Origin of the sequence: Arthrobacter sp. NPDC080073 (assembly GCF_040686575.1) — a bacterium.
Lineage (GTDB): Bacteria > Actinomycetota > Actinomycetes > Actinomycetales > Micrococcaceae > Arthrobacter.
This window is the reverse complement of the sequence record NZ_JBFBKR010000003.1, coordinates 322,356-379,264: the sequence shown is the minus strand read 5'-3', so window position 1 is coordinate 379,264 and position 56,909 is coordinate 322,356. Positions and strand designations below refer to the sequence as shown.

57 protein-coding genes (1 of these 57 only partly in view) are annotated in these 56,909 nt (G+C 62.9%); 30 read left to right on the top strand and 27 right to left on the bottom strand.

Annotation, left to right across the window (positions count from 1 at the left end; genetic code table 11):
- On the bottom strand, positions 1-256 hold the 5' end (the start) of the coding sequence (locus AB0O52_RS05935) for a M13-type metalloendopeptidase (RefSeq protein ID WP_364534742.1). Its footprint begins 1,697 nt before the window's first position; 256 of the gene's 1,953 nt are visible here — the first part of the coding sequence; it begins with the start codon at positions 254-256; its stop codon lies beyond the left edge, outside the window.
- Positions 257-507: 251 nt separating this feature from the next.
- Between AB0O52_RS05935 and leuA the strand changes: the two genes are divergently transcribed.
- The 3 genes from leuA (at position 508) to AB0O52_RS05920 (ending at position 3,910) form a co-directional block, all read left to right on the top strand.
- Positions 508-2,247, top strand: a complete 1,740-nt coding sequence (leuA, locus tag AB0O52_RS05930; RefSeq protein WP_364534739.1) for a 2-isopropylmalate synthase — start codon at positions 508-510, stop codon at positions 2,245-2,247.
- Positions 2,248-2,330: 83 nt separating this feature from the next.
- Complete coding sequence (gene recO / locus AB0O52_RS05925; protein WP_364534736.1) at positions 2,331-3,086, top strand: DNA repair protein RecO; 756 nt, start codon at positions 2,331-2,333, stop codon at positions 3,084-3,086.
- Positions 3,087-3,088: 2 nt separating this feature from the next.
- Entirely contained in the window at positions 3,089-3,910 is an 822-nt protein-coding gene (locus AB0O52_RS05920; RefSeq protein WP_364534733.1) for an isoprenyl transferase, read from the top strand.
- On the opposite strand, the gene AB0O52_RS05915 is transcribed toward AB0O52_RS05920, so the two are convergent.
- From AB0O52_RS05915 to AB0O52_RS05905, 3 genes are read right to left on the bottom strand one after another with little or no spacing between them, the layout of a single operon-like run.
- Positions 3,898-4,971, bottom strand: a complete 1,074-nt coding sequence (locus AB0O52_RS05915; RefSeq protein WP_364534730.1) for an alpha/beta hydrolase — start codon at positions 4,969-4,971, stop codon at positions 3,898-3,900. The two genes, AB0O52_RS05920 and AB0O52_RS05915, sit on opposite strands and share 13 nt — an antisense overlap.
- Positions 4,968-6,014: an alpha/beta hydrolase gene (locus tag AB0O52_RS05910; RefSeq protein ID WP_364534727.1), complete on the bottom strand. Its 1,047-nt coding sequence runs from the start codon at positions 6,012-6,014 to the stop codon at positions 4,968-4,970. Before AB0O52_RS05910 ends, AB0O52_RS05915 begins: the two co-directional genes overlap by 4 nt.
- Before the next feature lie 9 nt (positions 6,015-6,023).
- Entirely contained in the window at positions 6,024-7,706 is a 1,683-nt protein-coding gene (locus tag AB0O52_RS05905; protein ID WP_364534724.1) for an FAD-binding dehydrogenase, read from the bottom strand.
- A gap of 68 nt (positions 7,707-7,774) precedes the next feature.
- On the opposite strand from AB0O52_RS05905, the gene AB0O52_RS05900 reads away from it, so the two are divergent.
- Entirely contained in the window at positions 7,775-8,842 is a 1,068-nt protein-coding gene (locus tag AB0O52_RS05900) for a quinone-dependent dihydroorotate dehydrogenase (protein ID WP_364534721.1), read from the top strand.
- A gap of 124 nt (positions 8,843-8,966) precedes the next feature.
- Here the strand turns inward: AB0O52_RS05900 and AB0O52_RS05895 are convergent, their stop codons facing one another.
- Positions 8,967-9,560, bottom strand: a complete 594-nt coding sequence (locus AB0O52_RS05895) for a DUF3043 domain-containing protein (RefSeq protein WP_364534718.1) — start codon at positions 9,558-9,560, stop codon at positions 8,967-8,969.
- 121 nt (positions 9,561-9,681) lie between these two features.
- On the opposite strand from AB0O52_RS05895, the gene AB0O52_RS05890 reads away from it, so the two are divergent.
- The 5 genes from AB0O52_RS05890 to AB0O52_RS05870 all read left to right on the top strand — a co-directional run bounded on the left by AB0O52_RS05890 (position 9,682) and on the right by AB0O52_RS05870 (position 14,847).
- Entirely contained in the window at positions 9,682-11,109 is a 1,428-nt protein-coding gene (locus AB0O52_RS05890; RefSeq protein ID WP_364534715.1) for a dipeptidase, read from the top strand.
- Between the two features lie 169 nt (positions 11,110-11,278).
- Positions 11,279-11,665, top strand: a complete 387-nt coding sequence (locus AB0O52_RS05885; protein WP_364534712.1) for an iron-sulfur cluster assembly accessory protein — start codon at positions 11,279-11,281, stop codon at positions 11,663-11,665.
- A gap of 182 nt (positions 11,666-11,847) precedes the next feature.
- A complete protein-coding gene (coxB, locus tag AB0O52_RS05880) occupies positions 11,848-12,720 on the top strand; it encodes a cytochrome c oxidase subunit II (protein WP_364534709.1) in 873 nt (290 codons plus the stop codon).
- A 10-nt stretch (positions 12,721-12,730) separates the two neighbouring features.
- Complete coding sequence (ctaD, locus tag AB0O52_RS05875) at positions 12,731-14,449, top strand: cytochrome c oxidase subunit I (RefSeq protein ID WP_364534706.1); 1,719 nt, start codon at positions 12,731-12,733, stop codon at positions 14,447-14,449.
- Entirely contained in the window at positions 14,446-14,847 is a 402-nt protein-coding gene (locus AB0O52_RS05870; protein ID WP_364534703.1) for a cytochrome c oxidase subunit 4, read from the top strand. Before ctaD ends, AB0O52_RS05870 begins: the two co-directional genes overlap by 4 nt.
- A 112-nt stretch (positions 14,848-14,959) precedes the next feature.
- Here the strand turns inward: AB0O52_RS05870 and AB0O52_RS05865 are convergent, their stop codons facing one another.
- The gene (locus tag AB0O52_RS05865) at positions 14,960-15,253 is read right to left on the bottom strand and encodes an HPr family phosphocarrier protein (protein WP_364534700.1); all 294 of its coding nucleotides are present in this window, start codon (positions 15,251-15,253) and stop codon (positions 14,960-14,962) included.
- Between the two features lie 165 nt (positions 15,254-15,418).
- On the opposite strand from AB0O52_RS05865, the gene AB0O52_RS05860 reads away from it, so the two are divergent.
- Positions 15,419-16,210: a GntR family transcriptional regulator gene (locus AB0O52_RS05860; RefSeq protein ID WP_284982897.1), complete on the top strand. Its 792-nt coding sequence runs from the start codon at positions 15,419-15,421 to the stop codon at positions 16,208-16,210.
- A 94-nt stretch (positions 16,211-16,304) separates the two neighbouring features.
- Here the strand turns inward: AB0O52_RS05860 and AB0O52_RS05855 are convergent, their stop codons facing one another.
- The 4 genes from AB0O52_RS05855 to AB0O52_RS05840 all read right to left on the bottom strand — a co-directional run bounded on the left by AB0O52_RS05855 (position 16,305) and on the right by AB0O52_RS05840 (position 20,640).
- A complete protein-coding gene (locus AB0O52_RS05855) occupies positions 16,305-17,978 on the bottom strand; it encodes a cytochrome bc complex cytochrome b subunit (RefSeq protein WP_364534697.1) in 1,674 nt (557 codons plus the stop codon).
- Positions 17,956-19,026 (bottom strand): Rieske 2Fe-2S domain-containing protein, encoded by a 1,071-nt coding sequence (locus AB0O52_RS05850; protein WP_364534694.1) that lies wholly within the window; start codon positions 19,024-19,026, stop codon positions 17,956-17,958. Before AB0O52_RS05850 ends, AB0O52_RS05855 begins: the two co-directional genes overlap by 23 nt.
- Before the next feature lie 99 nt (positions 19,027-19,125).
- Entirely contained in the window at positions 19,126-19,914 is a 789-nt protein-coding gene (locus AB0O52_RS05845; RefSeq protein ID WP_364534691.1) for a c-type cytochrome, read from the bottom strand.
- An 87-nt stretch (positions 19,915-20,001) separates the two neighbouring features.
- Positions 20,002-20,640 (bottom strand): heme-copper oxidase subunit III, encoded by a 639-nt coding sequence (locus tag AB0O52_RS05840; protein WP_084784675.1) that lies wholly within the window; start codon positions 20,638-20,640, stop codon positions 20,002-20,004.
- 148 nt (positions 20,641-20,788) lie between these two features.
- On the opposite strand from AB0O52_RS05840, the gene trpD reads away from it, so the two are divergent.
- Positions 20,789-21,847 (top strand): anthranilate phosphoribosyltransferase, encoded by a 1,059-nt coding sequence (gene trpD / locus AB0O52_RS05835; RefSeq protein WP_364534688.1) that lies wholly within the window; start codon positions 20,789-20,791, stop codon positions 21,845-21,847.
- A 23-nt stretch (positions 21,848-21,870) separates the two neighbouring features.
- Here trpD and AB0O52_RS05830 read toward each other — a convergent pair whose 3' ends face one another.
- Both AB0O52_RS05830 and AB0O52_RS05825 read right to left on the bottom strand, forming a co-directional pair.
- Positions 21,871-22,152 carry an Lrp/AsnC ligand binding domain-containing protein gene (locus AB0O52_RS05830; RefSeq protein WP_078108932.1) on the bottom strand — a complete coding sequence of 94 codons (282 nt, stop codon included), beginning with the start codon at positions 22,150-22,152 and terminating at the stop codon, positions 21,871-21,873.
- A gap of 61 nt (positions 22,153-22,213) precedes the next feature.
- A complete protein-coding gene (locus tag AB0O52_RS05825; RefSeq protein WP_364534685.1) occupies positions 22,214-22,612 on the bottom strand; it encodes a DUF3054 domain-containing protein in 399 nt (132 codons plus the stop codon).
- A gap of 136 nt (positions 22,613-22,748) precedes the next feature.
- Here AB0O52_RS05825 and AB0O52_RS05820 point away from each other — a divergent pair, with 136 nt between their 5' ends.
- Positions 22,749-23,123, top strand: a complete 375-nt coding sequence (locus AB0O52_RS05820) for a VOC family protein (protein ID WP_364534682.1) — start codon at positions 22,749-22,751, stop codon at positions 23,121-23,123.
- Between the two features lie 119 nt (positions 23,124-23,242).
- Positions 23,243-23,662, top strand: a complete 420-nt coding sequence (locus tag AB0O52_RS05815; protein WP_364534679.1) for a VOC family protein — start codon at positions 23,243-23,245, stop codon at positions 23,660-23,662.
- 63 nt (positions 23,663-23,725) lie between these two features.
- Here the strand turns inward: AB0O52_RS05815 and AB0O52_RS05810 are convergent, their stop codons facing one another.
- A complete protein-coding gene (locus tag AB0O52_RS05810; protein ID WP_364534676.1) occupies positions 23,726-25,252 on the bottom strand; it encodes an LCP family protein in 1,527 nt (508 codons plus the stop codon).
- Between the two features lie 157 nt (positions 25,253-25,409).
- Here AB0O52_RS05810 and AB0O52_RS05805 point away from each other — a divergent pair, with 157 nt between their 5' ends.
- Genes AB0O52_RS05805 through AB0O52_RS05790 form a run of 4 tightly spaced genes read left to right on the top strand, consistent with a single transcriptional unit; the run spans position 25,410 to position 30,339 of the window.
- Positions 25,410-25,745, top strand: a complete 336-nt coding sequence (locus tag AB0O52_RS05805) for a hypothetical protein (RefSeq protein WP_364534673.1) — start codon at positions 25,410-25,412, stop codon at positions 25,743-25,745.
- Complete coding sequence (locus AB0O52_RS05800) at positions 25,742-27,514, top strand: Ig-like domain-containing protein (RefSeq protein ID WP_364534670.1); 1,773 nt, start codon at positions 25,742-25,744, stop codon at positions 27,512-27,514. The genes AB0O52_RS05805 and AB0O52_RS05800 overlap by 4 nt, the downstream gene beginning before the upstream one ends.
- Positions 27,515-27,534: 20 nt before the next feature.
- A complete protein-coding gene (locus AB0O52_RS05795) occupies positions 27,535-28,854 on the top strand; it encodes an AAA family ATPase (RefSeq protein ID WP_364534667.1) in 1,320 nt (439 codons plus the stop codon).
- 9 nt (positions 28,855-28,863) lie between these two features.
- Positions 28,864-30,339: a LuxR C-terminal-related transcriptional regulator gene (locus AB0O52_RS05790; protein ID WP_364534664.1), complete on the top strand. Its 1,476-nt coding sequence runs from the start codon at positions 28,864-28,866 to the stop codon at positions 30,337-30,339.
- Positions 30,340-30,348: 9 nt separating this feature from the next.
- Here AB0O52_RS05790 and AB0O52_RS05785 read toward each other — a convergent pair whose 3' ends face one another.
- The 4 genes from AB0O52_RS05785 to AB0O52_RS05770 all read right to left on the bottom strand — a co-directional run bounded on the left by AB0O52_RS05785 (position 30,349) and on the right by AB0O52_RS05770 (position 33,796).
- A complete protein-coding gene (locus AB0O52_RS05785) occupies positions 30,349-31,827 on the bottom strand; it encodes an MFS transporter (protein WP_364534661.1) in 1,479 nt (492 codons plus the stop codon).
- Positions 31,824-32,390, bottom strand: a complete 567-nt coding sequence (locus AB0O52_RS05780) for an isochorismatase family protein (protein ID WP_364534658.1) — start codon at positions 32,388-32,390, stop codon at positions 31,824-31,826. The genes AB0O52_RS05785 and AB0O52_RS05780 overlap by 4 nt, the downstream gene beginning before the upstream one ends.
- 5 nt (positions 32,391-32,395) lie before the next feature.
- Complete coding sequence (locus AB0O52_RS05775) at positions 32,396-32,845, bottom strand: MarR family transcriptional regulator (RefSeq protein ID WP_364534655.1); 450 nt, start codon at positions 32,843-32,845, stop codon at positions 32,396-32,398.
- 84 nt (positions 32,846-32,929) lie between these two features.
- The gene (locus AB0O52_RS05770; protein WP_364534652.1) at positions 32,930-33,796 is read right to left on the bottom strand and encodes a PhzF family phenazine biosynthesis isomerase; all 867 of its coding nucleotides are present in this window, start codon (positions 33,794-33,796) and stop codon (positions 32,930-32,932) included.
- 164 nt (positions 33,797-33,960) lie between these two features.
- Between AB0O52_RS05770 and AB0O52_RS05765 the strand changes: the two genes are divergently transcribed.
- On the top strand, positions 33,961-34,593 hold the full coding sequence (locus AB0O52_RS05765) for a dihydrofolate reductase family protein (RefSeq protein ID WP_364534649.1): 633 nt from the start codon (positions 33,961-33,963) through the stop codon (positions 34,591-34,593).
- A 339-nt stretch (positions 34,594-34,932) separates the two neighbouring features.
- Here the strand turns inward: AB0O52_RS05765 and AB0O52_RS05760 are convergent, their stop codons facing one another.
- On the bottom strand, positions 34,933-35,916 hold the full coding sequence (locus tag AB0O52_RS05760; RefSeq protein ID WP_364534646.1) for a hypothetical protein: 984 nt from the start codon (positions 35,914-35,916) through the stop codon (positions 34,933-34,935).
- A gap of 121 nt (positions 35,917-36,037) precedes the next feature.
- Positions 36,038-36,778: a hypothetical protein gene (locus tag AB0O52_RS05755; RefSeq protein ID WP_364534643.1), complete on the bottom strand. Its 741-nt coding sequence runs from the start codon at positions 36,776-36,778 to the stop codon at positions 36,038-36,040.
- A 61-nt stretch (positions 36,779-36,839) separates the two neighbouring features.
- Between AB0O52_RS05755 and AB0O52_RS05750 the strand changes: the two genes are divergently transcribed.
- Positions 36,840-36,983, top strand: a complete 144-nt coding sequence (locus tag AB0O52_RS05750) for a hypothetical protein (protein WP_364534640.1) — start codon at positions 36,840-36,842, stop codon at positions 36,981-36,983.
- Positions 36,984-37,466, top strand: a complete 483-nt coding sequence (locus AB0O52_RS05745; RefSeq protein ID WP_364534637.1) for a hypothetical protein — start codon at positions 36,984-36,986, stop codon at positions 37,464-37,466.
- A gap of 67 nt (positions 37,467-37,533) precedes the next feature.
- On the opposite strand, the gene AB0O52_RS05740 is transcribed toward AB0O52_RS05745, so the two are convergent.
- The 5 genes from AB0O52_RS05740 to AB0O52_RS05720 all read right to left on the bottom strand — a co-directional run bounded on the left by AB0O52_RS05740 (position 37,534) and on the right by AB0O52_RS05720 (position 42,611).
- Positions 37,534-37,866, bottom strand: coding sequence for a helix-turn-helix transcriptional regulator (locus AB0O52_RS05740; RefSeq protein ID WP_284762929.1), 333 nt, complete (start codon positions 37,864-37,866; stop codon positions 37,534-37,536).
- Positions 37,867-37,871: 5 nt separating this feature from the next.
- Positions 37,872-38,969: a site-specific integrase gene (locus AB0O52_RS05735; RefSeq protein ID WP_364534633.1), complete on the bottom strand. Its 1,098-nt coding sequence runs from the start codon at positions 38,967-38,969 to the stop codon at positions 37,872-37,874.
- Positions 38,970-39,260: 291 nt separating this feature from the next.
- Positions 39,261-39,941: an ABC transporter ATP-binding protein gene (locus AB0O52_RS05730; protein WP_364534630.1), complete on the bottom strand. Its 681-nt coding sequence runs from the start codon at positions 39,939-39,941 to the stop codon at positions 39,261-39,263.
- On the bottom strand, positions 39,941-42,172 hold the full coding sequence (locus AB0O52_RS05725) for a hypothetical protein (RefSeq protein ID WP_364534627.1): 2,232 nt from the start codon (positions 42,170-42,172) through the stop codon (positions 39,941-39,943). The genes AB0O52_RS05730 and AB0O52_RS05725 overlap by 1 nt, the downstream gene beginning before the upstream one ends.
- A 130-nt stretch (positions 42,173-42,302) precedes the next feature.
- Entirely contained in the window at positions 42,303-42,611 is a 309-nt protein-coding gene (locus AB0O52_RS05720) for a lactococcin 972 family bacteriocin (RefSeq protein ID WP_364534624.1), read from the bottom strand.
- Positions 42,612-43,007: 396 nt separating this feature from the next.
- On the opposite strand from AB0O52_RS05720, the gene AB0O52_RS05715 reads away from it, so the two are divergent.
- A complete protein-coding gene (locus AB0O52_RS05715; RefSeq protein ID WP_364534621.1) occupies positions 43,008-45,329 on the top strand; it encodes a hypothetical protein in 2,322 nt (773 codons plus the stop codon).
- Between the two features lie 98 nt (positions 45,330-45,427).
- Positions 45,428-46,087 (top strand): class F sortase, encoded by a 660-nt coding sequence (locus tag AB0O52_RS05710; protein ID WP_364534618.1) that lies wholly within the window; start codon positions 45,428-45,430, stop codon positions 46,085-46,087.
- 33 nt (positions 46,088-46,120) lie between these two features.
- On the opposite strand, the gene AB0O52_RS05705 is transcribed toward AB0O52_RS05710, so the two are convergent.
- Positions 46,121-46,954 (bottom strand): hypothetical protein, encoded by an 834-nt coding sequence (locus AB0O52_RS05705; protein ID WP_364534615.1) that lies wholly within the window; start codon positions 46,952-46,954, stop codon positions 46,121-46,123.
- A gap of 26 nt (positions 46,955-46,980) precedes the next feature.
- Complete coding sequence (locus tag AB0O52_RS05700) at positions 46,981-47,724, bottom strand: hypothetical protein (RefSeq protein WP_364534612.1); 744 nt, start codon at positions 47,722-47,724, stop codon at positions 46,981-46,983.
- A 245-nt stretch (positions 47,725-47,969) separates the two neighbouring features.
- Between AB0O52_RS05700 and AB0O52_RS05695 the strand changes: the two genes are divergently transcribed.
- Genes AB0O52_RS05695 through AB0O52_RS05680 form a run of 4 tightly spaced genes read left to right on the top strand, consistent with a single transcriptional unit; the run spans position 47,970 to position 51,676 of the window.
- Entirely contained in the window at positions 47,970-49,106 is a 1,137-nt protein-coding gene (locus AB0O52_RS05695) for a type III polyketide synthase (protein ID WP_364534609.1), read from the top strand.
- 13 nt (positions 49,107-49,119) lie between these two features.
- Positions 49,120-49,848: a class I SAM-dependent methyltransferase gene (locus tag AB0O52_RS05690; protein ID WP_364534606.1), complete on the top strand. Its 729-nt coding sequence runs from the start codon at positions 49,120-49,122 to the stop codon at positions 49,846-49,848.
- Entirely contained in the window at positions 49,841-50,983 is a 1,143-nt protein-coding gene (locus AB0O52_RS05685) for an NAD(P)/FAD-dependent oxidoreductase (RefSeq protein WP_364534603.1), read from the top strand. Before AB0O52_RS05690 ends, AB0O52_RS05685 begins: the two co-directional genes overlap by 8 nt.
- A 15-nt stretch (positions 50,984-50,998) precedes the next feature.
- A complete protein-coding gene (locus tag AB0O52_RS05680; RefSeq protein ID WP_364534600.1) occupies positions 50,999-51,676 on the top strand; it encodes a peptide deformylase in 678 nt (225 codons plus the stop codon).
- Here AB0O52_RS05680 and AB0O52_RS05675 read toward each other — a convergent pair.
- Positions 51,666-53,693, bottom strand: a complete 2,028-nt coding sequence (locus AB0O52_RS05675; protein ID WP_364534597.1) for a S9 family peptidase — start codon at positions 53,691-53,693, stop codon at positions 51,666-51,668. The genes AB0O52_RS05680 and AB0O52_RS05675 overlap by 11 nt on opposite strands.
- 68 nt (positions 53,694-53,761) lie before the next feature.
- Between AB0O52_RS05675 and AB0O52_RS05670 the strand changes: the two genes are divergently transcribed.
- From AB0O52_RS05670 to AB0O52_RS05655, 4 genes are all read left to right on the top strand, one after another.
- Positions 53,762-54,616 (top strand): putative RNA methyltransferase, encoded by an 855-nt coding sequence (locus tag AB0O52_RS05670; RefSeq protein WP_364534595.1) that lies wholly within the window; start codon positions 53,762-53,764, stop codon positions 54,614-54,616.
- A gap of 109 nt (positions 54,617-54,725) precedes the next feature.
- Positions 54,726-55,187, top strand: coding sequence for an NfeD family protein (locus AB0O52_RS05665; protein WP_364534592.1), 462 nt, complete (start codon positions 54,726-54,728; stop codon positions 55,185-55,187).
- Positions 55,188-55,304: 117 nt separating this feature from the next.
- Positions 55,305-56,252, top strand: a complete 948-nt coding sequence (locus tag AB0O52_RS05660) for an SPFH domain-containing protein (RefSeq protein WP_364534589.1) — start codon at positions 55,305-55,307, stop codon at positions 56,250-56,252.
- Positions 56,253-56,496: 244 nt separating this feature from the next.
- Positions 56,497-56,844 (top strand): RNA polymerase-binding protein RbpA, encoded by a 348-nt coding sequence (locus AB0O52_RS05655; RefSeq protein WP_059389983.1) that lies wholly within the window; start codon positions 56,497-56,499, stop codon positions 56,842-56,844.
- Positions 56,845-56,909: the final 65 nt, after the last annotated feature.

Genomic DNA, 56,909 nt, shown 5'->3' with positions numbered 1-56,909 from the left:
CCATGAAGCTGTTGTAGAGCCCGCCTACTTTGCGTTCGATGCCGCTGGCGTCTTCGCCCTTTGCGGCAGCTTCCTCGATGATCGCTTTGACTGCCAGTTCAGCGCCATCCCGCAACGCAGTGAACGTTCCCTCAAGCGGCCGGTCGTCGGGGATGACCGTCGACTTCAGCCACGCCCCGTTGACGTGCTGGTAAAGGTCGTCCTGCGGCCTGACGCTTTCATCGATATTGGACAGTGTGATCCCCGACTGTGGCACAAGAACTCCTTCGGACGACGATCGGATCCGGCTCACCACCGTTCCCGCGTCTGCATAGTGGACGTTGCTTCTGGTATTGCATTGTCATCATACGCACCCGTGTTACTGTGAAATGGTGCGTGCAGGAATGCTTCTCCTTAGCTGCCGCGGCGGGGCCTCGTAAGCGATCATTCGCTAGGCCAACCCTCGCTGCGGAGTTAGCTATGCCCGGCCAATCTTCCATCAAAGATTAAGAGAAAAGGCCCCAAGACATGCGCAACGCACAAAAGCCCTCCGGAATGCCCATTCACCGGTACGTCCCTTTCCAGGACCAGATCAAGGTCGAACTGCCGGACCGCACCTGGCCGGACAAGGTCATCACCAAGGCTCCGCGCTGGTGCGCTGTGGACCTCCGTGACGGCAACCAGGCCCTGATCGACCCCATGAGCCCGGCCCGCAAGCTGAAAATGTTCCAGCTGCTGGTGAAGATGGGCTACAAGGAAATCGAGGTCGGCTTCCCGTCCGCCTCGCAGACCGACTTCGACTTCGTACGCCAGCTCATCGAAGGCGGCCACATTCCGGATGACGTCTCCATCCAGGTCCTGACTCAGGCGCGTGAACACCTGATCGAGCGCACGTATGAATCACTCCTGGGCGCCAAGCAGGCCATCGTCCACCTGTACAACTCCACGTCGGTTCTGCAGCGCCGCGTCGTGTTCAACCAGGACGAGGACGGCATCCTGGACATCGCCCTGCAAGGTGCCCGCTTGTGCAAGAAGTACGAGGAAACCCTCACGGACACCCACATCACGTACGAGTACTCGCCGGAGTCCTTCACCGGAACCGAGCTTGAGTACGCAGCGCGTGTCTGCAACGCAATCGCCGACGTTTTCGAAGCCTCCGCTGACAGGCAGGTCATCATCAACCTGCCCGCGACGGTGGAAATGGCCACTCCCAATGTCTACGCGGATTCCATCGAATGGATGCACCGGAACCTGCATCCCCGTGACGGCATCATCATCTCCCTCCACCCGCACAACGATCGCGGCACCGGCGTAGCCGCCGCGGAATTGGGCTACCTGGCCGGCGCCGACCGCATCGAGGGCTGCTTGTTCGGCAACGGCGAGCGTACCGGCAATGTGGACCTGGTCACCCTGGGCCTGAACATGTTCGTTCAAGGCGTCGATCCGATGATCGACTTCTCGGACATCGACGAAGTCCGTCGGACCGTGGAGTACTGCAACCAGCTGCCCGTCCCCGAACGTTCCCCGTATGGCGGGGACCTGGTGTTCACGGCGTTCTCCGGTTCGCACCAGGACGCCATCAAGAAGGGTTTCGAAGCCCTTGAGAGGGACGCTGCCGCTGCCGGCAAGGCCGTGGACGACTTCACGTGGCAGGTTCCGTACCTGCCGATCGATCCCAAGGACCTGGGCCGCAGCTACGAGGCAGTCATCCGCGTCAACTCGCAGTCCGGAAAGGGCGGTGTGGCGTACTTGCTCAAGAACGAACACAGCCTAGACCTGCCGCGCCGGGCACAAATCGAATTCTCCGGCGTCATCCAGCACCGCACCGACACCGTGGGCGGCGAAGTCAGCGGCGCCCAGTTGTGGGCAATGTTCCAGGACGAGTACCTGCCGGCCAGCACACCCGATGGCCAGTGGGGACGCTATTCGCTGGGTTCCATCCGCACCGAGACCGATGAGTCCGGCGAGCTCACCCTGCATGCAGCCCTTCGCGTTGACGGCTCGGTAGTCCAGCGAACCGGAACGGGCAACGGACCGATCGCGGCGATGCTGGACATCCTGCGACAAGACGGCGTGGACGTCCGAGTCCTGGACTACACGGAACACGCCCTTTCCGAAGGTGGCAGCGCCACCGCCGCCGCTTACGTGGAATGCGCTGTTGGCGAGCGGGTCCTCTGGGGTGTCGGTATCGATCCCAACACGAGCACCGCAGCGCTCAAGGCAGTCATCTCGGCCGTCAACCGCGCCATCAGGGCTGTCCGGGCATAGCCATTTGCCGTGCGGCGCCCTCAACACGGCGCCGCACGGCTTCACCGGACCCGATCAGGCCCGGTGTGGTGCGAAGATTAACTGTGGCCAATCCTTCGTCGTTTGCAGCGCGGTCCTATCGGGACGATGCCGTAGTGCTGCGCACCCACAAGCTGGGCGAAGCGGACCGCATCATCACTTTGCTGACGAAGCACCACGGACAAGTACGGGCGGTTGCCAAGGGCGTACGTAGAACCAGCAGCCGGTTCGGGGCCCGCTTGGAGCCGTTCATGGTGGCTGACCTGCAACTCGTTGCCGGCCGGACCCTGGACATCGTCACGCAGGCTGTCGCCAAGGGAGCCTACGGGAGCTCGATCGCCGCAGATTACTCCCGGTATACCGTCGCTGCGGCCATGACGGAGACCGCAGAAAAGCTGACGGACGCCGACGCCGATTCGGGAACCGCCCAATACAACCTGCTTGTCGGGGCTCTTGCCGCGTTGAGCCGTTCCGACCACCCGCCCGAGCTCATTCTCGATTCCTACCTGCTCCGCGCCTTGGCGACAGGCGGTTGGGCGCCCAGTTTCACGGATTGCGCCCGCTGCGGGGCGAGCGGTCCGCACATGGCTTTTTCCGCTCCGTTGGGCGGAATGATCTGCCACGACTGCCGCCCGCCGGGTTCGCCGGCGCCGGCACCCGAAACCGTCATTCTGCTGGGCGCGCTGCTGACGGGGGACTGGACAACTGCGGATGTGTCTGAAACCTTGCATCGCCGGGAGGCCGCCGGATTGGTGGCAAGCTACCTGCAATGGCATCTTGAACGAGCATTGAAGTCCCTCAAACATGTGGAGCGAAGCTGAAAGTGGCACTGGGAAAAAAGAAGACGGCAACGGCGCGGACCACCCCGGTGAGGGCCCCCTACCACCATCCCTCAGGCGCCAAGCCGCCGGCCATCCCTGCCGAGCTGGTACCGCGGCACGTAGCTATCGTCATGGACGGCAACGGCCGCTGGGCGAACCAACGCGGCCTCCCGCGTATCGAGGGCCACAAGGCCGGAGAGCCGGCCTTGCTGGATGTGATGGCGGGTGCGATCGAACTTGGCATCAAGTACGTCAGTGTCTACGCTTTCTCCACCGAAAACTGGCGCCGTTCTCCTGAAGAAGTGCGCTTCCTCATGGGATTTAACAAGGATGTGCTGCGCCGGCAGCGCAACCAGCTCGATGATTGGGGAGTGCGGATCCGCTGGGCAGGGCGGCGGCCCAAGCTTTGGGGTTCCGTCATCAAGGAGCTGGAGGAAGCCGAGGATTACACGCGCGGCAACGACACGTGCACCTTGACCATGTGTGTTAACTACGGCGGCCGGGCCGAGATCGCCGATGCCGTGGCCGCGATTGCCCGGGATGTTGCCGATGGCCGCCTGAAGCCCGGCTCGGTCACCGAGAAGACCATCCAGAAGTACCTCGATGAACCGGACCTTCCGGATGTGGACCTGTTCCTGCGGAGCTCCGGCGAGCAGCGCCTTTCGAACTTCCTCTTGTGGCAATCGGCCTACGCGGAATTCGTCTTCATGGATACGCTATGGCCCGACGTCGACCGCAGGACCCTGTGGGACGCCGTCGAGATCTATGCCAAACGGGATCGGCGCTACGGAGGCGCGGTGGACGCTGCAGCTCAGTCCGGGTAGGAAGCCAACCAGATGGCCACGTCCCTGTAGGCCTGCTGCCGGACGGTGCGCCGTGACAGGAACACATCGTGGAGTGCACCCGGGTAGCGGAATACCGCCGTCCGGCGTCCGAGGCCCAGCGCCCGGCGGGCAGTCTGCTCGACGTCGATCACGGCGTCGACGCGCATGAGCTCCGCGGTCCACTCAGCCTGGATCCGGGTCCGGCCGGAAAGCAGCACGAGCACCGGAGCGTCGATATTGAGTTTGCGCTCGACGGCGGCGTGGCCCGCCAGGACTGCCTTGGTCCACCCTGCGCGGATCGGGAAGGAAGCCCGCGGCCTCCATTCCGGATCAAGGGTCCACTCGCCGTGGGCCATGTTGCTCACGCTTTCCCAGTAAGCCGGCATCTCCGGGAAACGGAAAGGACGCTTGGGGTCGGTGCGCGCGAACGGCTCCACCACGTGCATGGCGATGCTGCGGATCAGGCTGCTGCCCTGGAGCTCCAACCATGGCGAATTCAACGTCAGCGTGGCAATGCGGCCGGGATTCCGGTCGGCCCACAACGCCGCGATCAGCCCGCCCAGCGAATGGGCCACGAGGTGGATGGTGGGTGCCTCCGCGCTGCCCGTCAGCTCGGCGATATCCCGCTGGATGGCCTGCAGGGCGGCGTCGAGGTCTTCGTCGTAGACCGACAGGTCCGTGGTGTAGCCGGGAGTCTGGCCCGGCCGCAGGCTCCGCCCGAACTTGCGCAGGTCAAGGGCATAGAAATGGAACCCTGAGGCGCCCAGGAACTCAGCCAACTCTGTCTGCATGAAGTAGTCGGCCCAGCCGTGGAGATACAACACCACCCGCGGTGGCCCCGGGGTGACGGGAACGTCGCTCCGGCGCCGACGTCGAGTGAATGCCGTCAGCGCATCCAGGAGGCCGTGGGGCACCGATGTAGCGGGTACCGGGCGGACGTATCGGACGAGGGTGGCGCAGACGGGCCCCTCATCGTCCGGTGGAAGTTCGAGCTCCAAGGCCTCGAAACCACCGCCGAGAAAGTCCTGTTGCCAGACCGGCAACCCCAATTCCGTAGTCATGGCGTTTCCCCCGATTGTCCAAGCTCGTGGCCCGCCGGAGGTACCGTCCGTGGCCCATTGGCAATGTACCCGTGAATCCACCGCGCAAGCCTGTCGTAGGCATCTGCCCGCACCGGACCGGCCGACAGGAACACGTCGTGGAGGCCGCCGTCCACCCGTTCCAGGGTGACGGTTCGGCCGAGGGTCATGGCACGGACGGCCATGGTGTTGACGTCCAGGACGGCGTCCGAATGCCGCATTGACTCCTGCCAGACCATGCCGTTGGCGCTCGCCCCGGAAATCAAGACCAGGATCGGGATGTCTATCCTCAGCCCACGGGCTACCCTCGTGTGGCCGCTGAGGACCGCACTGAGCCAACCGGCCCGCATGGGGAAAGCCAACGGCGGACGGTATTTGTCGTCGAGGAGCCATTCTCCCTCGGCCGAGCTGCTGATGCTCCGGTAATAGAACCCTCGTTCGGGCAAGCGCAGGATTGTCTTGGGCCGGAACCGCGCGAGCGGCTTCACCATGGTCTGGGCTGCGCGGCGGACGACGGAACTTCCGTGCATTTCAAGCCACGGGCTATTAAGGACGAGGTACTGGACCGAGCCGGGGTGGCTGCTGACCCACAAAGCTGCCACGAGCCCCCCTGTGGAATGCCCCATGAGCGTCAACGAGCCCGGCTCCCCGCCAAGCTCCTCTCCCGAGCGGATCATGTCAATGGCTTGGCTGATTTCGGCGTCGTAGTCGTTCAGGTCCTCAACGTAACCGCCTGGCGTGTCCGCTTGCAGGCTGCGGCCATGGTTGTGCATATCCAACGCATAGAACTGGAAACCTTGTCCCGTCCAGAACTCCGCGAGGGCGACATTGAAAAAGTAGTCGCTCCAACCGTGCAGGAACAGGACCGAACGGTTGGCCGGCAAGGCAGGATCACCGGGACTTCCTGCGCCCTGGCGCGGGACATGGCGGACCAGCGTTGCGCGCCGGACAACTCCATCAGGCCCGGTCGCCTCGAATGCGCAACTCTCAAAGTCCGCACCGAGAATATCGGTCTGCCACTCCATGGGAACAGCTTAGACACTCGCCGCGGCATCGCGCCCGGCCGCACGTCCGGAGAACAGGCACCCGCCAAGGAACGTCCCTTCCAACGCCCGGTAGCCATGGATTCCTCCTCCGCCGAAGCCGGCAGCCTCGCCCGCCGCATACAAGCCCGGGACGGGAACTCCGGAATCGCCAAGGACGCGTGAACGAAGGTCTGTTTGGAGTCCGCCCAGGCTCTTGCGCGTCAGGACGGAGAGCCGCACAGCCACGAGGGGACCGTGTTCCGGGTCAGTGAGCCGATGCGGAGGGGCCACGCGCATGATCTTGTCGGTGGCGAAACGCCGGGCCGCCCGGATCGCGGCGAGCTGCGGATCCTTGCCCAGCCCGCTCGCCACTTGCAGGTCCCGGTCGTGGATGAGTGAATCGAGTCGGGCGGGATCAATCAGTGCCGAGCCTGTCAACGAGTTCATTTTGGCGGCGAGCCCGGCGGCTGTTGCCGCCTGCAGGAAATCCACGCCGCGGTCCAGGAAAAGGCGCAATGGGGTATCGCTGCCGTGATTGAGCCTGGAGGCAAGGAGCCTGATGTCCTTGCCGGTGAGGTCCGGGTTCTGTTCCGAGCCTGAGAGGGCGAACTCCTTCAGCGCGATGGTGCGGTTGCACACGAACCACGAATGTCCGTGCCCGCCCGCCAGGATATGCCTGAGGGCGCCGAGCGAATCGAAGCCTGGAAACAGCGGTGCAGGCAACTGCCGTCCCGTCGCGTCAATCCACAGCGACGACGGTCCGGGAAGTATCCGGATGCCGTGCGAAGGCCATACGGGGGAGTGGTTGTGGATGCCTTCGGGGTAGTGCCACATGCGGTCGCCGTTGATGAGCGTACCGCCGGCGGCTGCGGCGGCAGCGAGGAACTCGCCGTCGACGGAAGCGGGTACGCCGCTCAGCATGTGTTCTGGAGCGCTATTGTCCGGCCATTGCTTCCGCACCGTAGCGTGGTTCCCGCCGATCCCGCCGGTAGTCACGATGATAGCTCCCGCAGTCGCCGCAAAGTGCCCGACGACGGTCCTTGGCGACGCTTGGCCGCGTCCTGCTCCGGACGCCTCAAGGATCTCGCCGCCGACCCCGGTGACGGAACCCGCCGTCGTCGTAATCTCCGTGGCGCGATGCCGGAAGTGGAGGGAAATCCTTCCCTGGGCCACGCCTTCGTTGACTTTTGCCAGGAACGGCTGCACGACGCCGGGTCCCGTGCCCCACGTGACGTGGAACCGCGGGACCGTGTTGCCGTGGCCCTGGGGACCATAGCCGCCCCGCTCGGCCCACTGCACCAAGGGAAAGAGCCGCACGCCGAGGGAGCTCAGCCACCGGCGTTTCTCGCCGGCGGCAAAATCCACGTAGGCTTCCGCCCAACGCCGCGCCCAGGAGTCTTCCGGCCGGTCAAACGCCGCGGACGCGAGCCAGTCGCCCAGGGCGAGCTCGGCACTGTCCTTGACGCCCAACCGCCGCTGCTCCGGGGAGTTGACCAGGAACAAGCCGCCGAAGGACCAATGTGCCTGACCGCCCACGGAGGCGGGCGGTTCCTGGTCCAGGACAGCAACCTGTCTGCCGTCGGCATAGGCTTGGGCGGCGGCGACCAGTCCCGACAGTCCCGCCCCGATGACAACAACGTCGGCTTCTATGTTTGCCTTGGAGTGAACTCCCTCACGCGGATTGTGCGGCATTCGTACATGCTACCGTCCGGTAACCGCGCTGGTTTGGTGCGCGACCCGTAAACCGGAAAACTAGGACCATGCGCGTTTACCCCACATTCTTCAAGCTGGCCTTCTCCTGGATGGATGCCGAAAAAGCCCACAAGATCGGCTTCCAGGCGATCCGCTTTGCACACCGCTCAGGCGCAGGACGCGTTCTGGCCAAAATGACCGCTCCGCACCCCTCCCTGCGCACGGAGGCTTTCGGGCTGACCTTCCCATCGCCTTTTGGCCTTGCGGCGGGCTTTGACAAAGAGGGCCATGGAGTCGAGGCCCTCGCTGAGCTGGGCTTCGGCCATGTGGAAGTGGGTACGATCACCGGCCAGGCGCAGCCCGGCAATGAGAAGCCCCGGCTTTTCCGCCTGGTCGAGGACAAGGCCGTGATCAACCGCATGGGCTTCAACAACGACGGTGCAGCGGCCGTGGCCCCCCGGCTCAAGGCTGCGCGGGCGGCCCTGCAGCGGACGCATTCGGGAGTCCGCCCCGTGATCGGAGTCAACATCGGCAAGACCAAGGTTGTTGAGCTCGACGACGCAGTCGAGGACTATTTGGTCAGCGCCCGCAGCCTGGCACCCGCCGCCGACTACCTGGTAGTCAATGTCAGCTCGCCCAACACTCCGGGACTGCGCCTGCTCCAGAACGTCGAAACCCTTCGCCCCCTCCTGCGCGCCGTTGGAGACGCCGCGGACGAATCGGCCGGCCGCCATGTGCCGCTGCTCGTCAAGATCGCACCGGACCTGAGCGACGAGGACATCGACGACGTCGCCCGCCTCGCCTTGGACCTCAAGCTCGACGGGATCATTGCCACCAACACCACCATCAGCCGGGAAGGCCTGGTTTCCGACCCGGGCAAAGTGGACGCGTGCGGCGCCGGCGGGCTCTCCGGCGCGCCGCTCAAGGAGCGTTCGCTCGAGGTACTGCGCCGGCTGAAGGCCGCCGTGGGGGAGGGCCTGGTGCTCATCGCGGTCGGCGGAGTGCAGTCCGCGGCCGACGTCCAGGAAAGGCTCGACGCCGGAGCAACCCTCGTGCAGGGCTACACGGCATTCCTCTACGAAGGTCCGTTCTGGGCTGCCGGGATCAACAGGGCCTTGGCCAAACGTCGCAGTTAAGCGTCGCCGCTAAGCAGGCAGACGAGCACCGGACCACCAAGTGCGGTCAAGCAAAAGACCCTGGAACAGCGGTTCCAGGGTCTTTTTGATTCGTAGGACTCTTGTCCTTGGCGATTGGGGGGCCTTAGGCGGGGTACTGGCCCCGCTGCACTTGCGGCTTCGGCAGGCGCAGGCGACGGAATTGCAGTGAACGCATGCTGCCGTACCAGACCGTGCCACGCTCGACGTCGCCGAACTTCTGCGTCAAGCCCTTGCGCAACTTGCGGGAAAGGATGAACACATCCGCGAAGACCGCGAGGAACATGACCCAGAAGCCGATCAGGATATAGCTCAGGACGTCGCTTCCTGAAGGAATGATGAAGGAGATGACCACGAAAAGCAGGGCACCGAACATCAAGTACTCACCCAGGCTGAAACGGGCATCGACATAGTCGCGCGCAAAACGCTTCTGGGGTCCCTTGTCCCGCAGGGGCAAGTACTTTTCGTCCCCGGTGTCCAGGGCCTGGCGCATTTTCTGGCGCTGATCCTGCACGGCAATGCGCTCGGCTTCTTTCGAGGCCTTGCGGTCCGTCGGCACGAGGGGCCGCTTGCGGGCCGCTTCCTGTTCCTTGCGCTTGGGCGTGGGAGCGCCCTTGCCAGGGCCTTTCACGGCGGCATCGGCGGCAAGCTGGTCTACTTGGTCTTGAGCGCTCGGCTCATCCTTTTTACGTCCAAACACCACTACAGAATACCCCGCAGGAACCGCGCCAAAGTCGACGTGACGTGCCGCCCAGCGAATGAGCCAGCCACGCTGCCAGGTCCGGTTCCCCGGCGCCACTCGCGGCGGTAGTGTTTTCGCCATGACTTCAATGAATGCGGAGATCCCGCAGACCTTTTCCGGCGGCTCCGGCACGATCAATGTTGATGCGCTCAAGTCCTCTATCGATGCTTCTTTCGGCGAGACCATGGCCCGTTTGAAGGCCCTGGTCGCCATCCCGGGGATCGCCTGGCCCAGCTTTGACCCGGCGGAACTGGAGCGTAGCGCCGAGGCCGTCGCGGCGCTGGTCCGCCAGTCGGGCTTCGGCGACGTTCAAATCCTGCGCTGCGACAAGGCCGACGGGACCCCGGGAGGCCCTGCCATTGTTGCTCGCCGCGTTGCCGCGCCGGGCAAAGCAACGATCCTGCTTTACGCGCACCACGATGTGCAACCGCCGGGCGACGTAACCTTGTGGGACACCGAGCCCTTTGTGGCCGAGGAACGCGATGGCCGCCTTTATGGCCGGGGCGCGGCCGACGACAAAGCCGGAATTATGGCCCATCTGGCTTCCTATGCGGCGGTGACCCAGGTATTGGGAGACGATTTCGGGCTTGGTGTCACGTTGTTCTTCGAAGGCGAAGAGGAAGCCGGTTCGCCCACGTTCCGCACTTTCCTCGAGACACACCGCGAACTCCTCGAAGCGGACGTCATCGTCGTTGCGGATTCAAGCAACTGGAAAGTCGGCGTTCCCGCGCTGACAACCAGTCTCCGCGGCTTGGTGGACGGCACCTTCGAAGTGCGGGTCCTCGATCACGCCGTGCACTCGGGCATGTTCGGTGGTCCCGTGCTGGATGCGCCGACCCTTTTATCCCGCCTCATCGCCACCCTGCACGACGACGACGGCAACGTGGCCATCGAGGGCTTGGTGGCCAGGGACGACGTAGTAGAGGACGTCGACGAGGAACAGTACCGCGCCGACGCCTCCGTGCTCGACGGCGTACGGCTCGCAGGCAGCGGCAGCATCGCTTCAAGGCTTTGGACCAAGCCCGCGCTCTCCATCATCGGCATCGACGCGCCCGCCGTCGACGTCGCATCCAACACGCTGCTCCCCGCCGCGCGGGCGAAGTTCAGCCTGCGCTTGGCTCCCGGGCAGGATCCCGATGCCGCCATGGACGCCGTGGGAAGGCATCTGGAGGCGCACGCGCCCTTCGGTGCGAAGGTGACGTTCGTGCCGGGGGAGCGGGGCAACGCCTTCTCCACCGATACATCATCGGCTGCGGCCCGGATCGCGATGTGGGCGCTGGGTGAAGCCTGGGGTGTGCCCGCCGTCGAAATGGGGATCGGTGGATCCATACCGTTCATCGCGGACCTGACGGAGACCTATCCCGATGTCCAGATCCTGGTGACCGGGGTCGAAGACCCGGACTCGCGAGCCCACAGCGCCAACGAATCCCTCCACATCGGCGATTTCCGCAATGCTGTGCTGGCTGAGGCCCTGATGCTCGCCCGTTTGAACATGGAAGGCCTCTGAGCTGCCGCCTGCAAGGGTCCGGGAACAAGGCAAGGGTCCGGCCGGTTACGTTAGGAGTTATAGCTATGCGCCGGCTCGACGTAGCATGTAGCTATAGCCCGCACGTATTTGGGTAAGGGCAGGCAGCGTGAAGGCGCAGCCGCCAAGAGCGTCATAAGAAGGTAGGCCAATGAGCACTGCAACCAACGAAAACAGCACCGGAGCGCAGCTCGCAGGCAGCGAGCTTCCTGAGCACGAGGTCAAGTTGACCGATGTCGCCGCAGGCAAAGTCCGGAGCCTTCTCGAACAAGAAGGGCGCACCGACTTGCGGCTCCGCGTCGCTGTTCAGCCGGGCGGCTGCTCGGGCCTGATCTACCAGCTCTATTTCGACGAGCGTCTGCTCGACGGCGATGCCGTCCGCGACTACGACGGCGTCGAAGTGGTTGTCGACAAGATGAGCGTGCCTTACCTGAGCGGTGCCAGCATCGACTTCGAGGACACCATCTCGAAGCAGGGCTTCACCATCGACAACCCCAACGCCGGCGGGTCTTGCGCCTGCGGCGATTCGTTCCACTAGCCCGGGCATTCGCAGACTGTTGGCCCAGTTCAGCAACGGGTTGAACCCCGGCCGACGCACTGGGCCAGCATGTCGGCGAAAACCGCTCGGTAGCGGTAAGCTCTACATCGGGTAGTAAAACTTTAGTGTGCCCGGTGGGCTTCCGGCCGGCCGGGCTGCAGCAACAAGAGGAAGGGCCGTCTGTGAGTTCGCAGAACCGAACCGGCAGCCGACGCATAAAGATCACTTCGATCACTGGCTTGGCACTAGCCGGCGCGTTGGTTTTGACCGGATGTTCACCAGAGGTAGGAAAAGGCTGGTTGCCCACGGAACGTGGCACCACCAGCAACACCGATCGGATCATGGACCTCTGGGTCAACTCATGGATCGCCGCCCTCGCTGTCGGCATTATTACTTGGGGCCTGCTGGTCTGGTGCATCATCGCCTACCGCCGCCGCAAGGGCACCACGGGTTTCCCGAAGCAGCTTAGCTACAACCTCCCCCTGGAGGTCTTTTATTTGACCATCCCGCTGTTCATGGTGCTGGTGTTCTTCTACTTCACCGATCAGGACCAGCGTGCAATCGATGACCGCTCCCAGCCGGCCGACGTCACGATTGACGTCCGCGGCAAGCAGTGGGCATGGGACTTCAACTATGTGAAGGGCTCGGTCATTACCGAAGACCTTCACGAAGCCGGCGTCCAGGCGCACCTCACGGGCAACGCGATCGACTTGAATCAGTTGCCGACCCTGTACCTGCCGGTCAACAAGTCGGTTGACCTTGAGCTGAACTCACGCGACGTTATCCACTCCTTCTGGGTGCCTGCCTTCCTGCAGAAGCGCGACGTGATTCCCGGCAAGACCAACTACATCAGGTTGACCCCCACCAAAGAGGGCACCTATGACGGCAAGTGCGCCGAACTCTGCGGTGAATACCACTCTGAGATGCTGTTCCGCGTGAAGGTCGTTTCCGAAGCTGAGTTCCAGGCTCACATGGACCAGCTTCGCCAGAGCGGCAACACCGGTCTTCTCGATTCGAAGTACGACCGCAACCCGAACCTGAACGCAAAGAATTAAGGGAAGCGACGTGGCTACTTATACCCAATCCGCTGGAGTCCTTGACGCTCCGGTAGTACCGAAGTCCAAGGGACGCATCGTCGTCAACTGGATCACCTCCACCGACCACAAGACCATCGGGTACATGTACCTGATCGCGTCCTTTGTGTTCTTCTGCCTGGGCGGCGTTATGGCGCTGCTGATGCGTGCGGAACTGTTCGAGCCCGGCATGCAGATCCTGCAGACCAAGGAACAGTACAACCAGCTCTTCACGATGCACGGCACCGTGATGCTGCTGATGTTTGCCACGCCGCTTTTCGCCGGCTTCGCGAACGTCATCATGCCGCTTCAGATCGGTGCCCCCGACGTTGCCTTCCCGCGGCTGAACGCGCTGGCATTCTGGTTCTTCCTCTTCGGCTCCACCATCGCGGTGTCCGGCTTCGTCACCCCGCAGGGTGCTGCCTCCTTCGGCTGGTTCGCGTATGCTCCCTTGTCGGACACGACGTTCACCCCCGGCGTGGGTGGAGACCTGTGGGTCTTCGGCCTGGCATTGTCCGGTTTCGGAACCATCCTCGGTGCCGTGAACTTCATTACCACGATCATCTGCATGCGCGCTCCCGGCATGACGATGTGGCGCATGCCGATCTTCACCTGGAACACCCTCGTGACGGCAATCCTGGTTCTCATGGCCTTCCCGCCGCTCGCCGCCGCGCTCTTCGCGCTCGGTGCTGACCGCCGCTTTGGAGCCCATATCTTCGACCCGGAGAACGGCGGAGCTGTCTTGTGGCAGCACCTGTTCTGGTTCTTCGGCCACCCCGAGGTTTACATCATTGCGCTGCCGTTCTTCGGCATCGTGTCCGAGATCTTCCCGGTATTCAGCCGCAAGCCGATCTTCGGCTACAAGGGCCTGGTCTACGCGACCATCGCCATTGCCGCCCTCTCGGTTACCGTTTGGGCGCACCACATGTACGTCACCGGATCGGTGCTGCTGCCGTTCTTCTCCTTCATGACGATGCTGATCGCAGTACCCACCGGCGTGAAGTTCTTCAACTGGATCGGTACCCTGTGGCAGGGCTCGATTACCTTCGAGACGCCCATGCTCTGGAGTATCGGCTTCCTGGTCACCTTCCTCTTCGGCGGCCTGACCGGCATTATCCTGGCTTCCCCGCCGCTTGACTTCCACGTATCGGACTCCTACTTCGTCGTGGCCCACTTCCACTACGTGGTCTTCGGAACCGTGGTGTTCGCAATGTTCGCAGGCTTCTACTTCTGGTGGCCCAAGTGGACAGGCAAGATGCTCAACGAGCGGCTCGGCAAGATCCACTTCTGGCTCCTGTTCCTGGGCTTCCACGGCACCTTCCTCATTCAGCACTGGCTCGGCGTCGAGGGCATGCCCCGGCGTTACGCCGACTACCTGCCGCAGGACGGTTTCACTTGGATGAACCAGTTCTCCACCATTTCATCCTTCGTGCTCGGCGCCTCGCTCCTGCCGTTCTTCTGGAACGTCTACATCACCTGGCGCAGTAACAAGAAGGTGGAAGTGGACGATCCCTGGGGCTTCGGCGCTTCGCTCGAGTGGGCCACATCCTGCCCGCCGCCGCGGCACAACTTCACCTCGCTGCCCCGTATTCGTTCCGAACGTCCTGCTTTGGACCTCCACCACCCGGAACTGGCCCAGCACCACACTGCACGGAGCCCCGAGCCGGCAGCAAAGGTGCTCGGCAACGCTGACCAGAAGGACGCCAAGTGAAAATCGAATCATGGATTTTTGGAGCCGGTAGTTTTTTCTTTGTCCCCGTCGCACTGGTCTATGGTTTTCTGAACCACTGGTCTGAGTGGGTCGGAACGCTAGGTATTCTCTTGGTCGGTGGCCTGGCCGGCATGATCGGCGGCTACCTCGGCTTCACGGGCAAGCGGGTCGGCATGCGTCCGGAGGACCGTCCGGACGCCGAGATCCATGAAGGCGCCGGCGAGCAGGGACACTTCAGCCCCTGGAGCTGGTGGCCGCTGGTGCTCGGCCTGTCATGTGCCGCCGGGTTCCTTGGCTTGGCTGTAGGTTTCTGGATCACGTTCGTCGCTGCCGGTCTTGCGGTCGTAGCCCTGGTCGGTTGGGTGTTCGAATACAGCCGCGGAGATCACGCGCACTAGAAGTACTTGAACGACGACGGCGGGCCCCACCATTGGTGGGGCCCGCCGTCGTCGTATCCGGATTGTACGTCGTTGACACACCCCGCGGTGCGTCAACGGGGCGCTTGCCCGTTCACGGGGCTTCTACGGCCTCCAGGACGGCCGAAAGCGCGGCCAAGGCATCATCGACCTCATCAGGCGTGCGGCCGGCTTGTAGCGCTTCTCCGGAGACCGACAGCACCACTTCGCAGCCGTGGCCGAAATCCTCGGTCATGACCTCGAGCAAAGACCGGGCATCCACCGCTTGCTGGCCCGGCTTGCGGATCGTCACCGGAAGGCCCGTGGCCGTCACGGCCCGCACGAAAACGGCAGCAGCCCGTGCATGGAGGCCGATCTCTGCGGCGACGATGGCTTTGTGCTCGGGCAAACCGGCTCCTTTGACTCGGCCGGCCTGAATGCCGACTGCAATTTTGATCCCTACAAGCGTAGCGCCGCCACGCGACCGCACCGTTCGCGGTGCCCAGCTGGTCTAGACCTGCCGGTGGAGTGGCCTACGCTTATTTCATGAAAGATTTCGTGGCCGGAGACCGTCGTGCCCGCTGAGGCAGCACGTATCGCGGGGGAGATAGACCGCAAGAGCGGAACTCCTATCTACGTTCAACTGCGCGAGATCCTGCGCAGCTATATCTCCGAGTCCTGCAAGCCCGGTGCGGCGTTGCCTTCGGAACGGGACCTCTCCGAACGGTTCGGCCTTGCCAGGATGACGGTGCGGCAGGCCATTGATGCCCTCGTCGGCGAGGAAGTCATTGAACGCGTGGTTGGACTGGGAACTTTTGTCCGCAAACCGAAGCTGGACCTTCAGGTGAAGCTCACCTCGTACAGCGAAGAGATGCAACGCCGCGGCATGGTTCCGGCAGCCAAGGTCCTGAGCTTTGAACAAATCGCGGCCAGTGCCTTCCTGGCGAGGGAACTCCAGCTGGAGGAAGGGACGCCGTTGGTCCGCTTCAGGCGGCTCCTCCTCGCTGACAACGAGCCCATGAGCGTGGATGAAAACTTCATCCCTGCGCATCGTGTGCCAGGCCTCCTGGACGATGCGCCTCCCACTTCCCTGTACAACGTCCTGAGCGAGAAGTACGGACTGGTGATGGAGTGGGGAGAGGACATGATCGAAGCAACCGCGGCTTCGCCATCAACGGCGCGGCTCTTGAACGTCGACGTCGGTACGCCGTTGCTGAAGATCCAGCGCCACGCTTTCGTTGCCCGCGCCATGGTGGACTACTCCGTGTCGTACTACCGTGCCGACCGGTACAAGTTGTGGGTGCCGTTGCAGCGTCCCGGCGTCCGGTCCACCCGAAGCCAGTCCACGGGATACCGCACCCACTAGTTCAAAGCCGGCGAACCGCCCGCTTGAAAGCCCGAAGAAGCGAGAGAAGGCCCCGTCCATCTGGACGGGGCCTTCTCTGTGCTAGCTGCGGGAGCTAGTGGCTAAGGCTCTTGTGCTCTTCGACGGACTCGATGGCCTCATGGTGGCCGTGTCCGTGCGCAGCTTCAAGCTCGGCCGGGGTTGCCGGAGCAACACGGTCTTCGAAGAACCACCTGGACAGCGCCGCGCGGCGCTTCTCCTTCGGGGTGACGACGCCGTGCTCGTTCGGCTCGGCCGGCAACGGTGAAGGCGACTCGAAGCCCACAAGCTTGTACTGCTTGTAGTCGTCCAGGGGCGCGTGTACCTCGATGAACTCGCCATGCGGCAGGCGCACGATACGACCCGTTTCCCGGCCGTGCAGGGCGATCTCGCGGTCCTTGCGCTGCAGCGCAAGGGCTACGCGCTTCGTCACCATGAATGCGAGGATCGGGCCGATGAAGAACAGCGTACGCAGCCAGTACGTAACGTCGTTCAGGGCAACGTGGAAGTGCGTCGCGATGAGGTCCGAACCGGCAGCGGCCCACATGACGCAGTACCAGGTGAAGCCTGCGACGCCAATGGCAGTACGGGTAGGAGCGTTGCGGGGACGGTCCAGGACGTGGTGCTCCCGATTGTCCTTGGTGATCCAGCGTTCGATCCACGGGTACATGAACAGCACCGTGAAAATGATGCCGGCGGGAACCAATGCGGGCAGCAGCACATTCAGCGTCAGCACATGGCCGAAGATGATGTACTCGAAGTGGAAGTCATTGACAACGCCGGGCATGAGCCGCAGGGCACCATCGACGAAGCCGATGTACCAGTCAGGCTGGGTACCTGCCGACACGGGGGAGGGGTCATACGGCCCGTAGTTCCAGATCGGGTTGATCGTGAACATCGCAGCCATGAGGGCAACGACACCGAAGACGATGAAGAAGAAGCCGCCGGCCTTTGCAGCGTAAACCGGTCCCAGGGGGTAACCGACGACGTTGCCGTCGTTGCGACCCGGGCCGGGGTACTGCGTGTGCTTGTGCACAACCACCATGAAGAGGTGGATGACGATCATCAACAGAATCATGGCCGGGACGAGCAGGATGTGCAGCACGTACAAACGGCCGATGATGGCTGTTCCCGGGAACTCGCCTCCGAAGAGGAAGAACGAGATGTACGTTCCGATCACAGGGATGGACTTGATGACACCGTCGATGATTCGCAGGCCGTTGCCGGAGAGCAGGTCATCAGGAAGCGAATATCCGGTGAAGCCTTCGGCCATGGCCAGGATGAGCAGGACGCCGCCCACTACCCAGTTCATTTCACGCGGCTTACGGAAAGCACCTGTGAAGAAAACGCGCAGCATGTGCACACCAAGCGACGCCACGAACAGCAAGGCTGCCCAGTGGTGGACCTGACGGAAGAACAAGCCACCGCGGATGTCGAAGGAAATGTTCAGCGACGAGTTGTACGCTACCGACATTTCGACATTGGTCAGCGGCGTGTATGAACCCGCATAGTGCGTCTCCGCCATGGACGGGTCAAAGAAGAACGTCAGGAAGGTACCCGACATGAGGAGAATGACGAAGGAATACAGCGCCACCTCACCGAACATGAAGGACCAGTGGTCGGGGAAGACCTTCCGGCCGAATTCACGCAGGATTCCGGATCCGCCGACGCGCTCGTCAACGAAGTCCGTGATCCGGCCAACCTTGGTTTTGGGTACGAAGGGGACTTCAGCTGTTGATGAGGCGCTCATGCTCGTCACGCTCCCAGTAACTCGGTCCTACAGGTTCTTTGAAATCGCTCGTCGCTACGAGGTAGCCCTCAGCGTCTACCGCGATGGGCAGCTGGGGGAGCGGGCGGCTGGCGGGGCCGAAGATAACCTTGCATTCCTTGGTGAGGTCAAAGGTTGACTGGTGGCACGGGCACAGCAGGTGGTGCGTTTGCTGCTCATAAAGAGCAACGGGGCAACCGACGTGGGTGCAGATCTTGGAGTAGGCAACGATTCCGTTGTAGCTCCAGGTTTCGCGGCCCTTGGAAATCGTCAAGTCATCCGGGTTGAGGCGCATGAGCAAAACGACGGCCTTGGCCTTCGCGTTGAGCTTGCCCTCCTGGAGTTCGTTGAGGCCTTCCGGGATCACGTGGAAGGCAGAACCGATGGTCACGTCCGATGCCTTGATCGGAGTTCCGTCGGGGTCACGCGTGAGGCGCTTGAGCTTGCCGTCCTGGGGAGCCCACATGGTGTGTGCGAGCGTGGTGTCCGGGCGGGGACCAAGGTCACCGAATACTGCCAATGCCGGGAGGGGTGCCAGTGCCACAGCACCCAAAAGGGTGTTGCGGATCAGCGGGCGGCGCTTGATGCCGGTTTCCTCGACGATGTCCTCGACGATTCGCACGGCTGCCTGCCGGTCTTCCTCGGTCCGGATGGCGTGGCGCTCTTCCGATACCTCGTGGTCCGGCATGAGGGCCTTTGCCCAGTGCACGATGCCGGTGCCGATGCCGAGCATCGCAAATGCGGTGCCAAGGCCTAGCAACAGGTTTTGGGTGCGGATCGTTGCGATCGTGGAGTCGTGCCCAAGATCGATGGCAAAGTACGACACCAGGAAGATCACCGTGCCGATGACGGAGATGCCAAACAGTATGGCCACCTGCCGCTCGGCTCGCTTGGCGGCTCTCGGGTCCGTGTCAGCCAGGCGCAAACGGTGCGGAGGAAGCCCAGGATCCTGGAACTTCTCCACAACATTCTGACCAGCCGTAGCTACGGTGCCCGAGTGGTTCGGACTGCCGTCACTATGGTTGCCCATAATTCGCCTCATCCTTCTCTCGTTGTCCCGGCCTTAACCGGGTTGATGTTCAATTCAAAACTGCTGTGGGGACAGCAGAAGTTTTTGTAATGCGCTGGCCTAGGACGTACGCGACGTCAGCCAGATGGTGAAGGCGATGATGACGCCGAGCCCTGCAACCCAGACGAAGAGACCTTCGGATACCGGACCGAGGCCTCCGAGGTCGGCGCCGCCGGGCGAGCCGTTGGCTTCGATCTTCTTCAGGAAGGTAATGATGTCGCGCTTGCCCTCAGGAGAGATGTTGGCGTCGTTGAAGACGGGCATGTTCTGCGGACCAGTGACCATGGCTTCATAGATGTGCTGGCCCGACACGCCGGCAAGTGCCGGAGCGAACTTTCCACGGGTCAAGGCACCGCCGGCAGCTGCGGCGTTGTGGCACATCGCGCAGTTCACGCGGAAGAGCTCGCCACCCTTGGCGGCATCTCCGTTTGCGTCGAGCAACGATGCGTCGGGAATGGCCGGGCCGGCGCCGAGGGATGCGACGTAGGCCGCCAGCTGCCGGGTCTGCTGGTCGTTGAACTGCCTCGGCTTTTCCTGGGCCTGGGGTCCGTTCATCTGCATGGGCATACGGCCGGTGCCAACCTGGAAGTCAACTGCAGCAGCACCCACGCCGACCAGCGAGGGGGCGTCCTTGGTTCCGCTGGCGCCCATGCCGTGGCAGGTGGCGCAGTTGGCGGCAAAGAGCTTGCCGCCCTCTTGGACATCGCTGGCGCTGTAGCTAGTGGTATCTGCCTTCGCCTGGTTGACCGTTGTGGCAACGGCGTAGAGCCCACCAGTGACGAGGAGTCCCATCAGCAGCAGCGCAATGGCTGCCAGTGGATGACGTCGCTTCTGCGAGAGTGCCTTCACGTGGTGGTTCCTTTATTCGATCCTGCGTCGGCTCCGTGAGCCGCTTCTTTAAAATTCATCCTCTTGTGCAACAAGAGTCGGTGCCGGCTACTTCAGTACGTAGATGACCAGGAAGAGGCCAATCCACACAACATCCACGAAGTGCCAATAGTACGAGGTGACGATTGCCGAGGTCGCTTCAAAGTGTCCGAACTTCTTGGCGGCGTATGCGCGGCCAATGATGAACAGGAAGGCGATGAGGCCGCCGATGACGTGGAGACCGTGGAAGCCGGTTGTGATGTAGAACGAGGAACCGTAGGCGTTGGCCGAGAGCGTAACGTGCTCGGACACAAGCATTGCGTATTCCGTGGTCTGGCCGGCAACGAAGAAGGAGCCCATGATGAACGTCAGGATGAACCACTCGTTCATGCCCCAGCGGGTGAACTGAAGCACACCACCTCGACGGCGGGGCTCAAGTCGCTCGGCAGCGAAGACGCCCATCTGGCAAGTGAAGGAACTCGACACGAGGACGATCGTGTTTACAAGCGCAAACGGGAAGTTGAGCTTGCCGGTTTCTTCCGCCCACAGCGCGCCTGAGGTGGAGCGCAGTGTGAAGTACATGGCGAAGAGACCGGCGAAGAACATCAACTCACTGGAAAGCCACACAACGGTTCCAACGGAAACCAAATTGGGGCGATTCAGCGTCGGGTGCGCCGGGGTACTGGGGGCATGGGTCGCAGATGTCACAAGGACATTATGTCTGTAAAAGTCCGGACTTCCCAATGCGAACCGCCATTTGGGGAGACTTTTTCTACAAAGACGCGAATTCGCGCGGAAAAGTTCCCGGCGTCCTTAGCATTGGTCACGGAGCACGGTGGATCGCTAGCATCAAGTGGTGACTTCACAGGCATCTGCAGAGCAGGCAAGCAACTCGTGGCCCGGACTCATCTCCGCATTGATCAACGGGCATGACCTTTCCATCGAGAACACGGCATGGGCCATGAACACGATCATGTCCGGGGAAGCCGCGCCTTCCCAGATCGCCGGTTTCCTGGTTGCCCTGCGCGCCAAAGGGGAAACGGTGGATGAAGTCACGGGACTGGTCGAGGCGATGCTCTCCAACGCCAAAGCTGTGAACATTCCCGGCGAAAAGCTTGACATCGTGGGCACCGGCGGCGATCGGCTCAACACGGTCAACATCTCGACCATGGCTGCCCTTGTCGCGGCCGGCGCGGGAGCGCGCGTCGTAAAGCACGGGAACCGGGCGGCATCGTCGTCGTCGGGCTCCGCCGACGTCCTGGAAGCGTTGGGCGTGAGGCTCGACTTGCCGATCGAGCGCGTGGCCCGCAACGCCGAAGAGGCGGGCATCACCTTCTGTTTCGCCCAGGTATTCCACCCGTCGTTCCGCCATACCGGTGTTGTGCGGGCGGAACTTGGCATTCCCACTGCCTTCAACTTCCTCGGACCGATGACCAACCCGGCCCACGTCCAGGCCTCGGCCGTGGGTGTTGCCAACGCCACGATGGCTCCGTTGATCGCGGGGGTCCTGGCGCGCCGGGGGAGCCGCGGGCTCGTGTTCCGCGGCGAAGACGGCCTCGATGAGCTCACCACCACAGGCCCGTCGACGGTGTGGGAAATCAGGAACGGGAAAGTCATCGAGCAGCGGTTCTCGCCGGCGGATCTTGGGATCGCTGCGGCGACCGTCGCCGATCTTCGAGGCGGCAACGCCGAGGCGAATGCCGCCGTCGTGCGCGAAGTACTTGGGGGGAAGCCGGGCCCGGTCCGGGACGCCGTGGTGCTCAACGCCGCTGCGGGCCTCGTGGCCTTCGACACTGCTGCCGACGGGCCGTTCCTGGATCGAATGAAATCGGCCTGGCTGCGGGCTGCGGAATCCATTGATTCCGGAGCGGCCATCCGCGTCCTCGACACATGGGTGGGACTCACCCAAGGGTAGGCAGGACGCCGGGATTCCGGCGGTTACTGCTCGAAGCCCAACGAAAACGCGGCATCCAGATCATGCTGCGAATAGGCGCGAAAGGCGATGTGCGTGGTGGTGTGAACCACTGCGGGAACCTTGGAGAGCTTGTCGGCGATGACGTCCGCCAATTCCTCATGCTTCGCCACGCGCGCCACGGCAATAAGGTCCCATTCCCCTGTGACGGAGTAGACCTCGCTGATCCCTTGGATGGCGGAGATCTCCTCGGCCGTCTCCGGGATGCGTGAAGCGTCGGTCTTGATCAGGACGAAAGCGGTGATCACTGGGGGCAGCCTTTCCGAAGTGCAGCAGTGGACGTAGCAAGCCTAGTGCATCGGCGGGTGCTTAGGACTGGCGGCTGCGGCGGCGGACGCGCACCACGAGGGCGATCACGGCGCGGTAGCCAAGCAGCAGGATCGCCAGGCTGATCAAGGCGACAATGATGAACGCGAGCACCACGGTCTGTCCGGTAGCAGCACGCAAGAGCATGCCCCCGGCCACCGTTGCAATCCATACAACGACGCCGGCCGGCCAGGTCTGGAAGGGTGCCCGCCACGCCCGCACGGCGAGCCACCCGATCGCCGCACCGGCAAGGAACGGCCAAGCTGTGGCAAAGACCCCGGCCAGCACATCGGCGCGCTGGTGTGCGTCGCGGCCGATGGCCGCGAAAACAAGAATAAGAACGGCGTCGGCCAGCCCGGCAATGACGGCAGTGCGGACGAAGGTTGGTTTTGAAGCAGGCATGGAAACGACACTATCCCGCACTGATGCCGAACTCGAACCGAAGGTCCCGCTCATGCCCCTGGACCCTTGAACCAGCACGGGGTACCGCGGAAGATGTGGCTACGACACTTGAAGCGACTATCCCCGGAGGTACGGCATGAGGCTGATCCAGGTTGCCCAGCGGGCGGCCGATCTTGACCGGGCATCGGCGTTTTACTCCCGGCTGCTAGGCAGTGGGCCGAGCGGAAGATTCGATCCGCCCGGCCTGCTATTCTTCGATCTCGACGGCGTCCGGCTTCTGCTGGATCGAAGCGCTCCGTCGTCGCTGATCTATCTTGACGTAGCCGATCTCCGGCGCTCTGTTGAGGAACTCCGCGCCTCCGGGGCCAACATCGTCCAGGAACCACAATTGGTTTACCACCACGTCGACGGGAGCCTCGGGCCGGCCGGAACCGAGGAATGGATGGCCTTCATCGAGGACAGCGAGGGCAACACAGTGGGCCTCGTCGGCCGCGAGGCAAGCCGCGCCTGAAAACCGGGGCTGCCGCCGTCGGGCCCGAAAAATCTGGCTGTAGATGGTCCCGGCGTGCGCTGTTAGCATGACGAAAAGGTAGCTGATCGTGCTGCCCCCAAACACTGAGGAGCCATGTAATGACCACGAACCTCAACCCCTACATCAGCTTTCGCGACAACGCCAAGGAGGCCATGGCATTCTACCAATCGGTCTTCGGCGGCGAGCTGACCCAAAGCACCTTCGCGGAGTTCCACGCGAGCGAAGACCCCGCCGAAAGCGACAAGATCATGCACTCGGCACTCAAAACAGACAACGGAATGCTGCTCATGGCGGCAGACACCCCCAACAGCATGGATTACAGTCCCGGAAACAACATCTCCGTCTCCCTCAGTGGCGACGACGAAGCAGAACTTCGCGGATATTGGGACGGACTGGCCGACGGCGGGACGGTCACGGTGCCGATGGAGAAGGCGCCGTGGGGGGACATCTTCGGGATGTTGACTGACAAGTTCGGCATTGCCTGGCTGGTCAACGTTTCGGCGGAGCAACCCCAGTAGCACGAAAACAGAAAGCGCCCTCCGCCACGCAATGCGAGGCGGAGGGCGCTCTGTCTTCTGGGGCTATCCGACCGGGTTGGTCGTCTGGCAGGTCTGGTCCTGGGCGGTCTGGGCGACGACGTCGTTGGGCTTGGGGGCCGGAAGTGTCGGCTTGTCGCCTGTGGCGAAGTCCTGTCCGGCATAGAGCTGGACTCCCTGGACACTGGCGACCTGCTGCACGCTCGTCGCAGGCAACCCGAACATTGCAGCGACGTCCGCGGCAACGTCGGCAAAACCAGCACCGTAATAGACCATGGTCTGTGGCCTGGCATCGGCTTGGATCTTGGCCAGCTTCGTGAATCCACCGGCGGAGAGCAGCGATCCGATCTCCTGGCTTCTGCCGGTCACACCCGTTCCATTGGCGACGGTGACCGGTTGAAGGGCCTTGTTGTATCCGGCCTTCGGAGCTTCGGTCGATGGAGCAGGGGACGCCGCGGCACTTGGTCCGGGCTGGCTGAGGTCCGGGCTCTTCGTCAAGGCGGCAAAGAAGTTGCTCGCCGCCGGTTGGTCGAGGTCGAGCCTATTGGGATCGGAGGCGGCCGGGACGTTGGGCACGGTGATGAAGTTGACCTTGGCCGGGTCAATGTTCTTGAGCCTGCCCGCGATGGTCAACAGGGCCGGAACCGATGCGAGTCCGTTGTCGACGGTGAGGTTCTTCGTGACCGTATCGGCGATGCCGAGCATCTTCTGGGGGTTTCCGAGTGTTCCGTCAGCTTTGAGCTTCCGGACGAGGGAACCGAGGAACGATTGCTGCGCTTTGATCCGTCCGAGGTCTCCGCCGTCGGAAAATGCATGGCGGGTGCGCAGGAAGGCCAGGGCCTGGTCGCCTTCCACCTGTGAGGTGCCCTTAGGCAAATGCAATCCGGAGTCGGGGTCGTTGACGGCGGTGCTCACGCAGACGTCGACGCCACCGACGGCCTTGGATAGTTCGGTCACTGCGTTGAAGTCGGCCATCATGAAGTGGTCAACCTCCAGACCCGTGAGCTTGTTGACGGTATCAACGGCGCAGCCGATGCCTGCCTCGGCCATGGCGCTGTTGATCATCGCATTTTGGCGTTCGGGGTATTGCTTGCCGGTTTTGTTATCCGTACAAGCCGGCACATCGACCAACAAGTCGCGGGGGAAACTGATGACGTTGACGTGGTTGTTGTCCGCGGAAATATCCAGCAACATCATGACGTCCGATTGGCCGTAGCCCGAGGATTGGTCGGTGGTGCCGAACTGCCCGTTCTTCCCGCTCCTGGTATCAGTACCCAGAACCAGGATTTGAAGCCGGTCCTTGCTGTCGTCCACCGGTCCTTCCGTCCTGATGCCACCGGCGCCGAGCGCGGACGACGAGATGTTGGACTGAAGGCGCCATACCCAATACCCTCCGAACGCGATGACTGCGATCAGCAGGACAGCCACTGCGGCGCTGGTGATTTTGAACCAGCGGGGCGAGCGGCGAAAGCTGAACCGCCGGCTGCGGGCAGCCAGCTTTCCCTGGCCCGGATAGGCGACAGGGGGTGACTGACCCGGCTCCGGGCTGGGTGCATCGTGGCGAGTGACCAAAAGGGAAACTACCTCTCCAGGGATAATACGGACTGCCCTATTGTAGCCGGGGGTTCTGGGAAGGTTCGGTGAAGCCCGCGGCACCGACCTATTCGTTGTGAATAGTATTTGGTCCCACGGAACGGGCTGCCAGCGTCGCGTCCTTACTGTTCCCGGTATGAGGCCAGATTCAGTACGCAAGCCGTCGGCTGTGCAATTGTCCATGTTCATGCTCGCGTGTGCCGTTGGAGTTCCGGTGCTCACCGCTCCTCCTGCGAATGCTTCGTCAGCGGCTCTTTCCGTCGCTCCGGACCCAACTCCCACCAAGCTGGACTTCGCCAACGTCAACGGAGACACGTGGATCGTACCGCCCGGTGTGCGTTCCATCGATGTCCGGGCCTTGGGCTCCGCCGGCGGCGGTGGCGGACCAATCAATATTCCTGGTACCCCTCTTGTTGTGAGCAATGATGGTCCCGGCGGAGCGGGGGCCGACATTCGTGCCACCCTGCAGTGACGCCGGGGGAGACCCTGAAGATCTACGCTTCAACACCTGGCGGGGGGACAGGGTCGCGGCATAATCCAGGGGTCGGCGGACTGGGATTCATTCGCGGAGGTTCAGGTGGCACCGGTTCCCTCGCCGGATCTGCCGGTGGCGGTGGCGGCGGCGCGAGCGCCGTAGTCAACGGGAAAGGGATCCCGCTTGTGGTCGCCGCCGGCGGCGGCGGGGGTGCAGGCCACGGGGCTGCTTTCGTGTACTGCAACGGCGGTGCCGGGGGTGCCGCCAACCAGAATGGCCAGTCAGCGGACGGGTGGTGCGCAGGCGGGGCGCCTGGCGCCGACTCCGGAGTCATCGGGCCAAGCGGCGCAGCGGGAACCGGTGGCGGCGGAGCCGGAAACTCGTCCAGCGGCGGCGGAGGAGGCGGTGGCGGTGGCGGTTGGCTAAGTGGTTCAGGTGCTCTTGGCAGCAGCGTCGGCGGCGCCGGCGGCGGTGGCGGTGGCGGCGGCAGCAGCTACGTTGACCCCACCGCGAGCAACGTGATCAGGGGATACAACGCGGGCAGCGGTTGGGTCAGCTTTTGGTACACCCCCGACTACGCCACAAAGACCAGTGTCGTGGCGACGGCGAATCCTTCCATCTTCGGCACCCCCGGCGGCTACGTCGCAACAGTCGTCAATTCCGATCTTGGCGGGCTGGTTCCACGTGGCGAGGTTGCAGTCACGGACAAGAGCGGCACGGAGCTTGCAACCGCTCCCGTCGACGCCGCTGGAACTGCCAACATCAGGGCAATCGACCTACCCGCGGGTTCCCACGATCTGGCTTTCAATTACCGGCCACGCAACACTGGTTCCTACAAATTCCAGTCCTCCACGGCATCCCTGAACCAACTCGTACAGCCTCTCGCAACGCGGATCGTCAATACGACGGTTTCCGCCGAGCTGCTGGGCAAGCCCGCAAGGATAACCGGTACGGTGTCCGCTGACAGTGCCGCGGCGGCCGGGCCGGTCACGACAGCCTCGAGCGCTTCTTCTCCTGTTGTGCCCACGGGGCAGGTGACTTTGAGTTTGAACGGCAACGTTCTTGCAATTGCGCCCTTGGATTCGCGCGGTGACTTCACCACCACGATCCCTTGGGCCGAAGGTAGTCGCACAGTTCAACTCACGTACGACGGCGACACCAACTTCAGGCCCGCAGAACCGGTGACGGTTCAAGTGAACGCCGCGAGGGCACAAGCGACCGTCCTTCTTGTTCCATCGTCAACTTCCGTCTTGGAAGGCCGGACTGTGGACGTACGGGTAAGCGTCACGGCGAGCAGTTCGCTCCCGGTGCAGCCTGGCGGAACCGTCATTTTGACAGTAGACAACCGGGTCCGACTGCCTGAGGTTACCTTGGTCTCCGGCTCGGCCGCTGTCACCCTTCCGGCACTGTCCATAGGGAACCACGAAATAAAAGTGGACTACTCAGGCGACACCTATTTCCGGCCCGCTTCGGGAGCGCCGGCTTCAATTGCCGTGACGGCTCCGGCCGTGCCTACGGCTCCGACCGTGCCCAGGGTTGCGGCGGCTGTACCCGCGGCGACGGGTCCGGCGTCGTCCACCGCGGCCTTGCCCGCAGCGTTGACGGCACCGTTTGGCACCCTCGCGAACACCGGGCCCAACGGTCCGGCCTTTGCCGGATTGGGACTCGGGGCCGTTGCCGCGCTCGTTCTCGGTTTGTTCCTCCGGCTATGGAGCCGCCCACCACACCTTGGTGGCCCCCGGGGCCAACAGGGAAGAAGGGGTTGATTTGCCCATAATATGGCGGCATGACGTCACGCACGGTCGTACATCCGGGACTGTCAAACGATGAGACTCCCGCCGCTGTCCTGAAAAGCACACGCCAGTACGGAGGCGGGATTGTTGTGCTCACCGGGATTCAGGGGATCGGCAAAACGACGTGGTGCCTGCAACTCATGGATGCTTTGAGGCGGGCAAACGTGGTGGCCTGCAGCGCGGACACTTTCGAAAGTACCCTTGCGCTCTCCTTTATTGACAAGCTTCTTGTGGCTCTGGGCCATCGCGGGGCCGAACCCCTCTCAGATGTTGTCATGGCCGCCCGCCAACTATTGTCTGCGCTGGCTGCCCGGCCCAAGAACATTAGTTGCATGGTCATAGACAACGCCCAATGGATAGATGAACGCTCCGCCAAGGCCCTGCGGTTCGTGCTTCAGAGACTCGCAGACGACAAGATCACAGTCGTCTTGGCAGGTGTCTCAGGAGCCGGTACCGCTGCCATCGATCGGATGGTGAGTGATGACCTGTCCTGGGGCTTTATCAAACGGGTCACCCTGGAACCGCTGAGTCCTGAACAGGTCCAGGATTACGTGGCGCAAGTCTGGGATCGGACCATATCGGCGCGCACTGCGGAACGCCTTCGACGGAGCACCGGAGGTACCCCCTTGTTGATCAACGCCGCAATGGAGCATGCGGCCGGGCCGGAATCCTCCGCCCAGAACCCCTGGCCCGATGCGGTGCCCTATGTCGCCCCCGGAAAGAATCCCTTTGCCGCCATGCTCGACGCATTGGAGCTTGGACCTGCCCGGTCCGTCGTCGAGTTTGTGTGTGTCAGTCGCGACCCGATTGAACAAGATCGCGTGCAGCGGATTGGCCACGCTTTGAATGAACCAACGGATGTCGCGGCGGCACTGGCGAGCGGGCTGGTCCGGGGCACCCGGACGGGGCAGACCGTGCAATTGCGCCCGTTTCATGATCTGCTCGCTGTCGGGGTGCGGGACAGCCTCAAGAGCCACCGCTTGTCTTCCATCCATCGTGCGATTGCAGGCGAAGTCGATGATCCGAGACTTGCTTTGCAGCATCGATTGCTTCTGCAGGAACCAGGGACGGCCGAGCTTTTTGCGGAGGTGAGCTCCGGCGTCGATCACGCTTTGGCGGATGGCCAGCCGGAACTCGCGTTGCAATACCTACGCTCGGCGATGGACAGGTTCAGCGGAAGCCGCCGGGACGACTGCATCATCGAGGCTTGTCTCGTTGCGTCCGTCCATCATTGCATTGCCGAAGTGATGGACCTTCTGCCTCAGGTGCAATCCATGCTTCCTGACGCGGTGCGGGACTTCGCGCTGTTGTAGTTGCTCCAGATGAGGCCGGACCTGGACCGAACGGGCCAATTTGCCGAGGAGCTGATCGCCAAAGAGCTGGACCACCCTGACGAAGCCCTGTTGCGGGCACACATTTCGTTGGCGATAGTCGTCTCACGGATGGTCTCCGACGACAAGTCCTCCACCGCCGTCGCTGTCGCCCAAGCACACCGGCACCTGGCGCATCTGGGCCAGACCAATGGGAAAGTCCACGACCCCCGGCTTCGGCACCTGCCGTCAGGAACGGAGCTGGGCCTGCAATTCGATGGATTCAGCCTCATCGGCGCAAGCGGCACCCAGGATCCCGATCTGATCTCGAAGGCTTTCGCGTCGCTCAGCGCAAGGATCGCTGGTGCGAACGACAGTCCTGCCCTGACCGACGCGCTCACCTGCAGAGCCGGTTTCCTCAGCGTTACTGGTGGCATCGAGCAGGCCACGGTCGATCTGGAGAGGGCCATGGAGGTCTCCGCTTCGGCCGGTGCGGGCCTGGCGATCGGGCACGCCAGGGTCGTGCTTGCATACTGCTATTTCCTGCTCGGGAGGATGCAGGAAATGCTGACGGTGATCCGCACGGCGCAACTGCTTTCCCTGGATGTCAGCGATGTCTCCTCCCGCCCCCTGGTTTTCTCGATGTCCGCGGTCGTCGAGGCAGTACAAGGCCGTTCGGAAACATACGAGGCTGCGTTGCGCCGCGCGGAAGAAGTCCGAATCAGCGACTATGACACCTTTGGAGTCGAACTCAGTGGCCTTGCCCGGCTCGAACGGGCCCGTTCCTTGGCTGACTGGCAACAGCAGCTGGAGGCATCCGAGGCGATCACTTCGGCCACGCCGTCGATGCACAGCTACAGGATTGACGCCTTGGCTGGACTGGGCTGGGCGGAGGAAGCGGACAGGTTGTTGCAGGCCTGCAAGGAGATGGACGGTCGCGGATGGTGGCCGGTGTATGGCTCGCTGGACTGGTTGGAAGGCAGAGTCAGCGAAGCGTATGGACTCTCCAGCCAGGCGGCCAGGTTCTACCGGCTTGCGGCGAAGGAGTCACGCTTCCCGTTGTCGCAGGGTATTGCCCACCTCGATCTTGGCCGGCTGCTCATCTCGCTTGGAAACGCGAAAGCCGCCGGTACCGCACTGAGGGGCGCCGTGCGGATCTTCCTCGCACTAGGTGCCGCCCCGTACCTCAGCCGCGCGGTGAAGTTGCTCGACGGGCTGAGCGGCAGGCCTGGCAATCCGTACCTACAGGCATTCGAGTCCCTTACTGGACGTGAACGGGAAATCGCCTTCTATGCCGAACGCGGCATGACCAATAAGCAGATCGCCGCCCAGCTATTTGTTTCGCCGGCAACTGTGAACTTCCATATTCGGAATGTCCTGGCCAAGCTTGGCCTCCGCTCCCGCCGGGAACTCGGTCAGCGATTCACTGCCGGCTTTGAAGGCTCCGCTTCGAGCCAAGCCCGCATGCCGCCGCGTCATCCCTTCTGATCCTCGGGCTCAATGCCCCGCGGCGACGGCAGGAATGCTGCGGTCGAACGCCGTCAGGACCACCATCGATGCACCAATGGCGAGCAGAATCCAGGCCAGCGTGTGGAAACCCGCGTCGGTGGCAGTCGGCCCGAAGGCGATGCCGATGAGGCTCGAGGACCCGATCGCCCCCAAGTACATTGACGTCCGCAGCAACCCCGAGGCAACGGCGATCTCCGCGGCAGTCGTCTGCAGGTACAGCGCCGCCTGGTTGGCGAAGCTGCTGAAACCGTTGGTCAGGCCCAGCAGCATGGTCATCCCGATGAGCAGCACGACGCCGGAGCCGTGGTTCACCAGCAGCATCACGCCTGCGGAGAGCCCCAACGCGACGCCGGCAAGGACCAACGGCCAACGGACCCACGCCCGACCCGAGACGACCCGCGCCACGATGATGCTCAGAAGGCTCAGCGGAATCAGAACCAGCCCTACCGTCGCCGGGTTCAGTCCCATACTTTGTTCCATCCATTGGCTGGCCCCGTACATCGAGGCATATGTGGCCAGTGCGGCCAGGATCGAACGCAGGTAGGTTCGCTGCAACGGCCCGTTCCTGCCCAGCATCCGGACGTCGATCAGCGGACTGCGCGCTTGCCGTTCGCGCAACAAGAGCACCCCCGCCAGCACCGCAGCCAGCACCGCAAGCCACCAGGCCGGCGTCGTGAGCGCCGAAAGGAACACCAGCAGCGAGATGATCGCACCGGCAAAGAGGGCGATCCCCGGCAGGTCCAGCATTGTGAGCAGGCTAGCCAGGCCCTGTTTTCGGACCGGCGCGTCTTTCGCCACTCCGAGCAAGGTGAAGGTGAAGGCCAGCAGGGCCAGCGGTATGTTGACTGCGAACAGGGCCCGCCAGCCGAACGCTCCGGACAGCACTCCACCCAGTGGCAAGCCGACGACGGCGGTCACCTGGGCTGCGATCGAAAAGTTGCCCAGGATGCGGCCCGGCACCCCGATGCCGGACTCGTCTGCACGCCGGCGGACCAGCGCCATCGCCGTCGGGTAGCAGGCTGAAGTCCCGATGCCGATGAGCGCCCGCGAAACGAGCAGGAAGCCCAGGTTTGGAGCCAGTACTCCGACAACTCCGGCCAGCAGAAGGACGGCGACTCCGGAGAGGAAGACGCGCCTGGGCCCAAAGAGGACAGAGAGTTTGCCCATGGTCGGTTGGGCCACGGCGCTGCATAGGTACAAGACGGATATGAGCCCGGCGGTGGCGCCCGGACTTGAGCGAAAGTCGGCCCCGATGCCCACCAGCGCCGTGGCGATCATCGAGCTGTTGATCGGGTTCAGGGTGGAGCCGAGCAGCAGTGGTGCCGTGAACCTCCAGCCCAGCGGGTTCGACGGCCGGCTCGCATCGTCGGAAGCCGGGGCGCCGGCCGCGTTCCGTGGGGGAGCCAATGGTGAATTGCCCGGGTCCGCCGAGAGGCCCGATGGCCGGGCAGCGTCGGGCGCGGTCACGGCCGGGTGGCTTTGAGCACGTCCAGGATTTCTTGCGTCGTTCCAGTCTCGCCCAGCCGGGGAAAGATCGTCGTGACGGAGTTTTCGTGGGCGCTCATGGTCAGGTCGGTCATCGCGTCCAGGGCGAGGGTGACATTAAGGCCGGCTTCGTAGGCGCTGCGCGCAGTGGATTCCACGCCGATGCTGGTGGCTACACCGGTCAGCACCACCTGGGTCACACCAAGGTCTTCCAAGAGTGCGCCAAGACCGGTGTTGGTGAATGCACCCCACGTCTTCTTCGTGACAAGGTGATCGCTTGGTTGCTGGTTCAGTTCAGGCAGGAGTTCGGCGAAATCGGCGGGGAACTCCCTTCGCGCGCTGCTGCCTTGATCTGTCCGGCCGGGCGCGCCGCCGGTGACATTGACCAGAACCACGGGCAGTCCCTGGCTGCGGAAGGCGTCGGCGAGTGCGGCGGAATTCCGCACGACGGGTTCGAGGGGATGAGCTTTCGGGGAGGCAACTATTCCCCGCTGAAGGTCAACAATGATCAGGGCGGTCTGTGGGTCCAGGGTGGTGATCGTCATGGATATCACGGCTCCAAAAGGCGTTTGAGTAGGTCAATGGCGCCGGGCAACCTTTCCTGCTCGTCCGGCGTCAGTTTGGATTGGATGGTGCGGTAAAGCCAATCAGCCTTGGCCGCCCGGCTGGCCCTGATGCTCTCCCGGGCTTCGGCTGTGAGGGACAGGATCCTCTTGCGGCCATCGGCCGGATCAGGGCCGCTCTCAACGAGTCCAGCGCCGGAAAGGGCGGAAATGATGGCTCCCATGGACTGCGGGCGCATTCCCTCGGCGCGGGCCAGCGCGGACAACGTGGCCGGGCCGTCACGTTCCAGGTGGATCAGCACGGCCTTTTGCGCATTCGTCAGGTTGTCCACATGGGACTGCTCACGCAGCCGCCGGGTCAATTGGCCGATGAGGACACGAAGCTCGGCGGCAGCTTCGAGCATGCCCGCCGCGTCGGCATCCGGGTGGGGGTTCATAACAATGACGCTACCAGATAGTAAGGCAAACTGAAAAGGTTGCCTTACTATCTTCGCTCGGGGACCGCGCCGGGCATGGGCGGGTTAGGAGGGTTCGGTGATCTCAACGGCTTCACCACTCACGACGATTCCGCCCTGCGGAGGAATGTCGACAGTGAGCACACTCGCGCGGCCGACGTGGCTTCCTTGATGAACAATCACCCGGATTGGCGACCCCACGAGCGATAGCAAACGGAGATATCCGCCGAAAGCCGCGGCGGCTGAACCGGTTGCCGGATCCTCAGTGATGGTTCCGACGGGGAACAGGTTGCGCGAGTCGAACGCTCCGCTACCGATCTCATAGAGCGTCGTGACGGTGCCCGCCCAGCCTTGGGCATCCATCAACGCGCGCATGGCATCAGGGTCGAAAGCGAACGAGTCAAAGGTGCTCCGTTCGGCGAAGACGAGAATGGGGTGCCAGTTTCCGGCAAAAGCGACCATCGGAGGGTAGCCCGGGTGCAGTGCACTTTGGCCCACGCCGAGCAGTCCGAGCAGGGAGTCCAAAACACCATCAGGGAACTCGGCGACCCGGGGTTCCACGCTCGTGAAGCTTGCCGTGACGGCAGTGCCATGCGGTGCCGTCTCAATCGCAACGGGCCCTACCTCCGTATCGAATACAAAGGTTCCCGCGCCATCACGCGCTGACTGCGCGACAGCCAGAGCGATAGTGGCATGGCCGCAAAACGGCACTTCAGCGATGGGGGAGAAGTACCGCACACGGTTTCGGCGGGCGTCCGCGTTAACGCTCTTCCCGGTCACATAGACCGTTTCCGCATAACCGATCTCGGCCGCGATGGCCTGCATCCGGGTGTCGTCGAGGCCGGTTGCGTCCAGGACTACTCCTGCCGGATTTCCTCCGTCGGGAGTGGAGGTAAAGGCGGCATAGCGCAATACATCAGGGGTCTGTTCCATCCGGTTATCGTGGCACGGAAGTCGCCGTCATGCTCGAACAGCATTTGCCCTGTTTGGAGTTCGACGGCGGTACCGGGCCGAGAGCGTGATGGCTTGGGAGAATGAGGGAACGTATCGTGGATCCAGAAGGGGTCCGCAGCCGTTGTTAGACGGGGTGAAACGACATGAAGTTGACGACCACGACCAACGTCTCAGTGGACGGCGTGATGCAGGGGTTGGGCGGCCGGGACGAAGATCGCAGAGGAGGCTTTGACCGCGGGGGATGGGCAATACCGCTTATCGACACCGAAACCGGTGACTATCTCAGCGCCGTCTATGGCGGCGCGTCCGCGTTCCTCATCGGCCGGCGGACCTACGAGATTTTCGCCCCCTACTGGGGAGCGATGATCGATCCGGGCACGAACCCAATCGCGGCCGCGTTGAACAGCCGGCCCAAGTACGTGGCGTCGACCAGCCTCACCGATCCGCAATGGGCGGGCACAACTGTCCTGCCCGGCGACCTCGCCACGGCCATCGGCGAGCTGAAGGCGCATCACGACGGCGACCTGCTGGTCCCGGGCAGCGGCGTCCTCGTCCGATGGCTGCTCGCCAACAACCTGGTCGACCAGCTCGATCTGCTCACATATCCCGTGGTCGTCGGCCAGGGCACACGGTTATTCCCCGAATCCGGTCCAGACCTAGCGCTCGAGCTGGTCAACTCACGGACGACGCCCCGGGGCATCACCATCCAGACTTATCGGCCGGCTGGGCGTCCGGAGTACGCAACGTCCACGGTCGACCCGGAGGATGTGTTCTAGCTATTGCGTGGCCGGGATCACTTGGTGGGCAGTCCAGCCCGATTATGGGGGATTCGACGTTCCAAGCTATAGGTGGGAACAGGTTCCGTCTCTACTTGGCGAAAATCTCCTTGACCTGCTCGCGTGGTGGAGCATGCGCAACAGTCCACGGGCCAAGACGGATTATGCGCAACAGTCCACGACCATGGTCATCCGAGGGCGGGTTAGAGGCTGATGATTGATTCATCTGATGAGATACGCAGATTATTACTGGTAACCGTGCATATTCGATCCTGAACTATTCTGCCCAGCTCCGGCTAAGCGCTGGTGGGTATCTGTCGATGCTCAAGACCTTCGGAACTAGTCGGCAGAGAGACTTTCGGGTTTTGCCCAACGTTCGCCATTCGGTAACGGGACGAGCTTCCTAACAGCGTCGTTCTTGCGCTTGCTCCCCAGTCCCGCCCTGAGTTCTTGAAGCCCTGGGTGGCCAGCCAATACTCCTACGTCCTCCGGCTGCAGATGTGCCATATCGACAACCCCGACCCGTCGGAGCGAACGGGCTGTCAGCAGAGGCGACAAATCGGTGAGACCCTTCATGGTCTCAAGCCAGACTGTCTCTAGGTGCGTGAGTCGCGAGAGATCGGGAAGTTGCGTGACCTGTTTCAGGGATTGAAGGAAGAGATAGCTGAGGTCTTCCAGCTGAGCTACGGGGGAGAGGTCGTGCAGGCCCCGTACCATCCAAAGCTCCAGATAGTCGAGTTTGCCGATGGTGGGTAGGAGTGCCAAATCGCGAGTGCCACCCAGTTTGAGGTCGAGCGCCCGGAGTTGCCTAAGAGGCTGCAAAATGGATAAATCTGCCAGCGTAATGGACCGGAGGGTGACGCTTCGTAGGCTCCTTAGCTCGGAGATCGTTTCGATGTCTTTTGTCTGTCCCTCCAGATAGAGGCGGCGGAGGCTAGTGAAGCGACCCAAGGGTTTGAGCGACAGCTTCTTTTTCGTCTGCCCGAGTCCAATCATCGAGGCCGATTCGGGAAGGTAGCCCAGACCATCTATTGACTCAAGTGAGTGGTAGAGCGTGTCTGCGGAGAACTTGTGGAGCGCGGGAAAAAATCGAAGAAAATCCAGGTCACGGATGGAGCCATCGTAGGAGGCGTACGCTCGTAGGGTGACTGAGGGATACTGCGCGATCCATTCGGAAAGCCGCCTATAGTCGCTCTCCGTTAGCGCCTTGCCGAACTGTACTGTATGACAACGCGGGTCGAGCGGTCGCAGCATGTGGGCTGTGATTGGGGACTCGATGACACGAAAGAACGGATAGTCGCCGCCAAGGACGTTTTCAGTCACCCGGTTCCCCTCCTTCGGTAATTTCACACTCTAATGACCCTTAGTGACTTGCCAGGCCCTGCATGCGATTGAAGACCCACGGACACCATAGTGCCAGAGCTGCCCCAGCGCGTGGCAGGAATCAGTGTCCGCGCGGCGCGTAGCGGGACCACGGATCCGCGGCCGCGGTGGCGTGCTTTTGGGTGACTTGGTAGCTGTATCCGAGCATTTCTGCGACGAGTGGGGCCGGAACCTCGGCGACCAGTCCGCGGAGGGAGGCGTTGCGGGCTCCCCGGACGTTGATGCCTACTTCCCGGAGGCGTTCCATGAGCGTGTTCGGGTGGATGTGTTGCCCGGGACGGTAGCCAGGAAACAACCACTCGCTGCCGGTGCTGCTCCCGGTTCGCATGTTCGGACGTGAGGCCAGATGTTGTGTGAGTAGTGACGCGAAGGGCTCGGGGACGGGTGCGGGGTCGCCTTCGCCGAGTGACAGTCGCAATCCGTCGGGTGTGATGATCACGTCGGTGCTCTTCATCGCGGCAATCTTCACGACTGGCTGGGCGTAAAGCAGCAGGAACGTGGCGGCGACCCGATAGGCGAGTGTATCGACGTCGTCTGTGAGGCATGCCTTGAGCATGGAGAGTCTCTGGTCCTGGCTTAGGAGGGGGACGGTCCGGGCTTGCCGGTGTCCGATGGCGATGTTGGTGCAGGTCCGGTTCCTGACAGCCCAGACGAAGAATGTTCGGATGGCGTGCCTGGTGGTGGGGCCGTCGGCAAGCCAGGCGTCGACGTCGGCTTGGACGCAGGAAGCAACCGCCCGCCCGTGGGTGGTTTTGAGCCAGGTGAGGAACTTGATGGTTTCGGTGATTTTCCTGCTTGGCACTGTGCACGGGACCGCGGGTGGGTTTCCCGTCCCCGGAGAGGCTGCGGATGCGACGTAGGTGGTGCCAGCGGGCGAAGGATTCGACGGGCCGGCGGATCTCGGGGTCCTCGATGTCCTCGAGCTTGCTGGCCAGCCACCGTTCGAAGAGCGCGAGGTAGTGGTCGCGGTTCGGGAGCAGTTTGTGGTGGGTGAGCAGGCTGCGTAGGTGTTCCACCCGCTTGCTGTTCGGTTCTTCATCCAGCGCCTCGTGGTTGAGAGGAACTTTGCCGGTGGCAATCCGTCCGAGGAGGTCTCTGACGCCGGCGTCGCGAAGCCAGGTCAGGATGCTTTCGGGGCGTTCGGCTTCGCAGAGGGCAGTGAGCAATTTCTCCGCCGCCGTCTTGGCCTCCGCACTTCTCTGTTCAATGCGGAGCAGCACCGTGAGGTCGTCCCGCAGCGAGCAGCGGGCGCATCTGTCTTGGCGATAGTGCTCGGTTTCGGTGCCGCAGCGCGAGCAGTGGTAGTCCTGGGTGATGCCCGCGCAATCGACACAGATGGGATTGTTGCCATGGGCAAGGGCTCGTCCGGGGAGCATGCGGTCCATGCCGCATCCAGGGCACGACCCGTGCGTGCGCATGGCAACCGTGAAGCAGGTCCCGCAGATCCTGCCTTCGGGCCAACTGGCGCGGTGTTTGCCGGCCATCCTTGAGCACCGGTCACACGTGAAGGTCCCTGCGCTGCGAGGGCGGCCCCGCACGATAGGGCGCGGCGTGATGTCAGCCGTCATCGCGGATCACTCTGGCGCGTTTGGGCCGGATGGTCTTGTTCAGGTCCACGACATTGGCGTTAGAGGCGATCTTGCGGACTTTCGCATCCGCGGCCGTGACGGTGATGAGGTCTTCGGGGCCGCAGGCGAAGATGTCGCAGAGGGCCGAGACCATCATCAGGGACACGCGTTCTGGTCGTTGCGTGACGAGCCGGTAAACCTGTGAGGCCGAGAGTTCGATCCCGCGTTCCTTCAATAAGGGGCTCAGGTCGGTGCTGTTGTGCATGCCGCGGGCCGCCATGAGTTCGGCAAGCCGCCACCGGTAGTCGATCTCTCGTTTCATGAGGACTAGTCTTCCATTCCGCCCAGCGCGGCCCTGACGGTCGAGTCAAGGGCGCGGCGCAGGGTTTTGACCCGGATGTCACTCGACACGGACGTGTAGAGGGCCGTGGTCGAGGCATGTTCATGCCCGGCCTGGTGCTGGACGAACAAGGCGTCCATGCCGGACTCGATCAGGTGGGTGATGTAGGAACGGCGCAGCGAGTGGATGTCCAGCCCGGGGGAGAGGCACAGGTCCTCGCAATACCGGTTGAAGCGGCGGTTTAACGCGGCTTCGGAAACCAGCGTGCCGCGCTCGGAAGGGAACAGGTCCGGCCCGTCCGTCATATGGGGGTGCCCGCGTTCGAGCCAGTCGGCCACGATCTCCGTCGACCAGTCGAATACCGTCAGGACGCTCCGGCGCTTCGGGGGAGACCCCTTCATGGCCTTTCCGTACCGGACCTGAAGCACGCCGTATTTGCCGAACTCACGGGCGTGCGGATTCCTGCCGAAGTCCACCGTCTGCAGGTGGCGGACCTCATTGCGGCGCAGACCCCAGCAATAGGCCACTTTGAACAGGACCGCGTCACGGTAAGCCGGCAGCCAACCCTTGCGGCCCAGCGAGGCGATCCGGTCGACCTCATCATCGGCCCGGTCAAAGAAATCCTGGAGCTCCCGCTGCGTGAACGGACGGCGCTTGGGGGAGGACTCGCCGGCTTGGGCGTGGACGGCTGTGTTCCAGTCAAAGCAGACCTGGACTGGATGGGTCCCGAAATGCTGTTCGCAGACACTGTCCCAGCCGTACTCCGGGGAAGCCAAGTACGCGCAGAACGCCCTCAGTGCGGCCTGATAGGAGCGGATCGTCGATTGGGCTGCGTGCTTCACACTGCGAAGATCCCCGAAGAATTCGTCGACATGGGCCGGCGTCCAGTGCCAGGGATACTCGTTCGTCGACTCCTGGAAGCGCGTCACGAGCCGTTCCCTCGACTCGATGGTGCCGAAGGCCAGGTTCCTGCTCAGCTGCTGGTTACGCCAGCCCGTGAGCATCTGCGTGAACACCTGGTCCTCGGGATGCAGGAACCGCACAGGGCCGAAATCAAGCACACGACCCGCCGCATCAACTGCCACGACAAACCCTTTCTGACATTGCATTGGATGAATGAATCATGCAATGAATGCAGACTCGGCGCAAATCCGCAGGTCAATGGCCCGTCTAGGACAATGCCCTCAGGTCGCGCCGGGTAAAAGGCAACACCCTAGGCGCCCTGAGATCCGCAGCAGAACACGGTATCACCGCAGGTCGGGGAGCATTTCCGGCATCCAGGCGATCCGCGCAGGAAGAGGTGGGCGAAAGAAGGGTGATCATGCATCAGATGCAATAATCACGGGTTTACTTTACATAATGTAGATTATCGGCGTTCAAAGTACGGGAGTAGAAGTAGCTTCGGGGCTTGCGGCGCCGAGGGTGATTTCTCGATCGCTTCGCTCGGATACCGAGTTGTCATGTGTCACGATGATGACGGCTTTGCCAGCCTCAGCCAAAGTTCTGGTGAGGCCAAGGACATGGTCTCGGTTTACGGCGTCGAGGGATCCTGTCGGTTCGTCGGCGAGAATCATCTGACAGGGTTTGAGGATTAGTCTGGCAATGGCGAGACGCTGCTGTTCTCCGCCTGAGAGTTCGTAGACCTTGCGATTCGGGTCAAGGTCCAGGCCTACCCGCTCCATCGCGCTCGCCCGGGACTCGCTTTTTTCCTTGGCCGTACCCGGGGTGTAAGTCTGTGCGATCTTGAGGTTTTCGGTCACGGTCTCGTTGTCGATGAGGGCATAGTTCTGAAAGAGATATCCAAGGCGCAGCCTCAGGAGCATGCGTGCATTGCGGCTACCTGGGCGCGGGGCCCGGCGGCCAAATAACTTGATCTCACCCTTGTCAGGGTGGTCAAGCAGGCCAAGCAGGTTAAGGACGGTTGTCTTCCCGCTCCCGCTCGGACCTGTAAGGGCGACGATTTCGCCCCCGTGCACCTTCAGACTCAGGTCCGAGATGACTTCATGGCCGCGAAAGCCTTTGTGTACGTTCAGGAGTTCGCAAACGACGTCAGACATTAGAGCTCCCCTTTCAGGATGTTGGGAGTACGCCGCCGTTCCGTGAGCCACAGGACGCCGACAGCGGCCAGGCCCTGGACAGCGCTGATGGCCAAGGCCGCGGTGAGCGTGGAAAGCGGCCCGGTATCGTCATAGGAGAACGGCCGGAAACCGGCCAATACCAGCCCGGAACCGAGCCCGCCCTGGACAGCCCACACAATTGCTCCAAGCTTGATGAATTCGCGGTAGCGCCGTACCGTCGACAGTCCGAACAGGCCACGGACAATGATCTTGCGCGCGAAACGCTCAAACGCGATCGTCAGTGTCTGCGCGGTGATGATCACGAGCAGAACCACCAGCGCGGCGAGCACAATCGTGGTGTTGCGGAGGCTCTCCTGGAGGTGGCCGATCCTGGCGAGCTGATATTCGTTCATGGTCACAAGGTGACGGAGGTTGTCGCCCAAGCTCAATCGTTTTAGCAGTGGCTGGAGGGCGGTGATTGTGGCCTGGGAGCTCCCTTCTTCGAGTCGGACCTTTAGTCCAGCGCTGGCGTCGCCCGTGACGGCGTTGAGCCGGTCCACGCCCAGGCTGTTGGCTCGGGTCATGACTTCAACGATGGGGTCCTCCACCAAGCCGCCGGAAGATGCGGCGACGTCGGGGTTGAAGGTGAAAATCTGCTGGCGGTTCTCCGTCCAGATGATCCGCACGCGGAGATCCCGCCGTGTGGAGCTGACGTCGCGGTGAAAGATCGCCTTCTCTGCGGAGGGTGCGCTGTCGCGTTCGGCCTGGAAGTAGGCAGCGATGTCTTGTTGCTGGGAACGGAACCGCTCCGGCACGAGCAAGATCCACGATGATTCACTCTCATCGACCGTGACCGGCCGGCCATCTGTGTCACGGATCGGGTACGCGTGGAGGTAGGCAGGGTTTACCTGTATCGATCGGTATTGGCCGGCCGGTCGACTTTGCTGGACACCTGTCTCTGAGAAAGCCCCGGCGTAGACATACAAGGCACCGCGGGCACTGAGTGCGTCATAGAGGTCTGTGGCTTGAACGACGGATGAGCCGGGCTGCCCCGTCTGCAGGTCCACTGCGTCGTTCCCATTGCTCATCGGAGCGAAAACGCCGTATCCGGTGGTCGAGGTCCAGTGGCGCAGGTTGTCGCGTTCGTGGTTGATCACATCCACGTTTGACCACGCGCCCGCAGCGACCACCACGAGCGCAGCCGAAATTGCAACGGACAGAACGATTCCTGAGCCAAACAAAGCTCCGGTGTCACGTCGGTTCTTCAACGCGTCCGAAATTCGCATCGTTGCCACGTACGGTATGGTCAGCAGGCTGGCAGCGGCGATCAAGACCAAGGCAGCTGCCTGGTCGAGAACCACAACAGCTACGAACCTTGCGTCCGCTCCCGGAAGAAGTGCCGAGAGGGAAACACAAGCGACGCCGGAAGCAGCACCGACAATCATTACCGGGCGCCCCGTGATCGTCCACCATGCCCTGGTCGCACCATAGCCAAACAAGCGCAACGCGCCGGCTCTCTTTGCCTCATACAGCTGCAGATAGACAGCAAGCACAGCGGTGAGGAGAAGGCCGGCGGCAACCGCGAGTTGCAAGTAGAGCGGCGGGACATTTGTGGGGACAACCAACTGCTGATTCGGTGCGCGCAAATCCGACGCCACGAAGGTCCGCCCGGCAACGTGAGCGGTGAGTGACGCAGCCGCTGCATCAACAAAGCCTGCGCACCCTGCCGGCCCGCACTCGGAGTAGTAGGTTCCCGGCGCAGGCAGTGTGTCGAACGCTGCCCGTAATGGACGGAAAGAGAAACGCTCCCCCTCCCCCAGGACACGCAGAACACCGACCGTGTTCGGGCTGGTGTCTGTCGAGGCGACCGAAGCGTCGCCTTCCTGCGACTCTTGGACTGTGAGGAATCTCCCTGATGAGAGATTTGCAGCGTCAAAGACGCGAGTATCGGACCGGGTCAAGAGCACGTAATGAGTCACGAACGCACGGTCGTTTTCATCCACCCCGACCACAGTCCTGAAAACGTTGCTGCGGGTGGCTTCTGCTGCACTTCGCAGCGCAGACAGCACTGCATCAGGATCCGTTGCATCGCTCGGGACTGAAAACGCCTGTCCGGCATCAGCTGCCGACCGCGCCACAGCCGTGCGTTGTCCGTTGATTCCGTTGACGAAGCTCGCTCCAAACGTTGCAGCGCACACTGCGATCACCAGTCCCAGCAGTATGTGTTTCATCGGCTTACCACCCCTTCAGCTTGTCGACATTTCCGCTTGCCGCGCACAAACAAGCGGGCCGGCGGGCCCAAACGGGACCCGCCGACCGACAGCCGCTCTGACGGCACGCGCAAATTGGGATGGCTGCTGCTCAGTAGGTATTCCAGTATTGGGCGGCGTTCTCGCCTACGCCGCACTGGGTATTCGCTTTAGCCCAGTTATTGGCGGTTGCGTAGACCTTGACGGTGTTCGGGCCGCCGATAGCCGTAGCTGAGTGGTAGGCGGCCGGATGAACGTAGTGAGACCAGACGTTCTTGAACCATGGTGGTTGGAACGCGGTCCCATAACTCCAGGTGCCGCCACCGACGTTAGTGATCGTTCCCGCCAACGCAGGAGCCGCGGCCCCGACCGTCAACAAACCGACCAAGACTCCCCCGGCGAGCAGACGCTTAACTTTCATGACAATCCCCATTCTTCTAGCGGCCAAAGTTGGCCCTTGCGGAGAGACGATTCGCCTCTACCGATGGATGGGCCCCAAAGTAGAAAGGACCACCCCCGCTTGCCCTTCAGCCGCTCGAAGGAACGATCAAATGAGCTGCTACTAGAACTAGTGGCCCGTCGCCTCGATTTATGGCGCAGAAGCTCCGAGAAATCAATGCCATTTTTCAACTCCGCCTGGACGCTTCAACTGTCAAATTCTGGACAGTTGACGGCGCTGAAGACGTCCCGCTCAAGCCCGAAAGCTTGAACGAAGCCCTTCTCTGACGAACTGCGATTTGTCCGGCTCTCTACTAACAGGACCACCCGAAGCGTGGTCATCGCGCGTATGGACGCGGTTGAAGAGAGGGGAACATAAGTGAGTCAAAGTGGATTCAATCGGGACACCTGCAAACCGTCGGTACAGGCAAAGGGCTGGCAGGCGTTCGCCAAGACAAGGCCTCTGGCAGCGACAGCCGCCCTGGTCCTTTCTGCTGTCGGGACCGGCAGTGTCTTGGCCGCGCCTGCTGCACAAGCCGCAACTGACCTGCCGGGCATGCACCAATCGGGCATCACCGTCCAGGCTCCGCCGCCTCGGGCGTTTGGAGACTGGTCGATGTGGCTGGGATCGCTGAACCTGAACGGTGCCGACGGGGGCCCCACGGCATTCTGCTTCGATGTCGGGATTCCGGCCGGCCCAGCCGGATCCGGAGCGGTGGGTTCCCTGGGCAACCCACAGCTTAACTACGCGATCCAGAAGTACCAGGGTGACCCTGCCAACCATGCCGCTTTGGCGTACCTCGCGCACGAGCTCGCGGATCCGAGGTTCAACGTGCCGTGGAACGGCATTGGCGCTCCCTACCCTAACCTTCGGGATTCATCTGACCCGCAAATGCCCGGTGTCCGTGCCCGGGCCGCGGCGATGCTCGCCGATGCCCAGGCCAATTCCGGTCCGTATTCCACGCAACCTAAACTCTCGATGGACGCTAACGGTCGCGGCGGCACGATCACCTCGACAGAGCTGGTATCCGCGGCCGGGAACAGGCTGAGCGGCTTCTCGGCCCGCGCCGTCCTGAACGGCCCCGCCGTGTGGGCAGGAACGAACTCCCAGGCAGTCAACCTCCATACCGGAGATCAGCTCGGCTTCGCGGCTACCGGAAACGGAACCGTGTCCGTAACGCTGACGATCGACGCCCCCGGGGTGTCGGCCACAACCTATTCGGTGAAGGGGTTCCAGAACCTTCTCGTTGCCGGCGGCGCTCAACCCGTCGCGGGAACGTCAGCCGACGCCAAGGTGATCTTCGATTTCCAACCTGAAGCAACGTCGACAGCCAGCCGGTTTGTGGAAGGCGGCCAGCCTCTGGTGGACGTCCTGCACGTGAAGACGTCCACGGGAAAGGCCAATGACTGGGCGTTCGTGAATGGCAGCAACGTTCCGGCCCGATTCAACATCGACTGGTACTACAGCCCGGTCAAACTCGCCCCGACTGCCAAGATTCCGGCAGCTGTCGTGAAGGTTGCTTCCGGAACGGGCACGGCAACGGGACCGGGCGACGTCACGGTGACCGCGGACAAAAAGGCGGACAAAGCAGGCTACTACTACCCGGTGGCCCGCTTCTCAAAGGGCGCCCAGCCCGCCGAGCTGCAGCAATACTTCCGTGCCGACTGGACGGCAGGGTTCAACGATCCGAATGAGGAGACGATCCAGAAGTACCAACCCGAGGTGGTAACCAAGGCATCGGCCATTGAAAACGGCAAGGTCTACGACGTCATCACCCTGACCGGCAACGAGCCCAGCAAAGAACTCTCCGTGACAACGGATCTGGTTCTGACCTCCGCCGCCCCGATTGCCGGCGGCACCGACACGGCGCCCGCTGATGCCGAGGTCATCAGTACCACCACCACGAAGGTCACCGGCAACGGCGAGTTCAAGACCGCGCCCGTCGAAGTTCCGTGGGAGAAGATCGTCGCCGAGAAGTGGGCAAAGGGCCTGAAAGCCAACCTGTACTTCTCCGAAAAGATCGACGGCACCGAGTCCACCAAGCCGTGGGACGGCAAGGAACTGCTGCCCGACGAAACCGTTCTAGTCGAGAAGCCTTCGATTGTCACCAAGGCCTCCGAGAGCGGGGGCGTGCCTCTCGTCGCTCACGACATCGGAATTGTCTCCGGCACCGTCCCTTCCGGCGCCGGCATCAAGGTCACCACGAAAGTGAGCCAGTACAAGTTTGACGACTCAACGGACGGCTCCGCCCAGGCCGTCTGCACCAACCCGGCGTGGACCTCCACGGAACAAGACGTCACCGCAGCCGGTGAAATCACCTACCCGAGCCACACCATCGCCCACAAAGGCACCTACGGGTACGTCGAGGAACTTACGCTGACCATCGACAAGGGCCACGGCAAGGAACCATTCACCGCGCAGTTGCACAAGGGCAACTGCGGCGAAAAGAACGAGACCGTGATCGCCTTCCCCGAAGCAGCCACCGTTACCCCGGGCAAGCCGGCCCTGATGGTCAACACCGGATTCGCTCCCACAACCGGCACGGCAGAGGAAGCCGGGCCGAGCATACCCCTGCTCATCACAGGCGCCATCAGTTTCGCATTGGCTCTCCTCGCCGGTGCAGGGCTGTTCTACCGCAAACGTTTCGCCGACCAAGGAGTTGACGCGGGCAAAGTCCACGCGGAGGAACACGCCGACTAGAACGCCGACCGCGCACCACCAAATAGATGCGGGGCACCCGGATCCAGCCATCCCGGCAGACCGGGCCGGGTGCCCCGCCCCACACCAAGGAACGTCCGATGACCGGAACCCGCAACTATCCCGGCGACCAGCAGTACCGCATTGCAGCGACTATCGTCGTCATTTGTGGCCTGGCCGGGGCCGGCGCTGGCGCCTTGGCCTTCACATCATGGCCCGCTCCCCCAACGGCCCAGCTGGCACCAGTCCTGGCTCCGTTTGTGGCCGCAGGACCGGACATATACACAGGGCCAACCGAGGTCCCCAGCCTTCCGCCTGACACGCTCTCCATCCCCGGCGTGGACCTCAAAGTAGGTCTCGTGGACGAAGGTCGTGACGAGTCCGGCTACCTGGTGATCCCGGAATCCTCCAAGGCCGCCCGCTACACAGGGTCCGCGGCTGTCTGTGCCGCGAAGGGATCGACCCTGCTGGCCGGGCACGTGAACTCCCCGGATGGCTCGCTGGCGCCCATGGCTTCCCTCGTCCAAGTGACCAAGGGCATGCCGCTCTATGTATCCGACAAGTCCGGGGTCACCTGCCGGTACAAGATCACCAGCCTGGAATCGCTGGCCAAGACGTCCCTGCCCCCGGATTACTTTGCCACTGAGGGCCCACCCTTACTGCGGGTAGTCACCTGTGATCTTGACAGCCCTTTCGTCCCGATTGCCGGGCACGCCCAGTTCGCCAACAACACCGTGGCCACGGCAATCCCCTGGCCATGACTCACTTCACCGGTCCAGAGCGGGTTGCGTGCCTCACGCAGGGATATCCAGCCGGGAATGAACTATGGGTGGCGAGTAGGTTCTGGTTCGGGTCTTCTTGGGCCTTGCCTTGCTCCAGACCAGCGATGCCAACGCCTCCTGGACCCCGGGAAGTGCAAGAGCATTGGCTGGAGAGATTCCGTGGAGGCGGCCCCAAAGGTATCCGCGTTCGCTGCATACGAAGTCCACAAGTGCCGTCTTATGGCCCTTGGGCACGCAGCTCAACGCCCTGTTCGTTTCCAGCCGGGACATCGCGGCCCGCGGCTCTGGGCCGAATCCGGCCTCCTCGATGTGCCGGGCTGCTCGATGCTCGATCACCTGCAGACCCTGCTCTGCGAGGTCGCGATCCCAGCCGGCCCTGATCAACAACGTCCTCAGTTCCTCCCACAGGGGCGACGAACCGGCGGGCAGTGGCACCATGGCGAGAGGAATCTGAGGCCACTCGCATTCGTAGCCGTACAGCGATACCAGCGGCGCCCCCTCCCCCAGGCCGTGGTTCTCCTTGACCTCCGCCCAAACGCCGTCCCGCACATCACGCTCCGAGAGCCAATGGCGTTGGGTGATAGTCAAGGTTCGGAGCCCGTTCCGGACAACCGCAAGCAGCCATGCGCAGGCCGGGACGTCAGCAGGGATCCCGCTGTCGCAAAGAACTTCCGTGGCGTAGAACAGTGCATCTTCGGGGTCAATCGAGGGGAACTCGTGCTGAAAACGGGACAATAGCGCCGGCAGAAATGAACCGAACAACTCCCGGGTCGCTGAACCGTTTTGGCCTTCCCTCCGCCATCTTGCTACCAGGTCCACCAAAAAGGCGTCGCGTTCGGTTGACATCGAAAGCTTCCCTCGAGTTTCTGGACTCACGCCGCGACACCCCACTGCCTCGCAACGTCGCTCATCAGTTCCGTGGCGGCATGGAACTGGGCGGCCAGCCGGCGCCGTCGTGCGGGATCGGCCTCGGGCAGTCGCCGGACGACAAGCTCTGAGGTCCCCAGATTCCGGATGGAATCCATCAGCTCCCGAAGCTGGAGCTCCGCCAGCACGGCGGCGTCGGAAGGACCGTGATCCACGCCCAAAGCGCCGACATCCGCGAGGAACCCCTCCACATCGAAGATTCCCTCATTGGAATCAGAGTTGGAATCAGAGTCGGAATCAGGGTGAACCAGTTCACCTGCAATCACATTCATTGGTACTACGGGTGCGCTGCGGCGCAATTTGCCGTCCAGTGACAATCTCACGGACGGCAGCGTTCCGCCCTCTGCAACGCCCTTCGCGAGCAACGTTTTCACGGTCTCATGGGACACACCCAGGACCGGTGCGATGGCACGCAGCGACAAGTTTCCGGCCGCCAACTCCATCGCGACACTCACCCGGGCATTGCCTCCGAGGCCCGGGAGGACCAACCGCTCAGCCTCCACCAACTCCGCCCACGTATTCAGGCCAAAGGCCTTCCACGCCCTCGCCGCATACAGCTCCAAAGCGAGCTTCACGACTTGGCCGAGCAAGCGGTCAACCAGACCAATTTGGCGGTCAAGCTCAGCCAAACGCAGGCGCAACCGGTTCACCTTGACGCGCGCACCCCCGACGTCCAGCTCCCGCTGCATACCTGCGCACCTCCCCAAAAGTACTAAGGGCCACCCTGTTTGCCGTCCCGCCGATCGGTGAAACGGTCAAATGAGCTGCTATTAGAACTAGTGGTTCGTTTCTTCAATTTGTGTCGCAGAAGCCATTGGGCCCTGAACGCGGTTGAGTCCGCGGCTCCCGCGGGAAAGCAGCGGAGTCGCTCAAAAACGTCCGCATTTCCACGCTCTGCCATTGTCAACGGCATCTTCGTCGCCAACAATGAAGCATGCCGGTCTACGTGAGGTCTCTGGAAACTGCCGTACCGCCCACAGTGCTTGTGCAACCACAGGCGCGCGACGTTTTTGCATCCCAACCCGGCCTGACACGGCTTGGATCCCGGCTGGTGCGAACCTGCTTTGATTCAGCTGCCATCGATACCCGCTTCACTGCCGTCGCCGAGTTGTCCCTTGATAATCACTCCGAGAATCCGTCGTTCTTTGATCCTGCCACGGGCCGTGTGCTTAGCCCCAGCACAAAGGTCCGCAACGAAATCTTCGCGCTCGAAGCCACCAAATTGTTCATTGAGGCCGCCAAAGCCGCGGTCGGGAAATGTCCCGACATTGATTTGCTTGACATAACTCATGTCATCACGGTCTCCTGCACCGGATTCTTCAATCCCGGCCCTGACTACAAAGTAGTCCGGGCCCTCGGACTCAGCCCGGCCGTGCAGCGCTATCACCTTGGCTTCATGGGTTGCTACGCTGCGTTCCCCGCCCTCCGTGCAGCCCGGCAGTTCTGCCAGGCTGATCCCGATGCCGTCGTCCTGGTTATCTGCGTGGAGCTTTGTTCGCTCCACGTCCGGACCTCAAATGACCCGGACACCATCATGGGATCGGCGATCTTCGCGGACGGTGCGGCGGCCGCCGTCGTGACTTCCCGTGAACCCGAGGGCCCGGACCCGGCGATCAGGCTTGATCACTTCGAGACGGTCCTGACGCCCGTCGGCGAAGAAGCCATGGCCTGGAATATCGGCGATGAAGGCTTCGAGATGGTCCTTGGCACGTATGTGCCGCACATCATCGAGGAACACATCACCGGCGCGCTTGAGCCGCTGCTGGCCCGGGACCCGTCCTTGGCGGGGCTCCCCTACCGGGACATCACGCATTGGGCCATCCATCCCGGCGGCCGCAGCATTCTCGACAAAGTCGAGTCGAAACTTGAACTCACCGAAGAACAGATGATTCCCGCGCGCGAAGTCCTTCGCGAGTACGGCAACATGAGCAGCGCCACCGTACTCTTCGTCCTGAAACACATTCTGGGTCAAACTCCGGCCGAGCGGGAGGAACGCATCTGCTCCATGGCATTCGGCCCGGGCCTCACGGTGGAGACGGGGCTGTTCACCCGGGTCTCCCCGGCTCTGTGATGCCGGGCCTGTGATGCCTGCCCTTCCCCGCCCGGGCAGCTTTCTCGACGCGCGGGATGAAGCCGCAGTGGAAGACATGGACCGCCCCGACTGCGAGCTTGACCGGCTCAACAGGAGTTACGCGCGGTTTCCGATCGTCAACGCTGTGGTGTCCGGCTGGCGGGATACCTACAAATCATGGATCAAGCCATTGCTCACGACGGCGGCCTCCACGACGGTCCTTGACATCGGCTGCGGTGGTGGAGACGTCGCCCGTAGCCTCGCGCGCCGGGCCGCCGCCGACGGTTACCGACTGGAAGTCACCGGAATCGACCCGGATGAGCGCGCCTTCCGTTTCGCGAACTCTGCCCCTCCCGTGGAAGGCGTCAGCTACAGAAAAGCCCTCAGCTCAGAGCTCGTGGCAGAAGGGCGCACGTTCGACGTCGTCGTTTCCAACCATGTCCTGCACCACTTGACCGCCCCGGAATTCGCCCTGTTCCTTCGCGATTCCGAACAGCTTTGCAGCCGGCTCGCCCTGCACAACGACCTCAGCCGCAGCCGCGTCGCGTACGCACTTTTCTGGGCGGGATCATGGCCCCTCGGCATTGGATCCTATATCCACGGTGACGGCCTCACCTCGATCAGGAGGAGCTACACGGCAGCAGAACTGCGCGCAGCGGCTCCTCTCGCCTGGACGGTTGAACCAAGCGGCTTGTGGCACAACCTGCTGGTCTACCGGCGCGGCGGGGTCCCCGATGTTTGACGTCGTGGTGGTCGGAGCCGGGCCGGTCGGACTGTTCATGGCAGCCTTGCTGATGCAGAAGGGGCACCGCGTCGCAGTACTGGAAAGACGCGCGACATCGGGTAGCCAGACCCGCGCCATAGGCATCCATCCGCCCGCCCTGGCAGCTTTGGACGCAGTCGGTGCCGCCCATCCCCTGGTCTCCTCAGGGGTCCGGATCACCCACGGAGCCGCGTACAGCGGCGGCAGGAAAGTAGCCGACATGGACTTCGCCCGCCCCTCGGCTGAGTACCCTTTCATCCTTTCCGTTCCGCAATATCTCACCACCCACGCCCTTGAATCGCGGGTGACCGACCTCGATCCAGGCGCCCTTCACCGCGGTGTGCAGGTCGAGGAAGTCGTCGACGACGGCGGGCGCCTGCGTCTGCGGGGACAGCACCAGGGGGCTCCAGCGGAGTTTCTGGGCCGCTTCGTGGTGGCGGCCGACGGTGTCCATTCGGCAGTGCGCGAAGGACTGGGACTGGAGCCACGCCTGCGCACGTATCCCGACTACTACGTGATGGGCGATTTCCGGGATGAATCGATGTACGGCAACAACGCTGTTCTTTTCCTTGAGCCGGGAGGAATAGTGGAGTCCTTTCCCTTGCCGGGCGGGATCCGCCGCTGGGTAGTCCGGCTTGGCGCCCCGTGCCAGGAACCCACTCCCCATGCGCTCGCCGCCCTCATCAAGAAGCGGAGCGGCAGCGCGGTGGACTCCGCAAGCAATACGATGATCAGCACCTTCGGCGTCACCTCACGGCTGGTCTCCCGGATGGTCCACGGACGGGTCGCCCTCCTTGGAGACGCGGCCCACGAGATCAGCCCGATCGGTGGTCAAGGAATGAACCTGGGCTGGTTGGACGCCGTTGCCTTGGCGCCGATCGTCAGCGAAGCATTGCGGACATCCGCGGGACGCCCTGCCGGCAAGGAACTCGCGGGCTTCGAGCGGGACCGTCAGCGTGCGGCGAAGAAAGCCATCCGGCAGGCCAGTCTGAACATGGCGCTGGGCCGACCCTTGCCCCCGAAGGTCCTCAGCGCACGGAACGCCCTGATCGGCCGGGCCATTACCTTGCCGATGTTCTCAGAGCTTGTCGCCCGGCGATTCACGATGCACTGACACTAAGCTCAATCCATGGACTTTGAGACCCGACCCCTGCCTGCCGGCCTGGACACGACGTTTACTGCCTCGCAAATCCGCAGCGCAGTTCAGGACATACTTGGTCTCGACGGCCTCCCGCCTATCGTGCAGGTCGGTCATCCTGTGCTGCGCCAGCACGCCGCGCCCTACGACGGACAGCTCGAGGACACCGAACTGGCGCAGCTGATCGAGCGGATGCGGGACGTCATGCATGCCGCTCCCGGCGTGGGCCTGGCAGCACCGCAGCTCGGAATCCCGCTGCAGCTGGCCGTGCTCGAAGACCGTTTCGATGTTGATCCCGTCGCCTCGGAAATCCGCCAAAGGACGCCGCTGGGCTTCTTCGCGATGCTTAATCCCCGCTACGAACCCGAGGGAACCTCAACGGCGTCGTTCTACGAAGGCTGCCTGTCGATGCGCGGATTCCAGGCCGTGGTCACACGGCACCGCGATGTTCGCCTGCACTACCAGCGTCCTGACGGCAGTGCGGCCTCGGCCGGATTTTCCGGATGGCAGGCCCGGATAGTCCAGCACGAGACCGACCACCTGCACGGCGGACTCTATTTGGACCGCGCCGAGCTGCGATCACTGGCAAACGATGAAGAGTACTCCGCCCATTGGGCGTACCCCGGGATAGATGAGGCACGCCGCGGGCTGGGTTTCCTCAACCCTTAGCTGCACCGGCCTCGCGCGGCGGGTTTGCCGCGGAAGGCAGGTGCTTTGCCCACCACGCGAGGATGTGCTCGAAACGCTGTCGCCTGTGGTGCGGCGTGCCCGAGCGCGATAGTTCGTGGTCTTCACCGGGGAAGAGGAGCAACGCCGCCTCCACGCCCTGCGCCTTGAGCGCGGCAAAGTAGCGCTGTCCCTGTTCAACCGGGCATCGGAGATCGTTTTCGCTGTGGATCACCAGGGTAGGCGTCCGGACTGCGGACACTACGGCCATGGGGCTTTGGGCCGCCATCTGCTCCAGCGAGCCTCCCGTGTATTGGCCGCCGAAAAACCATCCGATATCCGAGGAACCGGCGAAGCTCACCGGGTCAAGGAATCCGCGCTCCACGATCGCAGCCTTGAAGCGGTGATCGTGGCCAATGACCCAGGCAGTCAGATATCCGCCGTAGGACCCGCCCATGATGCCGATCGATTCCCTGTCCATCGCCGGGAAGGCTTCCAGGGCCCCCTCCAGGAAGGTAAGTACATCCGCCATATCCACGGTGCCCATCTTTTCCTTGATGGCACGGCCGTGCGCCTGGCCGTATCCGGCCGATCCCCGCGGGTTGCACATCAGCACGGCGTATCCCGCCTCGGCGTACACCTGGACCTCGTCGAAGAAGGCCGCCGTGTACTGGGCGAAAGGGCCGCCGTGGATCGTGAGAAGAACGGGGTGGGGGCCGGGTCCCTCGGGCAATACGGCCCAGCCGTGGACCGGGTAGCCATCAGCGCCGGTGGCAGTGAACTCATGCGGTTCCAGAATGGTTGCTTCGTCCCGGAGCGCCTTGGTGAAATCAGTGAGCACACGGAGTTCACCCTTCTCCAGAACGCCGAGCTCGCCAACGCTGGAAGCGTCACCGTAAGTGACCGACACCAGGTCCCCTGCCGCGGAAGCGCCGATCACTACCCGAGGCCCCTTTACGAGGATCTCGCTCCCGCCGTCGGCCGTCCATTGGATCAGCTGGACGCTCCCACGGCTCGTGTTGAGCGCGAGCACCCCATCCAGTCCAAAAGCTTCGAGGCGGCCGCCAATGTCCTGGCTTTCGACGTCGCTCAGCATGGTTCCCTTGCCGCCCCCGACCGGCATCGCGTAAAGCGCGGTGTTCCGCCCGACGAAGTCGAGGCCGTCCTCGCCAAGGTCCTGCGCGGTAAAGAAGAGCCACTCACCGTTCGCGGATTCGCGGACTTCCTGGACGGACTGCGGGGCAGCGTCCGGACGCAGTGCCGTGACTTCACCGCCCGCGGCGGGGACACTATGGATACCCGAGGCGATATCGGCGTCGTGCCCTTCGTGGAGCGAAGCGACAAAGTAGACGCTCCGGCCGTCGCGGCTGAAGGACGGCGAGGTGTGGTCGGCTTCGCCGAACGTCAACTGCACTGCCGGCGGCACCAGGCCTGGCACATCGGCCCCGCGGGCTTTGGCGGCCCGCCCCACAGGAACCACGGGAGGTTCCGTTCCGCGCTCGGGGACGTCGACGACGAACAGTTGGGCGGGCTTGTCCGCGGTGTAGCCCAGTCCGTTGAGCCTGTATTGGTTGTCGGTGATCAACCGGGGGTCTTCGCTGTCTGCGCCGACTCCGTCAATTGTTCCGTAACGGCCTTCTTCGGGGACCCGTGAGGAGAACACAATCCTGCGCGAATCGGGCGCCCAGGAAAACTCGGAAACTCCCAATTTCTGTTCCGTCATCGCCTGCGGTTCCCCGCCCTCGGCCTCCACCACGTGCAGTTGCGGCTTGCCGTCCGGGCCCGCCCGGAGGAACGCCAACGCCCTGCCGTCGGGCGAGAATGCGGGTGCGGTGTCCCGGAAGCCACGGGTGATACGCCGGGGCGGTGTCGCGGGGTCGAAAGGAACACTCCAGAGCTGTCCGACGTACGCATCGGCGTCGAAATCGGGCCGCGTCACGGACACGACGGTGCGGGTGCCATCGGGATGGGCTGCGGGAGCGGAGACGGAATTCAGGAGCGGAAGATGTTCGGCTTTCACGCTGGTGAGCCTAGCGGCCGCCACGATATGACGATATGTGCCACTCCGGCCGCCGTAGGATTGTCCATATGCTTTCCGACGCCGTCTCCGCCTTGCGCTGCCCGGTCTGCCAGGGTCCTTTCGGGCTGAGCGGGTCAGCGCCGTTTTCGTTGAGTTGCGTCGCCGGCCACAGTTTCGACGCCGCCAAACAGGGCTACTTCAACCTGCTCACCGGCAAGGGCACGGTCTTCGAGGCCGACACGGCAGAGATGGTCGCAGCCCGCAACGATTTCCTGGGCGCGGGCCATTACGGTCCCCTCGCTGAGGCCATCGCGGAACTGGCGGCACCGATCCTGCCGGCGCCGGGATCCCTTGTCCTGGATTCGGGGACCGGCACCGGCCACTACCTCCGCACGGTGCTGGACCGCACTCCCGCAGCAGCCATCGGCATCGACATCTCGAAGTTCGCCCTCCGCCGGGCAGCTCGCTTGAATCCCGGCGCCATCAATCTCGTGTGGGATATCTGGCGTCCCCTGCCGCTCGCCGACCATGCCGTGGATGCCATCATCGTGGTCTTTGCGCCGCGGAATCCCCCGGAATTTGCCCGCGTGCTGCGTGCGGGCGGACGGGTGATCGTAGTGACTCCGCGCAACGGACACCTTGGAGAGATTGCGGAACGGGCTGGAATGTTGGGCATTGAACCGGGCAAAGACGTCCGTCTCGCCGAGTCCATGCAGGAGTTCTTCAGTCTTGCGGACAGTATTCACCTCGACGTGGATCTCAAGCTCGACGGGCGCGACATCGCCGATGTCGCCTTCATGGGACCGGCAGGGCACCACCTTGAGCGCTCCGCTCTCCTGGCCTCGACGGCGGCGGAAACGTCCGTCCATGCCACCGCGAAGTTCACCCTCAGCGTTTTCACGGCGGCGGAGCAAGGCTCCTAACGGGAACCTTCGCGCCGGGCTAGGATGGAAAAACAGCGACTGTGATCTTGCCGACGCTGCAGTCCGGATCAGCCCGGCTGCCGTCGCGGGTCCGGAAACAGGGGGAACGATGTTTGAATGGCTTGGCAGCAACTGGTGGGCCCTTTGGCTCACCGTGTTTCTCGCGTTTGCCGTGGTGGAGATGCTCACGCTCAGCTTCTTCTTCATCATGCTCGGGGCCGGTGCGCTGGCTGCCCTCGCTGCTGACTTCGCCGGAGCCGATCTCTGGTTGCAGATCGTCGTCTTTTGCATCGTGTCCCTGCTGATGATCGCTTTCGTCCGTCCTATCGCACTCAAGCACCTGCACAAGGGGCCTGCCGAGCAACGTACCAACGTGGACCGCCTGATCGGCCAATCAGCGCTCGTCATGGAGCCCGTCACTGCGACGGCGGGACTGGTCAAGATCGGTGGCGATGTGTGGAGCGCCCGAAGCACGGCTGGAATCATCGACGCAGGCCAGACCGTGCAGGTCACCAGGATTGACGGCGCGACGGCGGTAGTCGCCTCGACAGCTGAGAACAGCCCGCGCTGAGCGGCGTGCCGCCACGGCGCAAGCCGCCGGGTTCGACGACGGGCCTTCGACGCCGGCGATCGGCACGTTGCCGCACACAACCGCATCAAATACTTAACTGGGGAATGAAGGAGATGTATGGACAGCTTGGGAGGAACTGCAGCCGCGATCGTGCTGCTAGTTCTCGTCATATTCGTGATTATCGTTTTGGTCCGCTCGATCAGGATCATCCCGCAAGCGCGCGCCGGCGTCGTAGAACGCCTCGGTAAGTACCAGCGCACGCTCAACCCCGGGCTCACCATCCTGATCCCCTTCGTCGACCGCCTGCTGCCGCTGTTGGATCTCCGCGAACAAGTGGTTTCCTTCCCGCCGCAGCCGGTGATCACCGAGGACAACCTGGTTGTCTCGATTGACACCGTGGTCTACTTCCAGGTCACCGATCCCCGGGCCGCGACCTACGAGATCGCAAACTACATCCAGGCTGTTGAACAGCTGACCACCACGACGCTCCGCAACGTCGTCGGCGGCTTGAACCTTGAAGAAGCGCTCACCTCGCGCGACCAGATCAACGGCCAGCTCCGAGGGGTCCTGGACGAAGCCACCGGACGCTGGGGAATCCGAGTTTCGCGGGTCGAACTCAAGGCAATCGACCCTCCGCACTCCATCCAGGACTCAATGGAGAAGCAGATGCGGGCCGAGCGTGACCGGCGTGCTGCGATTCTGACCGCCGAAGGCACCAAGCAATCGCAAATCCTCACAGCCGAAGGCCAGCGACAGGCAGCAATCCTGGCCGCAGAGGGTGACGCCAAGGCAGCCATCCTCCGCGCCGATGGCGAAGCCCAGGCCATTCAGAAGGTCTTCGACGCCATCCACAAAGGCAACCCGGACCAAAAGCTGCTGGCCTACCAGTACCTTCAGACCCTGCCGAAGATTGCGGAGGGATCATCGAACAAACTGTGGATCATCCCCAGCGAGGTCGGTGAGGCCCTCAAGGGCATCGGCGGCGCACTGGGTGGTGCCAACGGTGGATCCGGCGTCGCAGACTTGTTCAGCGATTCCGCAGAGCCGCAAGAACCGTCGGCGTAACTGCGGACAGTTTGCACGGGGGACCGGCCAGAGACTCTGGCCGGTCCCCTTCGCTTTGTCCTGTCCGCTTCGATGCGCGTATAATGGTGTATTTGTCCGGGCGGTTCAATCCGAACGGAACATTAACGCTTGGTCAGGCGTTTCATCTAGTGATGCAACGTGTGCAGACAGTAGTCCGGGCGACGCATTTGTGGCGTCCGGCTAGCGCGGAGCTTGGTTCCGCGAACAGACAGAGGGAGTAATCATGAGCGATCGCAGCCTGCGGGGCATGCGTCTTGGCGCCCAGAGCATGGAAACCGAATCCGGTGTGGAGCCGGCGCCGCGTCAGAGGGTTGAATACCGCTGCGCGGACGGAGAGCAGGTCTTCGTTACCTTCTCCTCCGAAGCCGAGATCCCTCCTGTCTGGGTTTCCAAGACCGGCAAGGAAGCGCTCCTGGTTGATGGCGAACGCCCCGTTGACACCAACGAGAAGGCCGTCCGCACGCACTGGGATATGCTGCTGGAACGCCGCAGCCTTCCCGAGCTCGAGCAGATCCTCGAAGACCGCCTGAACATCCTGCGCGAGCGTCGCGGAGAACGCCGCTCGGCATAACGGCAGAGTTGACGGCAAAGGCCGGGTCCTGGCTCCTCTTCGCAGAGGACCGCGGACCCGGCCTT

Bases quoted from the DNA above. Each gene is read 5' to 3' on its own strand.
- AB0O52_RS05850 (WP_364534694.1), bottom strand. From the start codon at position 19,026: ATGGGCAACCATAGTGACGGCAGTCCGAACCACTCGGGCACCGTAGCT.
- AB0O52_RS05680 (WP_364534600.1), top strand. From the start codon at position 50,999: ATGGACTTTGAGACCCGACCCCTGCCTGCCGGCCTGGACACGACGTTT.
- AB0O52_RS05710 (WP_364534618.1), top strand. From the start codon at position 45,428: ATGACCGGAACCCGCAACTATCCCGGCGACCAGCAGTACCGCATTGCA.
- AB0O52_RS05765 (WP_364534649.1), top strand. From the start codon at position 33,961: ATGAAGTTGACGACCACGACCAACGTCTCAGTGGACGGCGTGATGCAG.
- AB0O52_RS05910 (WP_364534727.1), bottom strand. From the start codon at position 6,014: ATGGAGTGGCAGACCGATATTCTCGGTGCGGACTTTGAGAGTTGCGCA.
- AB0O52_RS05775 (WP_364534655.1), bottom strand. From the start codon at position 32,845: ATGAACCCCCACCCGGATGCCGACGCGGCGGGCATGCTCGAAGCTGCC.
- AB0O52_RS05705 (WP_364534615.1), bottom strand. From the start codon at position 46,954: ATGTCAACCGAACGCGACGCCTTTTTGGTGGACCTGGTAGCAAGATGG.
- AB0O52_RS05815 (WP_364534679.1), top strand. From the start codon at position 23,243: ATGACCACGAACCTCAACCCCTACATCAGCTTTCGCGACAACGCCAAG.
- AB0O52_RS05695 (WP_364534609.1), top strand. From the start codon at position 47,970: ATGCCGGTCTACGTGAGGTCTCTGGAAACTGCCGTACCGCCCACAGTG.
- AB0O52_RS05660 (WP_364534589.1), top strand. From the start codon at position 55,305: ATGGACAGCTTGGGAGGAACTGCAGCCGCGATCGTGCTGCTAGTTCTC.
- AB0O52_RS05820 (WP_364534682.1), top strand. From the start codon at position 22,749: ATGAGGCTGATCCAGGTTGCCCAGCGGGCGGCCGATCTTGACCGGGCA.
- AB0O52_RS05805 (WP_364534673.1), top strand. From the start codon at position 25,410: ATGAGGCCAGATTCAGTACGCAAGCCGTCGGCTGTGCAATTGTCCATG.
- AB0O52_RS05770 (WP_364534652.1), bottom strand. From the start codon at position 33,796: ATGGAACAGACCCCTGATGTATTGCGCTATGCCGCCTTTACCTCCACT.
- AB0O52_RS05915 (WP_364534730.1), bottom strand. From the start codon at position 4,971: ATGACTACGGAATTGGGGTTGCCGGTCTGGCAACAGGACTTTCTCGGC.
- AB0O52_RS05700 (WP_364534612.1), bottom strand. From the start codon at position 47,724: ATGCAGCGGGAGCTGGACGTCGGGGGTGCGCGCGTCAAGGTGAACCGG.
- AB0O52_RS05900 (WP_364534721.1), top strand. From the start codon at position 7,775: ATGCGCGTTTACCCCACATTCTTCAAGCTGGCCTTCTCCTGGATGGAT.
- AB0O52_RS05905 (WP_364534724.1), bottom strand. From the start codon at position 7,706: ATGCCGCACAATCCGCGTGAGGGAGTTCACTCCAAGGCAAACATAGAA.
- AB0O52_RS05690 (WP_364534606.1), top strand. From the start codon at position 49,120: ATGCCTGCCCTTCCCCGCCCGGGCAGCTTTCTCGACGCGCGGGATGAA.
- AB0O52_RS05855 (WP_364534697.1), bottom strand. From the start codon at position 17,978: ATGAGCGCCTCATCAACAGCTGAAGTCCCCTTCGTACCCAAAACCAAG.
- AB0O52_RS05720 (WP_364534624.1), bottom strand. From the start codon at position 42,611: ATGAAAGTTAAGCGTCTGCTCGCCGGGGGAGTCTTGGTCGGTTTGTTG.
- AB0O52_RS05685 (WP_364534603.1), top strand. From the start codon at position 49,841: ATGTTTGACGTCGTGGTGGTCGGAGCCGGGCCGGTCGGACTGTTCATG.
- leuA (WP_364534739.1), top strand. From the start codon at position 508: ATGCGCAACGCACAAAAGCCCTCCGGAATGCCCATTCACCGGTACGTC.
- AB0O52_RS05885 (WP_364534712.1), top strand. From the start codon at position 11,279: ATGAGCACTGCAACCAACGAAAACAGCACCGGAGCGCAGCTCGCAGGC.
- AB0O52_RS05825 (WP_364534685.1), bottom strand. From the start codon at position 22,612: ATGCCTGCTTCAAAACCAACCTTCGTCCGCACTGCCGTCATTGCCGGG.
- AB0O52_RS05740 (WP_284762929.1), bottom strand. From the start codon at position 37,866: ATGAAACGAGAGATCGACTACCGGTGGCGGCTTGCCGAACTCATGGCG.
- AB0O52_RS05780 (WP_364534658.1), bottom strand. From the start codon at position 32,390: ATGACGATCACCACCCTGGACCCACAGACCGCCCTGATCATTGTTGAC.
- AB0O52_RS05655 (WP_059389983.1), top strand. From the start codon at position 56,497: ATGAGCGATCGCAGCCTGCGGGGCATGCGTCTTGGCGCCCAGAGCATG.
- AB0O52_RS05725 (WP_364534627.1), bottom strand. From the start codon at position 42,172: ATGAAACACATACTGCTGGGACTGGTGATCGCAGTGTGCGCTGCAACG.
- AB0O52_RS05890 (WP_364534715.1), top strand. From the start codon at position 9,682: ATGACTTCAATGAATGCGGAGATCCCGCAGACCTTTTCCGGCGGCTCC.
- AB0O52_RS05665 (WP_364534592.1), top strand. From the start codon at position 54,726: ATGTTTGAATGGCTTGGCAGCAACTGGTGGGCCCTTTGGCTCACCGTG.
- AB0O52_RS05730 (WP_364534630.1), bottom strand. From the start codon at position 39,941: ATGTCTGACGTCGTTTGCGAACTCCTGAACGTACACAAAGGCTTTCGC.
- AB0O52_RS05790 (WP_364534664.1), top strand. From the start codon at position 28,864: ATGAGGCCGGACCTGGACCGAACGGGCCAATTTGCCGAGGAGCTGATC.
- AB0O52_RS05670 (WP_364534595.1), top strand. From the start codon at position 53,762: ATGCTTTCCGACGCCGTCTCCGCCTTGCGCTGCCCGGTCTGCCAGGGT.
- AB0O52_RS05795 (WP_364534667.1), top strand. From the start codon at position 27,535: ATGACGTCACGCACGGTCGTACATCCGGGACTGTCAAACGATGAGACT.